Source organism: Enterococcus hermanniensis (assembly GCF_001885945.1).
Lineage (GTDB): Bacteria > Bacillota > Bacilli > Lactobacillales > Enterococcaceae > Enterococcus_A > Enterococcus_A hermanniensis.
On the sequence record NZ_JXKQ01000005.1, the window covers coordinates 115,344 to 173,014 of the forward strand.

A 57,671-nucleotide genomic window follows, 5' to 3' on the forward strand; every position below is an offset into this window, starting at 1 on the left:
ACATCCTGCAATCATCGTGGCGATCGATCAATTCATTACCGTAACGATTGAACCGGCTAAAAAAAGTGGTAGTATCCAGTCAACACAATACAGTGATTTACCCGTACGTTGGACTCGACGCAATAATGAACTCGTTTTGGATATTCGTGACAATCCTTTTCATTATATTTTAGCTGCTATCCATTTCACTGAAAAATTTGCTCAAGAAAAAGGTAAAAAGTTAGCTTTCTTTGATTTAAAAGTTACTAGTGAATTGGATAACTCAAATGGACGTAAATATGGTTTAGGTTCTAGCGGTGCCGTGACCGTTGCAACGGTCAAAGCATTAAATGCCTTTTATGAACTTAATCTATCGCAATTAGAGTTATTTAAATTAGCGACGCTAGCGCATTTAAATGTTCAGGGAAATGGCTCATGTGGAGACATTGCAGCCAGTTGTTACGGCGGTTGGTTAGCTTTTTCAACCTTTGATCATGAGTGGGTCTTAGAGAAGTTAGCAAACGAGCAATTAACTGACTTGATCGCTAGTGACTGGCCGAATTTAAAGATCGAACCTTTGGAGGTTCCCGAAGAGCTACGTTTACTGATTGGCTGGACCGGCAGTCCCGCCTCCACTTCTGATTTAGTGGATCAAGTTCATCAATCTCGAGAGGAAAAGAAAACTTCTTACGAATATTTTTTGACTGACAGCAAAGACTGTGTTGATCAAATGATTTTAGGATTTAAACAAAAAGATGTAGTATTGATCCAGAAAATGATTCGAAGAAATCGGGCCTTGCTTAATCAATTAACTAGCTTGAGTAATGTCTCGATCGAAACTGCGGAATTAAAAAAACTAACGGACTTAGCAGAAACATACGGCGGAGCAGCAAAATCTTCTGGTGCTGGCGGCGGTGATTGTGGGATCGTAATCGTAGATAAACGGGCCGGTATCTTACCATTGATGAGTGCTTGGGAAAAAGCTGGTATTACCCCGTTACCTTTACACGTCTATCACTTAACGGAGGAGCATTATGAATCGTAAAGATGAACATATCTCATTAGCTCGAGCTTTTCACCACAAACAAAAAGAAAATGATTTTGACGCTGTGCGTCTGATTCATTCTTCTTTAGTTAAAACAACAGCTGAATCGATTGATTTAAGCACTGAAATACTCGGTTTAAAATTATCTGTCCCGTTTTATATCAATGCGATGACTGGCGGAAGTGAAAAAACAAAAAAAATCAACCATGATTTAGCGATCATCGCTCGGGAAACTGATTTAATGATGGCAACTGGCTCCGTTAGTGCTGCATTAAAAGATCCAAGTGTCACAGATTCTTACACTATTATCCGTGAAGTCAATCCCAATGGGCTTCTACTAGCAAATATGGGCGCTGGGCGCACGAGTGAAGATGCTCAAAAAATCGTTGAACTTTTACAAGCTGATGGGCTGCAAATTCATTTAAATGTACCGCAAGAATTAGTGATGCCTGAAGGCGACAACGATTTTTATGATTGGCCAAAAAACATTCAAGAATCGATTGAGCGATTGAACGTCCCTGTGATTGTGAAAGAGGTCGGCTTTGGAATGACGAAAGAAACGATCCAACAATTACAAAATTATGGTGCAAAAGCCATCGATGTTTCAGGTCGTGGTGGAACTAGTTTTTCACAAATCGAAAATGCCCGTCGAAAAAAACGTGAGTTGAGCTACCTGGATGATTGGGGCCAATCGACCGTCATTTCTTTACTTGAAGCGCAAACAATCGCACCTCTTACTATCCTTGCTTCCGGCGGTATCCGTGATGCGTATGATATTTTCAAAGCTCTCTGTTTAGGAGCAAAAGCAGTCGGTATTTCAGCTACGATCTTAGATTCATTAATGAGTGATGGAATCGATGCAACGATCGAGCTGATTGAAAATTGGAAACTTCAACTAAAACGACTATATCTGATGACAGACAAAGCTACCACAGACGAACTAATCAAAAATCCTCTCATCTTGAGTGGTTCTCCCAAAGAATGGTGTCAAGCACGTGGTATTGATTATCACCAGTTAGCCAATAGAAAGTAAAAAGGATGCGAAATTTCGCATCCTTTTTACTTTCTAAACAAACGTTGTAACCAGTTTTTCTTTTGACCGACTCGAATATTACTACCAATTTTAGTTGAATCCAACATTGCCTGGAAAACTAAATTATCTTGCAATAACAATTGATTGATTGTTTTTAATCGTTTGAGCTGTTTTTCATTGTATTGTTCCAGATCGATATTCTTCGCAGCGATATTTCGTTCAATATCTCTTTGAATCAATTTTATCAACTCATACTGACGAGTTAATAAATAATTGATTTGTTTTACTTCATGAGGTTCAACAGTTATTTCCGTTGTTGAGGGCGCCAAGCGATTCAAGGCCGCAATATAATCCTGCATATCTAACATAAAGATATGATTTGCTTTACTTCCCATGATTTTTTTCTCATTTACTAAATAATCAACAATCGCATGTAAATGAGCGCCTGATTCACCTAATTCTTTGATCTCTCGCCTCAATTTTTCCATCGTCCTGAACCCTTTCCGCATGTATTAAGTTCAGTTTATCGTTTTTTTAAAACCATAACAATCAAATAGAATTAATTTTTCTAAATAAAATAATTTTTTAAATAAGCGATACACTAACAATTAAAAAAAGGACCTCCATGGTGGAGGCCCTTTTTATTAACTAAGCTTTATAATCGTAAGCTGTTACGATTATACCTTTTAATTCACTAATCAATGGTTCTTTAGGGTTAGCTGTTGTACATTGATCTTCGTAGGCTAATTCAGCCATACGATCAACTGTTGAATCTAACGTTTCTTGCGTTACGCCTTGCGCTTTTAAGTTCATGTCGATTCCACATTTAACTCCTAAGTCGTAAACGGCCGTAATCAACGCTTCCACCAATTCTTCAGTCGTATTCCCTTTTAGTCCTAAGAAGCGAGCAATGTCTGCATAATCAGTGTCTGCGCGGAAATAATCATACTTAGGGAACATCGCATGTTTTTGCGGATCCTTGGCATTGTAACGGATAATGTGTGGCAATAAGATTGCATTGGTCCGTCCATGAGGAATACCATATTCTCCACCAATTTTATGCGCGATTGAATGGCAAATACCTAAGAAAGCATTGGCAAAAGCCATCCCCGCCATCGCTGAAGCATTATGCATTTTTTCTCTTGCTTCTGTATCACCGGTTTTAACAGATTTTTCAAGGTAATCAAAGACGATTTTGATTGCTTGTAAACTCAATCCACGCGTATAATCAGAGGCCATAACAGAAACATAAGATTCAATCGCATGTGTTAAAACATCCATGCCGGTATCCGCTGTAACGGATGCGGGAACAGTCATAACGAACTGAGGATCCACGATTGCTACATCTGGTGTCAGTGCATAATCAGCTAGTGGGTATTTTACATGTGTTTCGCTATCTGTGATTACAGCAAACGGTGTTACTTCCGAACCTGTACCAGAAGTAGTTGGGATACAAACAAATTGTGTTTTTTCAGGTTTGCCGATATTGTATGTCCGTTTACGGATATCCAAGAATTTTTGTTTTGCACCAAAAAATGAAGTATCTGGGTGTTCAAAGAACATCCACATGCCTTTAGCGGCGTCCATTGCAGAACCACCACCAAGAGCGATAACTGTATCTGGTTGGAAGTCATTAAACATTTCTAAGCCTTTGTAGACAGTATTTGTTGACGGATTTGGTTCGACATCGGAGAAGACTTCGATCTTCACGTCGTTCGTACGACGACCTAGAACTTCGCGAACGATATCGGCATATCCAAATTGAACCATTCCTGGGTCACAAACTAACATCACGCGTTCAACATTTTCCATTTGTGTTAGGTACAATAAAGAATTTTTTTCAAAATAGATTTTTGGTGGTAATTTAAACCATTGCATATTCGTTCTCCGTTTCGCTACAGTTTTGATATTGATCAAGTCAATCGCAGATACGTTATGAGAAACTGAGTTGTGTCCATATGATCCACAACCTAATGTTAATGAAGGAATCAATTCATTATAGATATCACCAATACCGCCTTCAGCTGATGGTGAGTTTACTAAGATTCGACATGCTTTCATTCGTAAACCAAATTGAATCTGTAAGTTTTCATCTTCTGTATGGATAACAGCCGTATGCCCTAGTCCACCTAAGTCCAACATACCTTCACATAGTTCAAAACCATGGGCTGTGTTTTCTGCTTTAACCATCGCTAAGACTGGAGAAAGTTTTTCACGAGACAACGGATAATCTGCCCCCACACCATCAAGTTCCGCAATCAATAATTTTGTTCCTGCTGGAACTTTGATACCAGCTCGTTCAGCGATATCCATTGCTGAATGGCCAACAATTGCTGGATTAACCGCATATTTGCCTTCATTCATGACTGCATCTTCTAATTTACTTAATTCTGATTTTTTAACAAAATATACTTGATGACTTTCGAATTCGGCTTTTACTTCTGCATAGACTTCTTTATCCACGATCACTGCTTGTTCCGAAGCACAAATCATCCCATTATCAAATGTTTTAGAAACGATCAAGTCATTGACAGCACGTTTGATTTTTGCTGTTTTTTCAATATAAGAAGGCGTATTACCAGGACCTACACCTAAAGCAGGTTTACCTGTAGAGTAGGCTGATTTAACCATGCCTGCCCCACCAGTAGCTAAAACAATGGCGATACCTGGGTGATTCATTAAACCAGTTGTTCCTTCTAATGATGGTTTTTCGATCCATTGGATACAATTTTCAGGAGCTCCGGCTGCGATCGCTGCATCACGAATAATACGAGCTGCTTCAGACGAACATTTTTGTGCACTTGGATGGAAAGCAAAAACAATCGGATTACGTGTTTTTAAAGCAACCATTGCTTTAAAAATTGTAGTAGATGTTGGGTTCGTTGTTGGTGTAACACCACAAACAACGCCAACAGGTTCAGCAATTTGAATTAAGCCTTTTTGCTTATCTTCATGAATGACACCAACTGTTTTATCATTCTTGATGCTATTCCAAATATATTCAGAGGCATACATATTTTTGATTGCTTTATCTTCGTAGATTCCGCGTCCTGTTTCTTCTACGGCCATTTTTGCCAGCATCATATGTTTGTCTAAGGCTGCCATTGCCATCTCATGTACAATATGATCAACTTTTTCTTGATCAAAATCTGCCATTTCTTTTAATGCAACGTTTGCTTTAGTTGCCAATTCATCTATTGTTTGTTCAACACTGATTGTCTGAGTTTTTTCTTTTTCTACCGCTTTAGCCATGTGGATCCTCCTAGAAAAATTATTGTGTTTCTTTTCACATAGATATCATACAACAGCGTTTTCAATTTGTAAAGAACTTTTTTGTGATTTTTTTCACACCGATATTCAACAGGATAAACACCGTTTTAATAGAGGATGATTATTACTTGCTACTCTTCCCACTTAACTAAATACAATATCAACAAATGATATTTTTTTCACAATAATTGAAACCTCTAAAAAAAAAGCGACTGGGAGAAAAGTTTGTCTACTTTTCTCCCAGTCGCTTATAAAATCAGAAAAATTCTTCTTTATTTTTCTTCAGGTTTGTCTTCAATAATTGTTTCGGTTGGTTCTTCTACTTTTGGTTCCACACTTGGCGTTTCCACTGGAGCTGCAGTTTTTGTCGTACCTGTCTCTACATTTTTGATTGATGCACGATCAAATACTAAATAGATTCCTTCGCAGTCCAAAGTAACTGTTTTGTCTTCTGGATTCATTTCATGAACGACACCGTGCAATCCACCGATCGTTACGACATTATCTCCAGCCTTCATTGAATCTAAAACATTTTGACGATTTTGTTGTTGTTTCTTTTGAGAACGATTCATCATAAAGAACATTCCCAACATCAAAACAAGTAAGATGACCATCGAATAGTTACCCATTTTAAATTTCCCCTCGCATTCATAGTAATTCCATTATTAACTGTAACAAAATTTTTAATGTTTCACTAGCTTTTTTAATTATCCTTTAAAAACTTTTTGCGTTTTGTTTATTGAAACCATATTCTTCAAAAAAGGCTTGGCGGAATTCTAATAAATTATCATCCATAATTGCTTGGCGGACTTGTTTCATCAAATTGATCAAGAAATGCAAATTATGATAAGAAGTTAAACGAATACCAAACGTTTCATCACAATGGATCAAGTGACGGATATACGCACGTGTATAGTTTTTGCACGTATAACAATCGCATTTTTCATCTAATGGTCGGAAATCATGTGCATACTTAGCATTTTTAACAACTAAACGCCCAGCTGAAGTCATACATGTTCCATTTCGAGCAATACGCGTCGGCAAGACACAGTCAAACATATCCACTCCGCGAATCACACCATCGATCAATGAGTCTGCTGCCCCAACCCCCATCAAATAGCGTGGTTTATTTTCCGGAATCAATGGTGTCGTAAATTCTAGGACACGATTCATTTCTTCTTTTGGTTCCCCAACGGATAGACCACCGATCGAGTAACCAGGGAAATCCATGCTAACTAGTTCTTTGGCGCTTTGACGACGTAAATCCTCAAAACCAGCTCCTTGGATAATACCAAATAAGCCTTGCGTCGATGGATTCGCATGAGCTTTTAAGCCTCGCTCTGCCCAACGCGATGTACGTTCAACTGATTTCTTTACATAGTCATAGCTTTCATCAAATGGCGGACATTCGTCAAAACTCATCATAATATCTGAACCCAATTTATTTTGGATATCAATGGCCTTTTCAGGTGATAAGAACATCTTTGAACCATTTAAATGATTTTTGAAATGGACACCCTCTTCAACGATATTACGCATATCTGCTAATGAGAAGACTTGGAAACCACCAGAATCTGTTAAGATTGGTTGATCCCAATTCATGAATTTATGTAATCCACCCGCTTCTGCAACCAGATCTTCCCCAGGTCGTAACCATAAATGATACGTGTTACTCAAAATAATTCCTGCACCCATAGCTTTCAATTCTTCGGGCGACATCGTTTTAACCGTCGCTAATGTTCCCACTGGCATAAACATCGGTGTTGGAAAGGTTCCATGCGGTGTGATGATTTCACCCAAACGGGCACCAGTATGTTTTTCTTTCTTTATTAAGCGATAAGAAATGGCAGGTTCAGTCATTTAATTTCCTACTTTCTTTTATATGTTATGTATTAGTTTGCAACGAGTACCATGATACTGGTTTTAAGTAGCTTTTGCAAATTTGCTTTGATACCTTAACGCTTATTAAAAGAAGTCCGTAATCTTTTGATCATAAACATACAATCTTATTCATCTTTTATTTTTTTAGCAAAATAGTTAAATAATTATCTCAATCCGTGTGAATGCCTATTTATTTTATAAAACCAAACAGTGATACTAGCAACATATTTTGAAAAAAATTTTTAAAATAGATGTATTTTTCAATTATTCTCATTTTACACTAGTAATAAACAACCATTGTGAAATAAATCTTTATTAATAGAAAGCGTTTACATTTGCAAATGTACCACTTATGATTAAGGCGTTAAAAAAATACTAGGAGGAACAACATGGTTAAAACAGCTGAAAAGAACCAAAAGGAAGCTATTAGTGTTGACAGCAGCATTAATGAGTTGGCTGCAAAAGGAACTAATGCGTTAAAAATTTTATCCACTTTTACACAAGAAAAAGTAGACCACATCGTCCATGAGGGTGCTATGGCTGCCTTAGACAAACATATGATGTTGGCAAAAATGGCCGTAGAAGAAACCGGACGTGGAGTTGTGGAAGACAAAGCGATCAAAAATATGTATGCCTCTGAATATATTTGGAATAGTATCAAAAATGACAAAACAGCTGGTGTGATTTTTGAAGATAAACAAAAACACGTACTTCAAATTGCTGAACCCGTGGGTGTCATTTGTGGCGTCACACCGACAACTAATCCGACCTCAACGACTGTCTTTAAGTCACTGATTGCTTTGAAAACACGGAACCCGATTATTTTTGCCTTTCACCCTAGTGCACAAAAGTGTTCGGCAGAAGCTGCTCGAATCGTACGCGATGCGGCGATCGCAGCCGGAGCTCCCGAAAATTGTATCCAATGGATCGAAACGCCCTCACTTGAAGCCACTCAAGGGTTGATGAACCACCCTGGGATCGCAGTTGTTTTAGCTACTGGTGGTGGCGCTATGGTACAAGCTGCTTACTCTACAGGCAAACCCGCTCTAGGTGTAGGTCCGGGGAATGTTCCTTCTTATATTGAAAAAACGGCAAATATCAAACGTGCTGTCAATGATTTACTTGTCTCAAAAACATTTGATAGTGGAATGATTTGTGCTTCGGAACAAGCAGTGATCGTGGATAAAGAAATTTATGCAGAAGTAAAAAAAGAATTTCAAGCCCATCAAGTATATTTCGTTAAGAAAAATGAACTTCGTCAATTAGAAGATGTCGTAATGAATGAAGGTAAGTATGCGGTTAATCCAAAAATTGTAGGGTATTCAGCAAAAGCGATTGCTGATTTGGCGGGAATCACTGTTCCTGAAGGGACGAAGATGCTCGTTGCTGAATTAGCTGGTGTGGGTACAGAGTATCCTCTTTCACGTGAAAAACTATCACCAGTCTTAGCAATGGTACAGTCATCAAATACTGAACATGGTTTTAAATTATGTGAAGAGATGTTAGCGTTAGGTGGACTAGGTCATACGGCAGTCGTCCATACAGAAGATGAATCGGTTGAATTAAATTTCGGTTTACGAATGAAAGCTTGTCGAATTTTAGTAAACTCCCCTTCTTCTGAAGGCGGCATTGGTGACATCTATAATGAATTGATTCCTTCGTTAACTTTAGGGTGTGGTTCATACGGAAAAAATTCAGTCTCTCATAACGTGTCTGCGCTAGACTTGATCAATATCAAAACGGTAGCGAAACGGAGAAAAAACATGCAATGGTTTAAACTTCCAGCAAAAATCTATTTTGAAAAGAATTCTTTATTATATCTAACGCAGATGGAAAATGTCGAACGTGTAATGATCGTTTGCGACCCAGGAATGGTTCAATTTGGTTATGCGGATATTGTTAGAGAGGCTTTAGGCAGACGACAAAATGATGTAAAAGTAGAAATTTTTTCTGATGTCGAACCCAATCCATCAACGAATACCGTTTATAAAGGACTCGAAATGATGCTTAACTTCCAACCAGATACGATCATCGCTCTTGGTGGCGGTTCTGCAATGGACGCCGCTAAAGGCATGTGGATGTTCTTTGAACATCCTGATACTTCATTCTTTGGCGCAAAACAAAAATTCCTAGATATCCGTAAACGAACTTATGGAATTAAGGCACCTGAGAAAACACAATTAGTCTGCATTCCAACTACTTCTGGCACAGGTGCAGAAGTAACACCATTCGCTGTAATCACAGATAGTGAGACACACGTGAAATACCCATTAGCTGATTATGCATTAACACCGAACGTAGCAATCATTGATCCACAATTTGTTCTGACCTTGCCTGCATCGATTGCCGCAGATACAGGAATGGACGTATTGACTCATGCGATTGAATCTTATGTTTCCGTCATGGCCTCTGATTATACCCGTGGTTTGAGTTTACAAGCGATCAAGATCGTTTTTGATTACCTTGAAAAATCAGTGAAGATCGGGGATGAAATATCCCGCGAAAAAATGCATAATGCTTCAGCCATGGCAGGGATGGCTTTTGCCAATGCTTTCTTAGGTATTTGTCATTCAATCGCGCATAAAATTGGCGGTGAATACGGTATTCCTCATGGTCGCACAAATGCCATTTTATTGCCGCACATCATTCGTTACAACGCTAAAGATCCGCAAAAACATGCGATGTTCCCTAAATATGATTATTTCCGTGCAGACGCTGATTATGCTGACATTGCTCGCTTCTTAGGATTAGAAGGGAATACAACCGCAGAATTAGTTGAAGCACTTGCTACAGCTGTCTATGACTTAGGGGTGAGCGTGGGGATTGAAATGAATCTAAAAGCCCAGGGTGTGACCAAAGAAACAGTGGCGGCGACAGTAGATCACTTAGCAGAATTGGCCTATGAAGATCAGTGTACAACAGCTAATCCTAAAGAACCTTTGATCAGCGAACTAAAAGAAATTATCGTTACTTGTTACGACTACAAAGCATAATCCATTTCGTATCATAGCGACTAAAAAACCTTCGATGAAAATTATTCATCGAAGGTTTTTTGGTTTGATTAAATCGTTTCTGTATCTACTTCTGGTGCTTTGTGGAATTTGATCAGTTCATTCACAATAATCGGTACAATTGAAAGGAAGATCGCAATCACCCAATGATTCATACTGATTGGCACAAGATAAAACAATTCTTGGGTTTTTGGAATCAACGCAATGAGTGTCGTAATTCCAATTGCCAACCAAGCCATTTCTGCCAATGACTTGTTCGTCGCTAAGTCTATTTTGAAAATCGATTTACTACTACGAACATTGAAAACATGTAAAATCGATGAATAGGCTAAAACTAGAAAAGCCACTGTTTGACCTACTTCAAAACTTGCTGGCGTAAAGTAGCTGACATTATTTACAAAAGCGCCAATATAAAAACCAATCAATGTAACGATTGTAAAGACTCCCGCATTTAAGCCAATTTTTTGCCATAATCCACGGGCGAAGATCCCTTCATCTCTTGGAATTGGTTTTTCGTCCATGATCCCAGCTTCTGCTGGTTCACGACCCAAAGCAAACCCTGGCAAGCCGTCGGCCACTACGTTCACAAAGAGCAACTGCACTGCTGTAAATGGGGCGCCCCAACCTAATAACATAGCAATAACTACAATAAAAATTTCTGAGATATTACAACTTAACAAGAAATTGATCGCTTTTCGAATGCCTTGATACACAGAACGCCCCCGTGCAACTGCATCTACAATCGTTGCAAAATTATCGTCTGTTAAAACCATATCCGCGGCACCTTTAGCGACATCCGTTCCAGTAATCCCCATTGCACAACCAACATCACTTGCTTTCAAGGCCGGTGCATCATTGACCCCGTCACCTGTCATCGCAACTACGGCACCTGTTCGCTGCCATGATTTAACGATTCGGATCTTATCTTCTGGTGTCACTCGAGCATAAACGGATAGTTCTTTGACTTTTCCATCTAATTCATCATCCGTCATTTTTTGTAATTGGGCACCTGAAATTGCTTCTTTTCGACTCTTCATAATCCCTAATTCTTTGGCAATCGCACCCGCAGTGACGACATGATCTCCCGTGATCATAACTGTCTTGATTCCGGCTTTTTTAGCCCGAGCGATTGCTTCTTTTGATTCTGGTCTTGGTGGATCGATCATTCCAATCAAACCCATTAAACGTAAATTCTTTTCTAAGGCTGCTGAAGTGATTTCTTTGGGCTCTTCATCATGAATCGCATAACCTACCGCAATAACTCGTAGCGCCTTTTTACCAAAGCGATCATTTACAATAGCCGCTTGATCGACATCCCCATAATGAAATTTAGGAAGCAACACATCGAAGGCACCTTTTGTGATCGAAATATATTTTTTCCCACGTTTATGTACAGTCGTCATCATCTTACGCTCTGAATCAAAAGGAATTTCTCCGATTCGTGGATATTTCTCTTCTAACTCACGCTTGGTATGATAATTTTCTTCTACGGCACGAACGATAGCAACTTCGGTAGGATTTCCTTTGATTTCCAATTCATTGTCATCATTTTCAACGATTACGTCCGTACATAAAGCCGCAGTAGTTAGTACTTCCATCGCTTCATCCGTCATTCCTTCTTCAGTATCTACTACGGAATCACCATGGGTCCATACACGACGAACCCGCATTTTATTTTGGGTCAACGTCCCGGTTTTGTCTGAACAAATTACATTTGCTGATCCCAATGTTTCTACTGCAGGCAACTTACGAATAATCGCATTTTTCTTGGCCATTTTTTGGACACCAAAAGCCAAGGTCAAGGTTACGATGACCGTTAGTGTTTCAGGTACTGCTGCCACCGCTAAGGAAATCGATGTAATAAACATATCCAGCATCGGTTCACCTTGCATCGCTCCAATGAAAAAGACAAAAGCCGCAGCTGCTAAAGCGATCAAACTAATTCGTTTGCCTAATTGATTTAATCGTTTTTGCAGAGGTGTTTTTTGATTTTCATCATCATTTAGCAGGCCAGCGATTTTACCCATCTCAGTCTGCATACCGGTTGCAGTGACGATTGCTTTTCCGCGACCATTTACAACTGTTGAACCTTTATAAAGCATGTTTATTCGGTCACCTAATGCTGCATCTTCTTCCCCAACATATTCAGGATCTTTCATTACAGGTTCACTTTCGCCAGTCAATGCAGATTCCTCGACACGCAATTGCGACGCTTCAATAATACGCGCGTCTGCCGTGATCATCGAACCAGATTCCAGCAATAAAGTATCTCCTGGAACTAAATCTTCTGCATCAACTTCTTGTTGTTTCCCATTTCGCAATACGCTAGCCGTCTGCTTATTCATATCTTGTAAAGCCGATAATGCTTTTTCAGCATTGCCTTCTTGTACGATGGCTAAGACAGAATTGATCACGACAATTGCAATAATCAAGAAACTCTCAAAATAGTCCCCATGATCGGTTGCAATCGCAGTGTATAATGAAATCACTGCTGCTACTAACAAAATAATTGTTGTAAAATCAGTGAGGCTATGAAAAAACTTTTTAACTAATGATTCTTTCGGTGCTTCTTCAAATTTATTTTTACCGTTATTTTTTATTTTTTCATCAACTTGTGATTGTGATAATCCACTCTCTAAATTAGCGTCAAATTCACTTATTACAGTATCTCCTGTTTCTTTGTAGGGTTTCATCCCATTCCTCCTTTAAGTTATAAAAAATTTCTTATGTTATTACTATAACACACAAAAGAGAGACAGTTCAAAGTATCCAGCAATATTTAACTTTAAATAAACAAATATTTTTTATTAAATAACCAATGCTAAACGCTTTCATTAAATAGCTAAATATGCTATATTATAGATACAAGGAAGGAGGAACTTAAATCATTCGAAGGATTTCTCGATAAAGGTAGTAGAAAGAAAGTAAACAATAAAGTTGTTAGTAATACCAGATTCACCTGTAAGTTGTTCATTGTGTATGTGTAAGGTATTTCCTTATAAATAGTGAATGCGTATCAAAGGTTGAGTAGTACAATCAAACACACAAGTAAAAAGATACGTAATTAAGAAAGTTTCTTAAAACTGAATATCGTGAAAATGTAGTAAGAACAAGATTTATGTTTATAGTCAAGAAATTCATGTAATACTTTGCATGTACCATTAAATAAAGTAGTATATAAATTCGAATGATTTAATCCTTCCGAGATACTAAGAGTCAGGCTTATCGAGAGCCTGGCTTTTTTATTTTACTCTTAATTAAAAAAGTGAGTTACTCCGCGGAGCAACTCACTCTTCCCTTATTTTTGTTCTTTGATTACTTCCGCAAAGCCTTCAGGTTTTTGAGCATAGCCCAAATGACCCCCGGGAATCATAGTAATGGGTACATCGATCGCTACTGACAATTGATTCATTACGCTACAAGGGAAAGAATTGCCTGAATCAGTTCCATTTAAAAGAACCACTTTATCATGATTGTTCTTAAATGTTGCTAAATCAATTTCACGGCTTGTATATTGTCGAATTTCGTAATTGATCCAGAACATTCGTTGACGTAGTGATTCTTTGGCTTGCTCTTAAGATAAATTAGCTGGTGGATTCATCATCATTTGGCGGTCCAATTCACCGATATTCATATCTTTGGCAAAATGCATCATTGCTTCTGGTAATTTCCCTTGATTTGCTAATTCAACTACCGCAGCATTATCTGCTTGAGCACCTTCCTTGTCTTCAAGAAAAACATTAATTGGTGATTCATGGAATAGCGCCTTTTTGAAAATTTCTGGATACTCTTGTAATGTCTCCATCACAACAATTGAACCTGAGCTTGATCCTAAAATATAAGTGGGCTCTTTCGCAACCTGTTCAACTAAAGCAGCAATATCAGCAGCATCTGTTTGGATACGATAAGTGCTGTCGCTATTTTTAGCTTCTTCTGGAATTGGTTTGGTTAATTCACTCGACCCGTAATTACGACGATCATATGTGATGACTGTAAAATCATTTTTTAAAAATTCAGCAGCTCCAGCAAATATGTCCCCTGTTCCATTCGCTCCAGGAACAAAGATCAATGCTGGACCATGGCCTACTACGTTGTATGAAATATTCGCGCCATCAACAGATAAAATTGACATTTAAAACACTCCTTCTATGTTCATTATAATTTGAATAATTTTTCAGCTGTTTCATGAGCTATTTTTTCTTTGCTTTCAGGACTGATCGGTGCATTTTCAATAAAACGTCCTGCTTGATCCGTTTTCACGAATGGATAATCTTCTCCCCACATCATATGGTCCGCTCCAACCCGATTAAGATTGAAAAGTAGTTGATCGTATTCGAAAATACCACTTGGATTGATATAGATATGTTCTCGATAATATTCTGAAAAACGTTTTTTCAAACCCGTTTCAACAGGATCAGTTATATCATCGATGCGGTTTAAAAAGGTCGGTACGAATTCACCCCAATGACCTGAAATAATTTTTAAGTTCGGCAAACGATCAAAGATGCCAGAAAAAATCAATCGAACGACTTGAATACCAGCTTCCATATGCCAGCCAAATGCTGGTGTTGATAAGATTGATTTTACAGCTGCTGAATAAGAATCACTCTTGTAGAGCACGTCTGTTTCGGTTTTTGTTGGATACCCAGGATGAATATATATCGGTACGTCCAATTCTGCGGCTTTTTCGAATACTGGGAAAAACTCTGGTTCATCTACAAAACGACCATCGATTGTCCCGCTAATCAAAGCGCCTCTTAAATCTAATTCTTTTACCGCATATTCCAGTTCTTCAACAGAAGCTGCGGGATCTTTTAAAGGTAATGTTGCTAATCCGATAAAACGATCTGGTTTTTGTTCGATATTTTTAGCTAGGGCTTCATTCAATTCTCGCGCAGCGGGAATAGCTAATTCTGCAGGTAATAATTGTGGTGTGATTCCCGCAGCTGATAGTACTTGCATGGTGATTCCTTGCTCATCCATATAGCGAATGCGTTCGTCTAAAACATCGGTCATCGAACCTGGAGCTGGTGTGGCTCCTAGCATCCCCGCGTTCATATCTTGTTGATATTGTTTAAACTCTGCTTGATTGGGTAAGCTCGCATTGTATTTTTGAATGACCGCCATTGCCTCTGGTGTTGTAAAATGTTCTTCAACAGTAATAACTTTCATCTTGTGCATCTCCTTGAAATTTTTATCTAAAGGCTTTACTTGACTACGAGGTAATCATACTGCTGAAAACGACCCATTTGAAGCACAAAAAAGCGATAAGTGTCCCGTATCTTTCATTTATTTTGGTAAACTGATCAGTCGCTCGATTCCAAAGCCTTTTAAGAGATTATCTCTTGTTAAAGTAGTTAAAACTGTGGCCATTTTTTCTGGCGAACGTGGGTCAGCAGTCATGAGCCAGGCCCGTGAAACTTGGACATGTGCTCCGACGATATAATTAGCTAAATCCGTCGCTGAAATAATAGTTTGTTTTCCCCTCAATTCTTTTTCATATAAATTAGTAGCTGTTAAAAACATTTTTTCAGTTAGAAATGGCCAATTTAGATAGCTGACAAAGGCTTTAATAAATTCTCGTTGTTGATATAAGTACCGAAAATAATTTTTAAAAGGCTCCTCAACGATTTCACCATGCTCCATCTGAACTGCTTCAAGAATGCCAGTTTCGATCTCTGAAATGACCCAATCCAAAAAATCATCTTTGCTATCAAAATTACGGTAAAAAGTTGAGCGAGCAACTTGGGCTTGATTTACAATTGCTTTGATTGAAACCTGATCTAACTTTTTTCCACTGGTTAATAAATCTGCCAAGGCTCTCATTAAACGTTGCTGGCTTTTTACTTGTCGTTTGTCCAAAGACATCTTCTCCCGTCGCTTGATTGATACTTTCACAATAATAAAATTTGGTGCAAAAAACGAATAAAATGCATCATTGCTGGCTTTGTGTTTTAAGAATGCAAAAAGCCGCAATTAAATTGCGGCTCATCCAACTTTATAATTAAAAAGTTTTTCCTAATTCCTGTGCTTTTTTAACTGCTTCAGCAACGATTTCTTCGGCAAGTTCAGGGTTATGGTCCATTCCTTCAACGAATAGATCTTGTACATCAGTGATACCCATAAAACTCATTGCTAGATGAACATATTTTGCTCCAAAATCTTCACCTTTATAGGTCCCTCCGTTTGCTTGGATATGCAGAATTGGCTTGTTAGCTAATAATCCCACCGAACCGGTTGCAGTATATTTAAAGGTTTTTCCAACGACCATGATTGTATCAAACCATGCTTTTAACATTGGTGGGATACTTAAATTCCACATAGGATTAACGATCACGACTTTGTCTGCTGTCATAAATTGTGCTGTCAATTCATCAAAACGTGCTAATTTTGCTTGTTGCGCAGTACTTAGCTCAGTAAATAAGGTTCCTTGAGCTAACGCACTGAAGGCTGTTAAAATATCTTTATCTACTAATGGGATCGAATCAGAATATAGTGAAAGTTCTTCAATTTCATCTTGCGGATTGGCTTGACGATAGCTTGTCAAAAATTCTCCGGCTACAAAAACTGATCGTGATTCTTTTGCTGTTAATGGATGTGCTTTTACTACTAATAATTTCGTCATTACTGTTCCTCTTTTTCTACATAATTATTTTAAAATCATTTTTCCATTCAAAAATTTAATGTTCCGCATGCTGTTGCCTGCAATTTTATCTGCTGGGACAGCCGCTTCAATTCTATTTATATCTGTATCCGTAAGCATCAAGTTTCGAGCTTTGAAAGAATCTTCAAAACTTGTTCTTCGACTTGCACCAATCAATGAAAGCATTGCTGGATTCTTTGTTTCTGCCCATGCAAAAGCTAATTGTGGAATGCTTACATTTTTTTCTTGGGCAATTATGCGTAAATCTTCAATCAATTCAATATTTCGTCTCAAATTCTGCTTTTCAAAAATCCCCGTTGGTGCAAAATCAGTTTGAGTCATTTGAGACACTCGTTCTCTCGTCCAGCTGTCCTTTAAGAGCCCATGAGCTAAAAGGCCAAAAGCCACAACTTTTATTCCTAATTCATGGGCTGTTGGCAATAGTTCTTGCTCAATTGAGCGATTAAACAATGAATAATCCATCTCTACGTACTCGATTGGATGAACACTATTGGCTCTTCTCAAGGTTTCAGCATCGACTTCACTGATACCAATATTGCGGACATAACCTTCTTTGACCAAATCTGAGATAGCGCCAATGGTTTCTTCGATTGGAATTGCTCCATCGATCCGGCATGGTTGGTACAGATCAATATAATCTAATTGCAATCGTTTTAAAGAATGGGTCAAATAATTTTTGATGTGATCCGGATGAACATCTAGCCCATACATCCCACCTTGTGGCTTCATTAAACCACCAAATTTAACTGAAAGCGTGTAGCTAGCTCGATTTTTGCCTTTCAACGCTTCTCCTAACACCATTTCACTTTCTCCAGATGAATAAAAATCACCTGTATTTAAAAAAGTTACGCCATTATCCAGGGCTGTATCGATGACAGCAATGTTTTCAGTCTTATCTTTTAACTGCATCCCCATACATCCTAGGCCAAAATTGGTTGCATCCATTAAAATCACTCCTCTTTTCACTTAATCAAAACAGCCATGAAGCCTACCGCCCTCTTCAAGGATCTCAGTTGCTTCATCCAACAATCGAATGAAGGTGGGAAATTCTTCATGCATTTCTTTACGCAGCCAGCCGACAATTTTAAAATATTCTTCGTACCGTTGCTCAACAAGTTCCTGCCCTTTCGTTGTAGCAATCAACCCATGACTACGTTTATCTTTAGTAGATGCTACTTTTTCGACATAACCTGCTTGTTGCAATTTGTTAGACATCGTGGTAACCATTTGCTTGGTTACTTTTAATTTGTCTGCTGCGGTCTTCGGCATTACAGGTTCGTTCTTTTCGATTAATAATAATAATAAACTCATCTCACTTGGACGAATCGGTAAATCTTTCTTAGTGTTTAACCAAAGTCGGTTGAATAAATGAATCTTATCAATGGCCTCAATCAAAGAAGTATCAGCGTTCATTGAAGGGCTCCTTTCTAAAATAGTAAATCGGATTTACCATATTATAGTCAACCCGATTTACTATGTCAATAATTTAATGGCTTATTTCTCCACTTTTATTATTTACAACTATCTAAAATAAAAAATGCCAGTGAGTATACTCACTGGCATTAATCTCTATTTTACAAACATTGCATCACCAAAACTAAAGAAACGGTAGCGTGCTTCTATCGCATGATGATAAGCAGCTAATGTTTTTTCGCGGCCTGCAAAGGCACTAACTAACATTACCAAGGTTGATTTTGGTAAATGAAAATTTGTTGAAAAAGCTTGGACGACTTTAAATTCATAACCTGGGGTAATAAAAATATCTGTCCATCCACTATCTGCTTTGATTTCTCCATTAAATTTTGTACCGATTGTTTCTAATGTTCGAATCGAAGTCGTTCCAACCGCTACGATTTTTCCGCCAGTTGAACGAACATCATTTAGTTGAGCAGCAGCTTCTTCCGTTAAACGATAAAATTCACTGTGCATTTGGTGCTCAGCAATATTATCCACACTCACTGGTCGAAATGTCCCTAACCCTACGTGCAAAGTCAAATAAACCAATTTAACACCTTTGGCAGCAATTTTTTCTAACAATTCAGGTGTAAAATGTAACCCGGCTGTTGGGGCTGCAGCAGACCCGTTTTCTTTTGCATAAACTGTTTGATAGCGTTCAGGGTCATCCAATCGTTCTTTGATATAAGGTGGCAAGGGCATCTCACCCAATGATTCTAAATTCTCTAAAAAGATTCCTTCATAAGAAAATTCAACGATACGACCACCGTGTTCTAATTCTTCTTTTACGACTGCTTTTAATCGACCATCGCCAAAAACAATTTGTGTCCCTGTTTTTGCTCGACGTGCAGGTTTAATTAACGTTTCCCACTCATCACCTTGAGTATTGTTTAAAAGTAACACTTCTAAATGGCCACCGGTTTCTGGTTTTTCTCCATATAATCGTGCGGGCAATACACGAGTATCATTCATGACTAATGCATCACCGGCATTTAATTCTTCAATGATCGCATCAAAATGTTTATCCTCTATTTTTCCTGATTGATGATCCAACACCAATAGACGAGAACTGTCTCTTTTTTCTAGAGGGGTTTGAGCGATTAGTTCTTCGGGTAATTCAAAATCAAAATCTTCTGTCGTTAACATAGCTTCTCCTCTTTTCCTTCGCTATTCTATCATGGAGTATTGTCCTTGAAAAGCATCGCGCTGTTTTACTTGCTAAGACTTCTACTGTGGCTTTCAGGAATTTTCATCAAAAAATTTCTCTAATTGAACAATTTTGTTTTTTATTCTCATTTTTTTCATGTATAAAAAACTGTTTTCTACAAATACAATCTTATGAAAGTGTTATTTTACATTCAAAAACTACTTTTTTACCCTCGTCATTGTGACTAAAAAATGCCATTTATTTGTTTTTAATCTCCCCTTGTTGCATACTAAAATCATAAGTCTGTTCACTTTGTTACATTTAGCTGTTCGATTATTTTATTCTAGCTTAAAAAAATGGGTGCTTCGAACAATGAAATTATTAAAAAAACAAAGGAATAGAAATAACTATGCAACAATCTGGAACCTATTTTTCTTGGTGAAAGTAGGTTTTCCGAAGATAAAAAAGGAGTGAAAAAATGATTGAATTTGACCACGTTTCTAAAATTTATAATGGGAACAAAGTAGCTGTCGAAGACGTCAATCTCTCTTTTGATAAGGGAGAATTTATTTGTTTAATTGGTACAAGTGGTAGTGGTAAAACGACTACGATGCGGATGATCAACCGCATGATTGATCCGACAAAAGGCACGATCAAAATTGATGGTGAAGATATTCAAAAGAAAAACCCGGTCGAACTACGACGTCAAATCGGCTATGTTATTCAGAATATCGGTTTAATGCCACATATGACAATCAGAGAAAATATCACGCTCGTTCAGCGGCTTTTAAAAGTAGACAAAGAAGAACAAAATAAAACAGCGGAAAAAATGATTGATTTGGTGGAGCTTCCTCGTGATATGCTTGATCGATATCCGCATGAATTATCCGGCGGACAACAACAGCGAATCGGAGTTGTCCGTGCGCTAGCAGCAGATCAAGATATTATTTTGATGGATGAACCTTTCGGGGCTTTAGATCCGATCACTCGTGATTCTTTACAGGATTTGGTCAAAGATTTGCAAGATCGCTTAGGAAAGACGATTGTCTTTGTTACCCACGATATGGATGAAGCATTGAAATTAGCGAATCGGATCGCCATCATGGATGATGGTAAAGTGATTCAATTTGATACACCTGAAAATATCTTGCAACATCCGGCCAATGAATTTGTTGAAGAATTATTGGGCGAAGATCGTTTATTACAAGCAAAACCAGACACCACAACCGTTGGCGAGATCATGATGCATTCTGCAGTTTCAATCACGCCAGAAAAGAGTCTGCAAAATGCGATTCGCTTAATGCGTGAAAAACGGGTAGATACTTTACTGATTGTTGACGAAGATAATATTTTAAAAGGCTTTGTGGATATCGAAACGATCGATAAAGAACGTCGACGCGGCAAGGCCACCAGCGTTGGTGACATCATCAATCCTAACGTCTTTTATGTAAAAGAATCCGCACTCGTAAGAGACAGTTTACAGCGGATCTTAAAACGTGGCGTAAAATATGTGCCTGTCGTTGATGATGGCAATCATCTAGTAGGTATCTTGACGAGAGTCTCGCTCGTAGACATCATTTATGACGTACTTTGGGGTGAAGAAGAAACGTTTGTTGATGCCGTTGAAAATATCACAAGTGAGGAGGCGTAAGCATGCAAGCATTCTTCAATCAATATGGAGGTCAAATGCTGACGAAAAGCGCTGAACATTTGTATATTTCTGCAATTGCACTAGGGCTAGGTATTTTAGTAGCAGTTCCTTTGGGTATTCTTTTAACACGCTTGCCCAAAATTTCAAATGTCGTTATTGGAATCGCCAGTGTTTTACAAACAGTTCCTTCATTAGCACTACTAGCATTGATGATTCCAATATTTGGTGTAGGAAAACTCCCGGCGATCATTGCGCTCTTTATTTATTCACTATTACCGATTTTGCGCAACACATTTATCGGTATGAAAAATGTCGATCGAAATTATCGTGACGTCGCAAAAGGGATGGGCATGACCAATCTCCAATCAATCATTTCAGTTGAATTACCCATTGCGATTCCAACGATCATGGCTGGGATTCGTTTGGCAGCTGTGTATGTCATTGCTTGGGCAACCCTCGCTTCTTATATCGGTGCAGGTGGTTTAGGTGATTTGATTTTTAGTGGACTAAACAATTTCCAACCACCATTGATCCTTGCCGGAACGATTCCGGTCATCTTGATGGCACTGATTGTCGATTTTATCTTAGGATTACTTGAAGATAAAATGACGCCGATTGCTTTAAGGAAGGAGGAGTAATGGATGAAAAAACTTAAAATGGTTGCTTTGTTAGGTCTCTCTTTACTTCTTTTAAGTAGCTGTTCGTTCCCTGGATTAGCTACAAATGACAATGATGACACGATCGCCATTACTGGCGGAATCACTTCAGAAATGCAAATTTTAGGCAGTCTTGTTGCTGGAATGATTGAACACTACACAGATAAAGACACGACAGTAATCAATAACTTGGCGACCAATATGATTAATCACCAAGCAATGATCAAAGGCGACGCTTCAATTTCAGCTGCTCGTTACACAGGCACCGATTTGTCATCGATCTTGCAATTGCCGGCAGAAAAAGATCCTAAAAAGGCCTTTAACATTGTCCACGATCAATTTGAAAAACAGTTTGATCAAACTTGGTTCCCTTCTTATGGTTTCGATAATACGTATGTCTTTTTGGTTCGAAAAGATACTGCTGAAAAATACAATTTGAAAAAAGTTAGTGATTTAAAACGTGTAGCCGGAGAATTAAAAGCTGGTGTTGATACCTCTTGGATTTCTCGTGAAGGTGATGGGTACGAAGGCTTTAAGCAAGCTTATGGATTTGAATTTTCTTCAATTCTACCAATGCAAGTCAGTTTGGTTTACGATGCATTGTCCGCTGGAAAAATGGATATCGTTTTAGGTTATTCCACCGATGGACGGATCGCTAGCTATGATCTTGTGATGTTAGAAGATGATCTGAATTTCTTCCCACCTTACGATGCAGCGCCAATCGTGTCTAATAAATTACTTAAATCTGATCCTGAAGTAAAAGATGCTTTGGATCGTTTAGCAGGAACGATTTCCACCAAAGAAATGCAAAAACTTAATTATCGAGCCGACAATGATTTAGTGGAGCCACAAATCGTTGCGGAAGATTTTCTAAAAGAACATAACTATTTCGAAGGGAAGTGAGCGTAGTGGAAAATCTTAATACTTTTCAACAATTCATTCAATATTATCAAACGAATGGCAGTATCATTTTCGCACAATTTATACGCCACTTCTTGATATCAATTTACGGTGTCATTTTTGCAGCGATTGTAGGTATTCCGATTGGGATCTTTATCGCCCGGCATCGAAAATTAGCTAACTGGGTTATTCGCTTAGCAAACGTGATCCAAACGATTCCTTCATTAGCGATGATTTCTGTATTGATGATTGGGATGGGCTTAGGCGTAAACGTCGTGATCTTGACAGTCTTCTTATACTCGTTGTTACCAATTATCAAAAACACATACACCGGCATGCGACAAGTGGATAAGAACGCTTTAGATGTTGGGACCGGTATGGGGATGACCAATTGGCAACGATTATATATGATCGAATTGCCGTTATCGATTTCTGTTATTATGGCCGGCATCCGTAATGCACTAGTCGTAGCTATTGGAATCACCGCCATCGGCGTATTCGTGGGAGCCGGTGGTCTAGGAGATATCATCTTACGTGGAACAAACGTAACGGATGGTACAGCGATCATCTTAGCTGGTGCGTTGCCAACTGCCTTAATGGCTATCATCACTGACTGGATTTTAAGTATCGCTGAACGACGCTTAGATCCAGCAAGTAAAACAAGTAGATAAAAAAAAGCCCCAGCATGAAATCATGCTGGGGCTTTTTTATTAGTCATCTAGTTCTTCAAATTGTGAATTGTATAAAGCTGCATACAATCCGTTTTGTGCTAGTAATTCTTCATGGCTTCCTTGTTCTTTGATATCGCCCTCTTGCATATAAAGGATCTTATCTGCATCTTTGATTGTTGAAAGACGGTGAGCGATAACAAATGACGTACGGCCTTTCATCAAGTTATTCATTGCTTCTTGAATCAAACCTTCTGTCCGAGTATCAACAGATGAAGTTGCTTCATCCAAAATCAAAATTGGTTTGTCCGCTAAGATTGCACGCGCAATCGTCAACAATTGTTTTTGACCTTGAGAAATATTAGAAGATTCTTCATTCAGTTCCATATTATAGCCACCAGGCAATGTCTTGATAAAGTGATCAACATGAGCGGCTTTCGCTGCAGCATAGACTTCTTCATCCGTAGCATCTAAACGGCCATAACGTAAGTTGTCCATGATCGTACCTTTGAACAACCAAGTATCTTGAAGTACCATGCCGATATTTTTACGTAAGTCTGCTCGATTGAAATCGCGGATATCATGTCCATCGATTTTAATTGCTCCAGAATTGACATCATAGAAACGCATCAATAATTTTACCATCGTTGTTTTACCAGCCCCAGTAGGTCCAACGATCGCTACTGTTTGACCGGGATCAACATGTGAAGTGAAGTCTTGGATGACAATTTTATCCGGTGTATAACCGAATTGAACGTGATCAAAATCAACCATACCTTCTGCTTTATCGATCATTACAGGATTTTCTACTGTTTGGTCTTCTTCGTCTTCAGCTAAGAATTCAAAAACACGTTCAGCGGCTGCTGCCATTGATTGCAACATGTTTGAAACTTGTGCCAATTGCGAAATTGGTTGCGTCAAGTTCCGAACGTATTGGATGAAGGCTTGGATATCACCAACAGTGATTGTTCCATTGTAAGCCATGATCCCACCGACAATCGCTACACCTACGTAGCCTAAGTTACCGACGAAGTTCATGATTGGTTGCATCAATCCAGAAAGGAATTGTGATTTCCAAGCAGACTTGAATAAGATATTATTTTGTTCTTCAAATTCTTTCAACGAGTTTTCTTCTTCATTGAACAAACGAACGATCGTATAACCACCGATTGTTTCTTCAACTTTCCCGTTGATCACACCAAGATATTCTTGTTGTGTTTTGAAATATTTTTGTGAATTTTTAACAACGATCAAGACCAAGACCAATGAGATCGGTAAGATCAAGATTGCCACACCAGTCATTTTTACAGAAATCGAAAGCATCATGACGATAACTCCGACAATCGTAAAGGTCGAGGTGATCAATTGTGTCAAACTTTGATTCAATGATTGACCCAAAGTATCAACATCATTTGTGATACGTGATAATACTTCACCGGTCGTCCGGCTTTCAAAATAATTCATTGGCATGCGATTGATTTTTTCAGAAATTTCTTTACGCATCCGGTACGTGATCTTTTGCGAAATCGTCGACATGATCCAGCCTTGAACGATCCCAAATAAAGAAGCGACCACATAAAGTCCTAACATGAATAATAGGATACCGCCGATTTTTTCAAAGTTGATACCGCCAGTTCCTTGATACTTTTTGATTAACCCGTTGAACAATTCAGTGATTGCTTTAGATAAGATTTTGGGACCCCAGATATTGAATATGGTTGAAGCCATCGCAAAGATCATTACAAAGAATACACCGATTTTATAAGCGCCTAGATAAGAAACTAATTTTTTGATTGTTCCTTTAAAGTCTTTAGCTTTTTCTACTGGTGCGCCCATTCGTCCCGGTCCGCCACCACGAGGGCGATTTTGTTTTTGTTCTGCCATTCTTTTCGCTCCTCCTAATCCGCTTCTTCAATGCCTAATTCAGCATTACTTAATTGTGACTGTGCAATTTCTTGATAAACAGTAGATGACGCCATCAATTCTTCATGATTTCCTTGCGCAACGACACGACCTTCGTCTAACACGATGATGTTGTCCGCATGTAAGATCGTGGAAATTTTTTGCGCAACGATGATTTGCGTAACACCCGTAACATTTTCAGCAAGTGCTTTACGTAAAGTGACATCGGTCTTGTTATCAAGTGCTGAGAAAGAGTCATCAAAGATCAAGATCTTAGGATTTTTAGCTAAGGCACGTGCAATTGATAGACGTTGTTTTTGCCCACCAGAAACGTTTGTCCCACCTTGTGAGATTTCACGGTCAAAGCCTTTTTCATTTGAATTGATAAATTCATTTGCTTGTGCAATTTCTGCAGCTTTTTTCATTTGTTCATCAGAGATATCTGCATCCCCAAATTTGATATTTGAAGCAATATCACCGGAGAACAATACCCCTTTTTGCGGTACAAATCCCATAATTTCATGTAATTTGTGCAGGCTCATTTCACGGATATCGATTCCATCAATCGTAATACGGCCACCTGTTACATCGAATAATCGTGGGATCAAATTCACGATCGTTGATTTACCTGAACCGGTCGAACCTATCAAAGCCGTGGTTTGTCCGGGCTTAGCAGTAAAATTGATATGGTGAAGAACATCGGCATCCGCATCGCCATAACGGAATTGAACACCTTCGAATTTCACTTCACCTTTAAAGTCATGATCATCTTTTGGATTTTCAGGATCTTTGATTGTTGGTTCTGTATTCAAGACTTCATCGACACGACCAGCAGCTACGTTTGAACGTGGCAAGATGATTGAAACCATTGATAACATCATAAATGCCATAACGATTTGCATGGTGTACGTGATGAAGGCCATCATATCCCCAACTTGTAATTGACCATTATTCATATTGTGGCCACCGACCCAAACGATCAAGACCGAAATACCATTCATTAATAACATCATAAGTGGCATCATCAATGACATTGCACGGTTAACAAACATTTGTGTTTTCATCAAGTCTGTATTTGCGCCGTCAAAACGTTTTTCTTCAAAACGTTCACGAGAGAATGCCCGAATAACTGGTAAACCAGTAATGATTTCCCGTGAAACCAAGTTCACACGGTCGACCAAGTTTTGTAAAGCTTTGAATTTAGGCATGGTTGTCGCTAATAGAGCAATTACTAAAACCAATACCGCTCCGACTGCTACTCCAACGATCCAGCCCATACCTGTTCCTGTTTTATACACACGATAGATCCCACCAATACCTAAGATTGGTGCATATAAAACCATACGCATGATCATAACGATCCCCATTTGGATTTGTTGGATATCATTAGTATTCCGTGTAATCAATGAAGCAGGAGAGAATTTTTCCATTTCATTATTTGAGAACGATAATGTTCGTTTGTACTGACCGACACGTAGGTTTTTACCTACCGTTGCCGCAACTAATGAAGCAATCAATCCGACGATAATTGCTGCCACTGCTGATACTAAAGTCAATCCAACCATTTTCATCCCAGTTTGGATCATATAATCATTTTGGATTTGTTTTGTATTTACATCTAAGGCTTTGTATTCAGCCAACGTTAATTGGATACCGACTGTTTTCAGTGAATCTTCACCCACGTCGCCTAGGCTTTCTTTCGTTGCTTTACGAGCTGCGTTGACTTTTTCAGGCATTGCATCATTCTTAGCTTTGACTGAAGCTCCTAATGTTTGCGCTTCTGTGCCTTTTGCTTGGGCTTGTGCAGCTAATTTTTGCGCTTCTGCACCTTTTGCTTGGGCCTGTGCAGCATCCGTAGCTGCAGCTGCTTCTTTTCCAGCCGCTTGAGCTTGTTCACCTAAAGTTTTTGCTTCTGTACCTAATGCTTGAGCTTTCGCAGCATCCGTGGAAATAGTTTTGTATTCATTGATGACTTCTTTGGCTTCTTTCGCATTACTAGAATCTTTCGATTGAGCGGAAGCAATCATCATCATTGGTAGATTAAAGATATCAGCTAACTTTTCTTTGGTCATACCCTTTTGAAGATCTAATTTGTAAATATCAACTTTTTTACCATCAACGGTTTGCGTTGTGGCTTTATAGTTGTCTGCAATTGTTTGCTTCTCTTTATCGGTCATAAAGATCTCGATTCCTTGAAGCGTTGACTTTCTGATTTTATCTGGAGTCGACTGTTCTAGTCCTCCTTGTTGGATACCGACGTCAACGATGTCTGACGTCAAACTTGGCAAGCTCAAATCACTGTATGCCTGAACAATTAATAACATTAATACAGCCAGAATCGCATACCAGTATTTGCTAAGGTATTTAAAAATCTTCACTATTGATCACTTTCCCCTTCCGCGGATAATTTTTGAGAGTAGCCGACAAACTTAGCAGTCAGTTCAAGATACTTTTTAGTGTCATCTTCTCCCATTAGCTCAAATACCCGAATGATTTTTGTGCGCATTTCTTGCTTTTCAGATTTAGCTAATTTTTTTCCTGTTTCCGTTAAACTAACATTGATCCGTCGACGATCATCCGGATCCATCGTACGAATGATTAAGCCACGCTTTTCTAAATTACCTAAAACAGCAGCAATCCTAGCAGTAGATAGATTAGATATGTCAGCTAAATATTTAGGATTCGTGGGTTCACCTAATCGATCTAGAACTTTAAGAACGACATTTGCGCCTTTGCTGCTTTTTTCAATCTTACTAAAAGCACCATGCCGATTCTTTAGCATCATCTGCATGAGTTCGCGTTCTGCTTCTTCTGCGTATGTCATAAGACTCCTCCTTTTTTTGATTTTCCATTAATACCTAATAGTATTAGTAATTAATGCTATTCGATATTAATGCTATTCGATATCAAAAGCAAGCCTTTTACTCAAAAAACAAAAATGAATACGTTTTTATTTTTTCTCTTAATATTTTATTTAAACAAAAAAAGAGTTTGCCCAAAATCGGGCAAACTCTCAGCTTTATTTTTTCAAATGATAGTTGTAAGTACTGATGATGATATCATCTCGGTAAGACAAGCGGAAGCGTAAACGTAGAGCTGTTTGATTATGCAACGAACGTTTCCATGTTTTGTTAGGAACGAACTCTGGGATCAAGATCGTCGTTGTATAGTTATGCTCTTTTGCATTTTTGCTAACACGATCAACATAACGACTTACTGGATTAATAATTGAACGATAAGGCGAACGAACAACTGAGAAACGGACATCTGGAAATTTCTCACGGAATTCATGACGAATCTCGCGCTCTTTTTCTTCATTTTCTTCCAAAGACACGTGCATCGCAATCACATAATCACCGATCGAACGGGCATAATTGATTGCACCGATATTCACTTGAGTGACATTTCCGACTAAGACGATTACTGTGTTGCCATCATATTCGTGTAGTTTGACATCATCCGACAGTCTTAATTGCTCTGCCACATTTTTATAGTGGGTGTGTACTTTATAAAAAGCAAAAATCAAGATTGGCATGATGATGAAGAAAGGCCAAATATCGACTAAGCGATAGACAAACAAAATAATGACGATTGAAAATGAAATCAAAGCACCAATAATATTTGCGATTGATTTTCTCAACCAATGTTTGCCTTCTTTACGCCATTTCAAGACCATCCCGGTTTGTGACAACGTAAATGGAATGAATACTCCGACTGAGTATAACGGAATCAAACGTTCTGTTGAACCTTGGAAGATCAACAATAAAATAATTGAACCTAACGCTAAAGTGATGATTCCGTTAGAATAACCCAAACGATCACCACGGTCTTGATAACGGTGCGGCAAGAATTTATCTTTAGCTAAATTATACGCTAAAACTGGGAAAGCAGAAAAACCTGTGTTGGCAGCAACAGCCAAGATCAAGGCCGTCACAAATTGCAAGATATAAAACATGATGCCTTTTCCAAAGACCGCTTCGCCAACTTGCGATAGAACAGTTACTTCAGCAGTTGGAACGATTCCAAACCAATAGTTTAAGAACGTAATACCAGTAAAGAAGAACCCTAGGATCAAGCCCATCATAGCTAAAGTACCAGCGGCATTTTTTGCCCGTGGTTTTTTAAAGAACGGTACGGCATTACTAATCGCTTCGACCCCAGTCAGTGAAGAAGAACCCGAAGAAAAAGCTCTTAATAATAAAGCCATCGAAATACCTGGAACAACTGCTCCAACTTGGGCTGTCGCATGCATTGGTTCTGCGCCTGTGACAATTTTGAATAGGCCCACGACGATCAAAATTGTAATGACCGCAATGAAACTGTAGACCGGAGTCATCAACAAACCAGCACTCTCACGTAATCCCCGTAAGTTCATCAACATCAATAATAAAACAATAATAATAGAAATTAACACACGATGATGATACAAAGACGGAATCGCAGAGGCAATCGCTTCTGCACCAGCGGAAACAGATACCGCTACGGTCAACATATAATCGACTAAGAGTGAACCTCCAGCAATCAATCCGGCATTCTTTCCTAAATTTTCACTACTAACAACATAGGCACCTCCTCCATGAGGATATGCATGAATAATTTGGCGATACGATAGAATCAATGAAGCTAATAAAATCAAAACAACTAATGCAATTGGCAATGAATACCAAATGGCGGCGGCTGATAACGTCACTAATACAACAACAATCTGTTCTGTACCATACGCAACAGAAGATAATGCATCTGATGAAAGCAATGCTAACGCCGCAAAACGAGACAAATTCTGGTCATCGTTTTCAGAAGATTTCAATGGTCGGCCAACCAGCAATCGCTTAAGATAATCCACTAAACTCACTCCTTTTAAAAAATGTAAACAAGCGAAATATTACTCGCACTCAACCCAATTGTCAATGTTTTTTTCAATCGATTTACATACTCTAAGTAAAACATGAAAACAGGCAAAACAACAGTAATAAGCTATTGTTTTGCCTGTTTCATTTTAATGGAAGATTTTACTTTCGTGAGCGACTTTCGTCAACTTCACTAAATGCGGTTGTACTAGCGGATATGCCCACGTTCCCAAGATACCAAAGACGATAAAAATACCGATCATGATGATGATATCTTGCGTAGCATTTGGCCAATAAATACCACCGGCACTTTCGCGCAATAGATTAACTGCATGTGTAAACGGCAACCATGGATTGACCGCTTGGAAGAACTTGCCAGATACTTGGATCGGATAGTTCCCGCCACCACCAGATATCGATAGTACAAGAATGATAATTGCGATCCCTTTTCCGACTGTTCCAAACAACGCTACCAGTGCGTATACCAGCATCATAAATGCCAGTGCTACAAGAACAGCAAACAACACACTGTAGACCGGATTCTTGACATCAACACCTAATAAGAAGATGTTCCCTAAAGTTACGATCAATGCTTGGCCTACGCTGACAACTAGATAAGTCAACATCCGCGCACCATAGCGTTCCCGTTTAGTGTATTTGCCACGATCTTTTTTGTCTAAAACAAACTCAGTCGTCGTTACACTAGAAAAGAGGACGGCTCCTACCCATAGACACAGCGCTGTATAGAACGGTGTGCTAGCAGAGCCATTGTTTTCAATCGGGTACATCGTATTCGTCTTCAATTCAACCGGAGAAGTAAAGAAGTCACTTTCTTTTTGAGCATCCAATTTCAATAATTTCACTATTTCTCCAAAGTCGATCGTTTGATCGCCCTTATCGATCGCTGTCGCTGCTTTTTGAATCCCGCTACGTAGTGATGGCCAATCATTTTTGATTAAATCAGAAGCCATATCTAATGCTTTTTCAACTTCTGGCATTTTATCATTCGCCATTTTCAATCCATCGGTTAAATCTGTTTTCACTCCAGGCCAATCATTTTGCATGAAGTTGGCCGCTAGTGATAATTTTTGTTCTACTGTCGGCAATTCATTGTTATAAAGATCTGCTCCAGTATTGATAGCATTAACGATATCATTCATATGCCCATTCAATAAAGTATTGGCATCATGGACTTCTTGACGAATTGCTGGCATTTGTTTTTGATATTTTTCTAAGAAAGTAATGGCTGTATTTACTGTACCTTCTGTCGAATTCAATAATGAAGCAAAATCAATTTGTTGTGCTTGGTTCAACACGCCTTGAGCTGTCGTAATCGTTGAGATTAATTTATCAAGGACTGTTTCGATTGTTTTCCCTACTTGTGTTGCGTCAATACTATTAACCAATGTCGCAATCTTACCTGCAGCATCATTGATTTCACTTAAATATGCCTTAGCATCGGCTGTACTCCCATTTTGAACTAGGTCATTTAAATGACCAAAACGATTGTTTAGATCACTCAATGAATTTTTAACATTACTCAATTGATTAATCATATTCGTCAATGTTTGACTAGCCTCTGCATTGCCATTATCATTTGCAGTTTGTTTTAAATCATTTAAGAATTGGGTCAATTTATCGATTGCATCTTGTTGCGTTGACAAATTACTTTGAAAATCACTAATAAGTGACGCAATATGCGCTTTTTCATCTGACGTCAGCTCTTCTTTATCCAACAATGTAGAAATATCACTCGTGATTGATTGCGTCGATGTTGCTACTTGTCCAATCGATTGTAACGTGACTTGTACGCTGCTTGAAATGTTTGGTACCGCTTCTTTTAATTTCTTAGCACCTTCATTGGTCGTTGTCGCTAAGTCATCTGCTTGATTGCCTAACTTCTGGATATCTGGCAAGATCGTTTGGACTTGGTGGATGATCGTCAATCCTTGTTTTGCTTCATTGATACCATCATTCATTGTTTTTTCGATTTCTGCAAAATCACTATCGACCTGGGCTATTTGTGTCCCTGCTTGTTGGATCTCAGGAATCTTTTGCTGCAAGGTCAAAATGACACTGGCTTGCTGTTTGATTTCAGGCATTTTTTGATTCAATGTGATTAATTTTTGTCCCATTTCATCAATTTGTGGCAAGTATGTTTGCAGTTCATTGGCTTTTGCCAGTTTTTCTTTCAATTCTGGTAATTTGCCTTGGACTTCCAACACTTCTTGGGTATACTTATCGATTTCATCCAAATTGCTATTGGTTGTTAAAATCAAATCTTTTACTTTATTGATGCTGACTAGATTAGAATCAATATCGTAACCAATTTCATTAAAGACTTTCAGTAAGGTCGAACTAGCGGTCTTAATAAATTCTTGACTGATTTCTTGCTGAATCGAACCTGCTCCTTTATCCGTGATTTTAGGAGCAATTGCATTGATCTTTTGGTTTAAATAATATTCGATTTTGGGTTTTTTGATATCTCCGGATGTAAAACTCAATAAATCTTCTGAAAATTCTTTTGGCAAATAAATCCCTGCATAATACTTCCCAGATTTTACGCCCTCGACTACTTGTTTTTTCGAGTCAACAAACTTCCAACCTAATTGTTTATTCTTATGCAGATTTTTAACCACTTCTTTTCCTATTTCAACATCTTTGTCTTGGAACTTAGCACCCGCATCAGCACTGTAAACCGCGATCGGTAATTCTCCCGTATTTCCATATGGGTCCCATAATGCCTTGATATTAAACCACGCATAAAGCGAGGGAATAACTATCAATGCCGCCATTAAGAAAATAGCGATTGGATTTTTTATAATACGACGCCAGTCTAATATGAAAAGATGCCACGTATTTTTGAGCGATTGAATAACTTTCATGATTTCACCTACTATTTTTTTTGCTGTTTTACTGTAGCATGGAATTTCGGTTAATTTCAATTGGAATACGTGGCTGAAATCACCTTTTTTGACATTCCTTTTAGTTTGTCATAATTGTATCCCTTTTCATCTATGACTCCTAAATAAATGCTTAAATCCTAAGTTTTTTTATAGCTAAAAATTTATCTAATAGCTGGTCTGTCAACTGCGCTAATTTCTCATGATCCCCATTTTCTTCCGATAGGCGACAGATAGGGGTGCTTTCAAAATCGAGCAAGCTGATTGGTTGGAGCTGATTGGCTTGCCAGTGCAATGTAATTTCAGGATGAATCACTTTATCCCCACAGGGGCCCGCGACTAAATAGGCAAGTTGATACCCATTATCAATTTCACGAATGCGATAATAGCCATCAGATAATTCTTCTAGTCCACTAAAGTTCCTTTCGACTTCTCGCCATTTTTGCTGATTCATTCATTGTCACCTTTCTTGATAATGATTTTTCCAGCAGCATGATGTTTAGCCAAATCTTCGTGCCCTTTGATCACACTACTTAATTGAAAAGGTAAAACTTCAGCGATTTCCAATTGAATGTGAGCTGCTTTTTTTGTTAAAGCAATTAAGGCTTCTTGGTCTGAATACTCTTTGGATGGACTATAAGCTACATAATCTCCTGCTTTTTCTGGTTCTTTTGGTAATTCATTTAAGGCGATAAAAATGCCTCCGATCTTCATGGCTTGTATACCACTTTGATTTTCCTGCCCACCTCTTGTTGCATCGATCACGATATCTGCTCGATCAGCAAATACTTTTCCAACATCTTCTTGATCATAGGCTGCAAATTCGTCTGCCCCCAAGTGCAATACAAAGTCTTTGTTTCGACTTGAAGCGCTAGCCAGTACCGTTTTCCCTTTTTGTTTCAATAACTGAACGAGTAAAGAACCAACTGCTCCTGAGGCGCCTTCAATCAGCACGGTATTTCCGATTTGATCAGCTAAAACATGTGTAACTATATTATAAGCAGTCAGCCATGGCGTAACTACTCCTGCTGCGAATTCCCAAGACATGGATTCCGGTTTCTTCACTACTTTTTTCGTTGGAACAACGATTTCTTCACCATAGGTTCCACCAACAGCATGCAACAATACTTGCTCTCCTATTGCAAAGGGTGAATCATGGCCTTCGATTTCAGTCACAATTCCTACTGCATCATTGCCTAACACATAAGGAAAATTCAATTTTCGAAAGGCTTGCATCTTCCCTTGACGCAAAGCGATATCATACGGATTGATTGCAAAGGCTTTGATTTCCACTCTAATATGTGATTCGTCAATAGCTCTTGGCTGCGCCTCAAGGGCAACCAAAACATCTTCAGCATCTCCATAGTCCTTCATTGCAAAGCGTTTCATTTTCTTCCCTTCCTCTCTCTTGTCACGACTTCTTAAGCCTGTTTCTTTATCCTCATTGTAGTAGTATTAGTGAGCGAATTCCAACAATACGAAAAAAAGATGTACGAAAGTTTTCGTACATCTTTTTCTACTATTATATATAAAGTAGATTAAGCCAGTTCTACTTTCCCGGTATACAATTGATAATACATACCGCGTTCAGCCAGTAAACTCTCATGATTGCCTCGCTCAATGATCCGTCCATGATCCATCACCATGATCACATCTGAATTTTGAATTGTAGACAATCGATGGGCGATTACAAAAACCGTTCGTCCTTCCATCAAACGGTCCATTCCTGATTGGACGATACTTTCTGTTCGCGTATCGATACTCGACGTTGCCTCATCTAATATCATTACTGGGGGATCGGCGATTGCTGCTCGTGCGATCGCTAACAACTGACGTTGGCCTTGAGACAGACCATCACCATCACCAGTAATCACCGTATCGTATTTTTCAGGTAAATGATTGATAAATGTTTCAGCATTTGATAACTTCGCTGCTTGATAGACTTCTTCATCGGAAGCATCTAATTTCCCATAGCGAATATTTTCTTTGATCGTACCAGTAAATAGATGCGTGTCTTGTAATACAATCCCTAGTGAAGAACGTAGAGAACTTTTTTTGATTTTCTTGACATTGACACCATCATAGCGGATTTTTCCTTCTTGAATATCATAGAACCGATTGATCAAATTAGTGATCGTTGTTTTACCCGCACCTGTTGCGCCAACAAAAGCAACTTTTTGCCCTGGTTCGGCATAAAGATTGATGTCATGAAGGACTAAATGATTATCATTGTAACCAAAGTTTACATCTTCAAACCGAACATCTCCGGTTAAACGAACGTAAGAAATACTCCCGTCATCATGAGGATGCTTCCATGCCCAGATACCTGTGCGTTTTGTTGTTTCTGTTAATTCACCATTTTCTTCTGTTACATTGACTAAAGTGACATACCCATCGTCTACTTCTGACTCTTCATCCAATAATTGGAAGATTCGTTCTGCTCCCGCTAAAGCCATGATCACAAAATTGATTTGTTGTGAAATCTGACTGATTGGACCATTCAAAGAACGACTCAACTGTAAAAAGGAAGCAATCATGCCCACGGTCAAAGCTGAAACCCCATATACCGCAAACAAACCACCGACAATCGCTACTAAAACATATTGGATATTCAACAAATTCATCATGATCGGCATCAACATATTTGCTGTTGCATTAGCTTTTGTGGCACTCTCTTGTAGTTGTTCATTGATTACATCAAATTCTTTCATTGCAGTTGCTTCATGATTAAATATTTTCACGACTTTTTGCCCATGCATCATTTCTTCGACGTAACCATTTACTTTTCCCAGTGAACGCTGCTGTGCTCCAAAATACTTTCCGCTTCGATTGGTGATCACTCGTAAAATGACAAACATCAATGAAATCGAGCCAATCACAAAGCAAGCTAAAGGAATACTCAATGAAAACATCGCGATAAAGACCGAGATAAAGGTTACAAAAGCCATCATCAAGTTAGGAATACTTTGCGAAATCATTTGTCTCAAGGTGTCTGTATCATTCGTGAAATGACTCATGATATCGCCGGCAGAACGTGAATCAAAGTAACGTAACGGCAACGTCTCTAAGTGATCAAACATTTGGTCACGAATCTTTTTCTGAGTACCTTCAGACACTTTGACCATAATTAAATTATACGAAAGAGTTCCTATGATACCTACAAGATAGATCAATGCCATGGTTAAAATAGCTTTCAATAAGCCCGAAAAATCCGGATTATTTTGTCCAATTAAAGGAGTAATATAATCATCGATCACGACTTGTAAAAATAATGACCCCCGAACATTAGCAAATGCGCTTAGTAAAATCATCACACATACAATAAGTAATTGTAATTTATTTTCTTTTGCCATGATTACCAACAGACGTTTCATTGTCAGAATAGGATTGGCCTTGATCGTTTCATTTTTATTCGTCATGATGGTCACCAAATCCTTTCTGCTGGGACTCAAAAACTTCTTGATAAATCACATTGCTCTCCAGTAACTCATCGTGGGTCCCAATGCCATTGATTTTTCCATCATCCAATACGATGATTCGATCAGAATCTTTAATTGAACTAATCCGTTGTGAAATAACGAAAGTCGTCGTCCCAGGAATCGCTTTTGCTAGTCCTGAACGTATTGCCTGATCGGTTTTCGTATCGACAGCACTTGTAGAATCGTCTAAGATCAAAATTTTAGGCTTTTTCAACAAAGCTCGTGCAATCGTCAAGCGTTGCTTCTGACCACCCGAAACATTATTCCCACCTTCAGAGATCAGCGTTTCGTATTTTGCGGGAAACTCTTGAATAAATGGATCTGCTTGAGCAATTTTTGCCGCATGGATCACTTCTTCATTCGTCGCATTCGCATCGCCCCAACGTAAATTTTCCGCGATTGTACCACTAAATAAGACATTATTTTGTAAAACCATCCCAACTTGATCACGTAGCGCTTCTAAAGAGTACCGTCGAACATCATGTCCACCGACTTTGATTTCACCATGTGTTACATCATATAATCGCGGTATCAATTGAACTAGACTCGATTTCGAACTTCCAGTTCCACCCACGATACCGATTACTTCACCTGATTTAATCGATAAATTGACGTTTTCTAAAACCAACTTGTCCATATCATCTTTATAACTGAAGCAGACATTTTTAAATTCAACAGAACCATTTGGAACTTCAGTCAATGGATCTTCACCATCTTTTAAGTCACTTTCTTCATTTAATACTTCAGAGATTCGCCGAGCCGAAGTACGAGCGATCATCAATTGAACAAACGTCATTGACAACATCATCAAACTCATTAAAATCTGCATCGTATAATTGAACATACTGACTAACTCACCTGTTGATAGCTCACTTTTCGTCACAATCAATTTTGCACCTATCCATGATAGCAAGAGCATACACACATAAACGGCGATTTGTAATAAGGGCATATTGAAGGCGACAATTCTTTGCGCTTTTGTAAAGTTATCAAAGACTTTTTGCGAAACTTGTCTGAATTTTTCTTCTTCATGCTCTTCGCGTACATATGATTTTACAACCCTTATCCCTTGTAAATTTTCTTGAACAACATTATTCAAGCGGTCATACGTACGAAAGACTTTTTCAAACAGTGGGAAAGCAAAGCGGATAATCGCTCCCAGCCCAATGATCATGATCGGAACAATCACTAAATAAATCATAGACAGCTCACGACTAATATTAAACGTCATAATCAAAGAAAAAATCAAAATCAATGGCGATCGAACTAAAATACGAATCACCATTTGATACGCATTTTGAACATTGGTCACATCGGTCGTCAAACGAGTGATCAAACTGGCACTTGAAAAACGATCAATATTTGAAAATGAAAAACCTTGAATCTGTGTAAATAATTTATGCCGCAAATTTTTGGCAAATCCGGCTGAAGCGACTGCGGCTGTCCGTCCACCTAATGTGCCCATCACTAAAGCAAAAATGGCACATAAAAAGAGCAAGCCACCATAGCGTAAAATCGCATTACTATCACTTTTTTCGATTCCATGGTCAATCAGACCCGCCATGATTAACGGCATGATCACATCCATCAATACTTCACCCATCGTATATAACGGGGTTTGCAAGCTTTGTTTTTTATATTCGCCAACATTCGCTAACAATTTTTTTAACATGCATTCACGTCCTTCCCATACCTAAAAATAACTCAAAATAATAGCTACCCATTTAGTATAGAGATTTTTAGTCTGAAATTCTAATATATTTCTGTTTTTTTGTAAAAAAACAGTTGATTTTATTATGCTAGCTTTTTATACCTTGATTCTTATTAATTCCTACAAAAAAGAAGGCTCAAATAGCCTTCTAATGGATTTCTTTGATAACCGCGCCGATTGCGGAAAGATCTGCTTCTGTTAAAAAATCGTCAATGATTTTTAAATTACTGTACGGATAATGTTGAATTGGAAAATTTGTTACAACTAGGTCATAATTTTTAAACCGCCCATCAGAACTCAATTCCAAAACCGACCCTTCGTATGTTTTTATCATTACACGATAGTAAAAGCGGCTTTGGATCAATTCAGCAATCATTTTTGCATGACTTCTACCTGAATCACTCACGACTAAAATTTTAACTTTAGACGAACGAATGTCTAATGACAAGGCCAAGCCTTCCCACTCTTTGAATAAAACCGCTAATACAGAAAAATGAAATTGGCTAAACCAAGGATCCCCAGTCGTTCGTTCTAACTGTAATAGCAATTGATGAACATATTTGGTAAAATGCGGAAATTGCGACTGCGCGTTCCTAGTAAAATAGGCATCAGAATCAAAGAGGATCGTCCGAGAATAAGGATAAAACTGATAATTTGTTTTTATTCGTAATAGTCGCTCGATTAGGTGTTGCTTTTTTTTAGCAGTCAATGAGACCTCATAAATATGTTCTAGTTCATCGATAAATTTTCCTAACGCTTCTAACGTCTCCGAATAGTCTTTACTAAAAGATGGATCCACATAGTTGCCTAACAAACTATTAGCCACTTCGACTTGCCAATGATTGGTCATAGAATAATTGGTAGATTGGACGACTCGCTCAGCAAATGGACGTAATGCTAAAATTTTCTCTGTCGATTTATGATGAATCGATACGTTTGCCATAGGCTTTGAATAAAAATCTTGAGCAGTCCGGACGATCGTTACTGCTAGTAGATAGCTAGTTTCCAATAACTCCCGATCGTTGCCATCGAGCTTAAATGATTGATTCATTTTTCTGATGAATGCTATAACTGCTTCTCGTTCTACATCAAATGGCCATTCATTGATTCCATATTTTTCTAAAAATAATTGGACATAAAATTCTCTGACCCAGCACTCATTTTCAGCAGTGATATAAAATGGTCGTCGCTTTAAAATTAATCCTTTTTCTTCTAACACATTATCTATTTGCTTAACCATCCGATAAAAAGTAGCTTCACTGATATATAACTCATTCAGCCAATAATCAATGTCTTCGTTTGGCTGAAAGAAGAGCCGCTCTAAAAATAAGAAAGCTTCGGATTCTTCCATTAAATTTCTAGCTAACTGTCTGGTTTTATTATGAAGCGACTCATTCAAACGCAGTCCATTCGTTCGAGAGTATTCCACACCAACATGTTCTCCCCAGTAATCATTGATTGCTTCTACATCTGATAAGACTGTCTTGGTTGAACAATCTAATAATTCTGCAATCATTTCGGGAGGCTGCCACCCTAGTAAATCCCGTAGGACGCCAATAATCGCTAAACGTCGTTGGGTCGTATTTTTTAGCAATCGTCGCACAAAGCACCCTCCTAAAGCAACAATTAATCCTTTAAAATCATTAATTAATTTTTTTGATTATGATAATATTTTATCATTATATCCCAAAATAACCATACTTAAATGTAAAAATATCACATTTTATTTAATGTTTTTTGTAATTACGCCTACATTAATATTTTTATTTATTTTAATTGGTTATTTATTCATTCGTCTGTTTTTTACCAATTGGTCAAAAAAATCCTAAGACAACTAACTGCCCTAGAATCTAATGAAAATAATCTATTATAATGTCTCAAACATCATTTCTATAAAAATAAATCAAACTTTTTTGATATGATTGTTTAAAATCAATCAATTGATTTTATGTAAGGCTGGGTGTTACTTCCGATACTGTTTCAATCCCAACACTGATTCGTAATGCCGCATCGACTTCCGCCATTAAACACGACTCTAAGTGACAAACTTTTTCCTTCAAACGGGATTTATCGATCGTGCGAATTTGCTCTAACAAAATGACTGAATCTCGCTCAATTCCTGTTCCGTTCGATGGGATCCCAATATGGGTTGGCAATTTAGGTTTAGCCATTTTTGCCGTGATCGCAGCTACAATGATCGTAGGACTAAAATGATTTCCTAAATTATTTTGAATAACCAACACTGGGCGGATGCCTCCTTGTTCGGAGCCAATTACTGGCGATAAATCTGCAAAATAGATATCACCACGTTTTACCATAATTTTCCTCCAAAATTTTAAGCTAGTTTCGGCCTATTCTTGATAAATTCTCGGTACACGTTCTGAAAGAATACAACAAATCTCATAATGAATCGTTCCTAAATGCTCTGCAACTTCTTGCATCGTGATTTCTTGGCCCTTATTTTTTCCGATCAATGTTACTTTGGTCCCAACTTTGACTTCTTTGGGCAAACGGATCATTAATTGATCCATGCATACTCGCCCGATGATTTCGCAAAATTCCCCATCTACCAATAATGAAAAACCTTGCATTTTACGGACCCATCCATCGGCATATCCAATAGGAACCGTACCGATCCATTCTTCCTTAGGGGTATCATAAGTCTTCCCATAACCAACACCTTCATCAGCTGCTAGTTTTTTCACTTGGATCAATTCGGAAACAAGTTCCATTGCAGGCTGTAAGTTATACGGTTCAGGTAACTCATGACCTGACGGATTTAAGCCATACATCCCAACACCGTATCGAATCATGTTTCCTGGCATCTCTTTATCGTGCCATAACGCAGTGGCACTATTACTTGAATGGACATAACGTGGCAAATGGTCCAGCGTAGAAAGAACCGCTTGGAATCTTGAAGCTTGTGTCTGCCAATAAGTAAAATCCGCTTCATCCGCTGTTGCAAAATGGGTGAATAATCCTTCCCAAACCATATTAGGTGAAGCTTCGACGATTGCGGCCGCCTCTTGTACTTCTTTGGGGGTTAAAAATCCGATTCGACCCATCCCAGTGTCGGCCTTGATGTGAATTTTAATAGGCTCTGTCATTTCTGTTAAATCTTTTAAAACCTCTTGAGCCTCCAACAACCAGTCTTTTGTCGCTACAGTGATTGATAGATCGTAATCAACAACTAAAGAAAGGTAGCTTGGAAAAACAACGCTTAATACTAAGATTGGCTCTGTAATACCTGCTTCTCTCAATTCAATCGCTTCATCTAATGTCGCCACACAAAATCCCGTAGCTCCTGCAGTTAATGCTGTTTGTGCTGTAGCAACTGCTCCATGTCCATATCCGTCTGCTTTTACGACGGCAAACAATTCGACACCTTTAGGTAAACGTTCGACTTCATTTCTGATATTTTCTCTTAATGCTTTTCTATGTATAATGGCTCTTGTTGGTCGATGATAAGTTACAACCATAAACTAAGTATCCTTCTTTCTATTCTTCCAACACGACTTGGGCAATTGCCAGTTCATCCGTATGTGTCAAACTTACAAATACATTCCCGTGGTGTGGTGACTTTGTAAAGATCGGCGCACCGCTCTCATCACGTAAAATTTCTAAATCTTGAAAACTAACTTTTCCAATCCCTGTACCCCAAGCTTTAGAGAACGCTTCTTTGCATGCATACCGCCCTGCTAAAAATTCTACCTGACGATGGGAAGAATGGCTAGCAAAAAGGGTCTGTTCTGCGGGAGTTAAGATTCTTTCAATAAAATGCGGACGACGTTCAATGATTTTTGCGACTCTTTCAAGTTCTGTTGCATCGATCCCAATCCCTTTGATCACTGCCTCCACCCTTTCATCTACCTTCTTTATTTTACCAAAGACTTTTTTAAATACCATGGTTTTCACTAAAGAAACATTACTATTTTTTCAAAATAGCTATTTCAAATTAATTTTTTTAGCATTTCTGCTATAGCAAATAAAAAAACCATCGATCAATTGATCGATGGTTTTTTGTTTTAGTCGTTTGAATTTGAACGAATGACAAATCCACGTTTTTTATCGTTAGTACGATTTGTATTTTTGTTGTTGCTATTGCTACGTGATTTGTTTCCACTGTAGTTTTTGTTTTTGCTGTTGTCGCTGTTGCGGTCGCGATCTTTGCGGTAATTGTCTTTTCCACGTCCGCCACGGTTGTTTCCACCACCGTTACGTTTGTTTCCATTTCCACCGCGGTTTCCACCACGATTGAAGCCGCCTTTTTTATTTGAAGGCAATGGACGTTCTGGTGTGATTTTAACTGGAACTGAATCAGCTGGGTCTTTAGCAACTGTCTTCAACAACAAGGCTGCTAATTCTTCAGCAGAATAAGTAGCTGTTAATTCTTGTGCAGATTCGCTATATTTTTCTAAGCTTGAAGAATTTTCTTCCATTTGGCTTTGGATTTGCTCCATCGCTGCGCCTAGTTGACCTTTGAATGCTTCTTTTTCGGTTGGTGGATGTAATGGATTCATACGTTTCTTAGTTAAGTTCTCAATCACATGTAAGTAACCCATTTCGTTTGGTGTCACGAAAGTTACAGACATACCACCTTTACCAGCACGACCTGTACGACCGATACGGTGAACATAGCTTTCTGGATCTTGCGGAATATCATAGTTGTAGACATGGGTCACACCTGAGATATCTAAACCACGGGCAGCAACGTCAGTCGCAACTAAAATATCAAGATGTCCAGATTTAAATGAACGTAATACACTCATCCGTTTTTGTTGTGATAAATCACCATGAATTCCTTCAGCTTTATAGCCGCGAGCTTCTAAGCCACGAGCTAATTCATCTACCCGACGTTTTGTACGTCCGAATACGATGGCTAAATCTGGTGTTTGTACGTCAAACAAGCGAGTCATAATATCGAATTTTTCAAAATCTTTTGCCCGAACATAATATTGATCGATCAAATCAGCGGTCATTTCTTTCGCTTTGATTTTTACGTGTTCTGGGTTATTCATAAATTTAACACCAATTTTTTTGATTGCATCTGGCATCGTTGCTGAGAACAACAATGTTTGGCGTTCTGCAGGGACTTTACTAATGATTTTTTCGATATCTTCTAAGAAGCCCATGTTCAACATTTCATCTGCTTCATCTAAAACAAGTGTTTCAACTGTTTCTAATTTCAATGTGTGGCGGTTGATATGATCTAACATACGTCCTGGTGTACCGACAACGATATGTGGACGATCTTTCAAGCCACGGATTTGACGTCCGATATCAGCACCACCATAAACGGCTTGAACACGGACTTTTTTATCTCGACCTAAACGGTATAATTCTTCTTGAGTTTGGATTGCAAGTTCACGTGTTGGTGAAATAACCAAACCTTGTAAAGTATTTTTAGTCGTATCAATTTTGTCTAGCATTGGTAGACCAAAGGCTGCTGTTTTACCAGTACCTGTTTGTGCTTGTCCAATTACATCTCTTCCAGCTAATGCTAAAGGAATAGTTTGTCCTTGGATGGGTGTTGCTTCTTCAAAACCTGCGCGTTCAACCGCGATCAATAGTTCTGGTGATAATTTTAATTCGTTGAATTTCAAATGATATCCTCCTAATGTCTGTTAACCTTATCATTTAGAGCGTATGGTTAGTTATCTGCGTGCAGGCTGCAACTGTCCCTTTAGTTGCCACCTTTGGCGATAGGTACCGAAAAACCGCTCCGCGAAGTCAGGCGGAAGGATCATCTCTCACAAAAAGTGGCTGCGACATCGTTCATTTGAAAAATGCCCCAACCGCTCCTTAGAAATAATTGGTAAGCCAGTAGACTTATCCACTAGCGAATCTTTAATTTATTGGATGACTCGTTCAATCATTACTTCATTTCTCGGCAATAGCTCATTCTAGCATATCATTTTGTTTTCTGCAAGTTTTCACTACTTTTGTAAAGCTTCAACTAAGGTAAATAAGCCCATTCCATTGCTACCTTTCAACACAATACTATCTTCAGCTTGCAGACTTTCCTGGACCGCTTCAATCAATTGTGCTTTTTCAGTTTTAGCAAAATAATGAATCTTAAGATTTTGATAACGATCTGCTAACGCAATTTTTAAGGCCTTCATTTCTTCACCATATAAGAAAATTTCTTGAAAGTCTTGTTCATTGATATGGTTGACCATATTTGCATGCAAGGCAGCTGAGTCTTCCCCTAGTTCCAACATATCTGCTAAAACAGCAATCCGACGACCTTCAGTAGGAAGTTTGGCAAACGTATCTAATACTAATGCCATCGCTGTCGGATTTGCATTATAAACATCGCTTAAGATATCCGCGCCATTTTTAGCTTTCAGCCATTGCGTACGATTTTGAGTCACTTGAACATAGGCTAGTCCTTGGAAAATCTCTTCATTAGTCAAACCATACCAGCGACCGATCGCTAAAGCAATCAAGGCATTTTGAACATTGTAGCTGCCTGGTAACGGGATTTGATATCCACTATCATCGACTGAAAAAACAGTTGCGCCTTTGTTTTCATTTAAGATCGTAGCAGAAATATCACCTTGTTGGATGCCGAAGGTTTCAATCGTTTGTGATAGCGAATGAATACGATCTTCTAAAAGGGGTTCATCTGCAGGAACGATCAACAAGCCATCAGGTGCTAAGCCGGTAGTGATTTCCATTTTAGCATCTGCAATTTTTTCTCTTGAGCCTAAGTTTTCAATATGTGCTTCACCAATGATGGTAATGGCAGCCACAGCTGGTTCTGCTAACTCAGACAATACACTGATCTCATTTTCATGATCCATACCCATTTCAAGAATCAACTTTTCAGTTCCTTCTGGCATATGTAAAATCGTGTAAGGCAAGCCGATATCATTATTATAGTTTCCTTGAGTTTTATACGTCCGATATTTTCGACTGAGAACAGATTCAGTCATATCTTTTGTCGTCGTCTTCCCATTAGATCCAGTAATAGCGATCACATCTGGATTTTCTTCTAATAAATAATAACTTGCTAATGCTTGAAAAGCGGCAAGTGTATCATTTACCAAAATAACTGCAATCCCTTCTGGTGCAGTTGCGGGATCATTACTCCATAATGTTGCAGTCGCCCCGTTTTCAATTGCTTTTGACACGAAATCATGACCATCATTTTTCCCTTTTAACGGAATAAATAGATCGCCGTTTGAAATTTTGCGCGTATCGAATTCGACACCAGTAACGGTCACCTCATTTTCCGTCAATACTTCACCTTGAACGGCTTTGCTGATGATTGTCGTTGTAAAATTCATGGTGTTCCTCCCATATTAATTGTCTCTAGCTACAAGAATAGAATGTTTTTACTAAAAATATTCTATTAGGAAAAAAGGAGTGCGACATACTTTTGTCACACTCACATTTTAAGTTCTTACTGTGATATAACGTGGCTTAATTATTCAAATGCAAAGCAGCTTTCATTTCGTGACGTTTCAATCCTAATTGAATCAATTCCTCAATCAAATCACTGTACTTCAATCCCATATTTTCCCATAATAGCGGGTACATACTGAACTCAGTAAAACCGGGCATGGTATTTAGTTCATTCAAGAATAATTCATTTTTATTCGTCAAGAAGAAATCACAGCGACTAAGACCGGATCCGCCTAACATCGTATAAGCCAATTTAGCATAGTCACGAGCTTTTTCCATAACATCTTCTGGTATATCCGCTGGAATCGCCATTTGAATTTTATTATCGATATATTTTGCATTGTAATCATAAAAAGCTACTTCTTTTACCACTTCACCTGGTAATGTTGTACGCACATCATCGTTTCCTAAAACAGCTACCTCAATTTCACGAGCATCAATTCCTTGTTCGACCAAGGCACGAGAATCATAGAGATACGCTTCTTGTAAAGCATTTTGTAATTCTTCGCGATTTTCAGCTCGAGAGATCCCAACACTTGAACCCATATTGGCTGGTTTGATGAACATTGGATACAACAACATGCCTTCGCATTTATCAAAGACTTGTTTTGGATTTTCTTTCCATTGATTCTTTAAGACAGGCACGTAAGGTACTTGTGGAATGCCACCTGCTTGTAAAATATACTTTGTCATGATTTTATCCATTGCACATGCACTAGTCATTACACCAGTACCTACATACGGCATATCCAATGTTTCTAAGAACCCTTGGATCGTTCCATCTTCACCGTTTGGTCCGTGCAAAACAGGAAAGACAATCGCATTGTCTTCTTTGATTTCACCAGCTCCGATTACTCGACCGCTAAATCCTTCTACGACATTACCTGTTGGATCCCATGTTAAGCGCAACACTTCATCTGTTTCTGGTGCTTCCGTTAGCAACGGGCCTTTGACCCATTGACCGGTTTTATCAATATAAACAAGTTGGACTTGATAATAATCAAAATAAACCGCAGAAATTACTGAAAAAGCCGATAGAATCGCTACATCATGCTCTGGACTCTTCCCACCATAAAGTAAAATAATTTTCAACTGAATGTCCTCCATTACTTTCTGATCTTTCATATTTTAGCATAAAAACTGGAATCTCCAAAAAAAAGTTTTACAAGTATTACGAAGCGTATCATTTATGTTACAACAAATCGCTTGAAATCAAGTCTTCTAGGGATTTCTTAAAATGAACACGATCTTCATTTGTAAAAGGTTTTGGTCCTTTTGTTCGTTGCTTCGCTTGCCGCATTTTACTACCGATAAATCGTTGGGTCAATAAAGAATCAATGTTCATCGTGGTATATTCCATACCTGATTGATGCACGACATGTGCTGCTTTCACTAATGTCAAAGAAGCTAAACCATAATCTTGTGTGATCAATATGTCTGTTGGTTGGATCACAGAAACAATTTTAAAATCAGCAGAATCCGCGCCTCGATCAACATAGATAAAATCTACGAACTCCGGATACTCTTTTCTCGAATAATGATCGATACTGGTTACAATCAGTACTGGCAATGAAAATTTCTTTGCTACTTCGATCGTTGTATCTTTCACTGGTGAACCATCACCATCAATAATCAAACGCATCTTTACCTAGCCTTTCTACAATATAGACTCCTACTAACAATAAGACGATCGTTGCAAATTTAACGAGATCCATCGTTCCAAAAATTGCTTGCGTATGTAAATTTTTTGGTAAAAACAGATCTCGAATCGGCAAATCTTTTTCCCATAATGTTGCGCCTAATAAAAACATTAAAATAAACTGATGGGTGATACTGCCTTTATTTGAGGTTGAATATTTGGCAGTGATTCGTTGCTGTTCAGGAATACTATCGGTTTGATAGTACAAACGGTTCAACCAAGAACTAGTACTTTTCTGAAAAAAGGTTAAAACAAAAATAGCTATCGGAAAAATAACTCGAATACTTAACAACAATAGACCAACCGTCAAACCAAACAACTGAAAAACTAGTGGATTTTTAGCTTTTTTTCTTAATTTGCTTGCAAATAATAAGGAGCTAATCGTTGCTAAAACATACGGTAAAAACAAGTATAATTCTTGGGCAGAACTTCCTTTATAAACTGCAATATAAAACGCACCGAAAAGAAAAATGAAGTTTCCGATCATTCCATTTAAAAATGTCAGCGCATTTTGCCAAAGCGGTAATTTCCAACGATCTTTAACCTGATGAATCACCACGATCGCTAAAATAAAAATACTAGCAAACAAAATGATTGAACCATCCAATAATTTTTCATTGAACAGTAAACGGCCACTACGCAATAAAAATAAAGCACTGAAAAACAAAATGAACCAAACCAATTCCGGAATTGAAAAAACATGTTTAGGCAATTCTTTAAAATCCATTTCATAATGTGGGTAATGCTTCACAGTATGATAAGCACATATATAATACAACGTAATTATACTCGGCACGATGACCATTTGAACAGGTAAGCTTGCAGTCAGCCCTAAACCTAACGGTGCTAAAACTACCAAGGCATAAAGATAGCCTTTACCAGTCATCGAGTGAAATCCCTGAGTCTGCTCGTAAAAATTGACACTGGTATTGGCGGCTGGCAGCCAGGCAGCACTCAATCCTAATAATATGCTACCAAACAAATAACTCGAAAAATAAATCGTTCCGAGTAATGTCAAAAATGCGCCAAAACCTCCGATTAAAAGCGCCACCATTAACAGCGTATACTGATCGATGGAACGATGCAACCCACGAATCAAAAAAATACCGGTTACACGAAAGGTATAAAATAAAACAAACGGCATTGCCGTCATAGCAATACTCGAATGAATCAAATGAATAAATAGCAAATACGGGACAATCACTAGGGTATTCGCTAAAACAAATGGCGTAGTTTGAGTAAAGCGCCGAAAAAAATTCTTGATGGCTTCCATTAAAACGATCCTTTCGTCAATAAGAGATTAAAGTTATCGCTTGGCGAAACTCTTCTATTAAATGTTCTTTTTTATAGTCAGCAAAAGCGGCTTGGTTTTTATTCAGGATGCCTCGCATTTTAGTTGGAATGAATACCTCTGCCAATTGATTTTCTAAAATGAAGTCGCGAGTGATCCCCCATTCGTAATAATAACCTACTGGGCGGCAACTATAAATCGTCTGGTTAATGACTTGATCAGCAAAGCGTCGATGCGTATGCCCAAAAACCACTTGCTGGATATTATTATAACGATCCAATAATTCACCTAACGCTTTGGAACCTAAAAAAGCATTTAATTTATTCCAAATTTGATATTTCCCGCTTAAATGAACAATAAATTCTGCTTTAGGAACAAAATGAGTCGCTAAAATCACTTGATAATTTTTTTGCGCTAAATCATCTAGTATCAATTTTAATTGCTTTAGAATCGCTTGATCAACTGTTTGATCGTCAGAAAAACGTTCGATGATCCGATCAAACCAATAAATGTTCTTAGTCGAGCGAATTTTTTTAGAATCAGTCAATTCAGAAAAGCCATAATCATACCAACCATTAAATCCTAGTAGAACAGTCTTCTCTGTCAATGGTAAATAACGTAAGTTAAGAAAATGACTATCGGGATAATGTTCGATCATCTGCTCACCTCGAATATTACCCATCTCATGATTACCTAGATTAAAGGTTGTTGGCATGCCTTTGTGCCGAAAAAAATGATTCACAGCCAAAGTATGCGCCATTTTATTTGCTGTATCACCCGCAAAGTGCAATCGCGTCACCTTTTTCTCTTGTAACAAATCAAACAATAATGTGAATTCTTCATCGTCAAAGTGATTGATATCTGCATGTAGATCCGTAATGATCGCTAGTGTCCCCATTTCGACACCCCTTTCTCCTTTGTTCACTTTACACAAAACGAGCTAATATTGCGAATCAAATGCAAGGAAAATACTTGTGGTTTTTTAGCTTGTGCTATACTTAACTAAAAGGAATATTTTGAGGAGGATGCTTATGGTTACGTATCAAAATTTACAAACCGATCTATTGCAAGCGCTTGATCAGCATGTTGATATTTTGAAAGAAGTCGAAGATATCGAAACAGCAGAATTACCCGGTTTTTTATTTATGATGCGCAGTTTAGGATTTATGTTGGACCGAGCAGCATTGGTCTTAGCTAGTAAAGATGATGACGAAATGTACTACATGATGTTTGAATACTACCTATTGTTGAATGAGTTAAAACTAAATCTAGCCATGAATTTTTCTTATGCTACACTGCAAGGTGCACCCTTGATCGATACTGTTGATCGCTTTCCTAATACGTATGAAAAAGAGATGAAACATTGGTGGGAAGCACGGACTGGCTTAATTGTTGAAGAAACGAAACAAACGATTCAACTCGAAGAAATCTAATTCTCTAGAAAAAGAGGTTGTGCCAAAATTTTTTCAAACTTTTGGCACAACCTCTTTTAGTGTGTTAATTCTGGATATAAGAAACGAAGAACATCCATCGTTAAACGGCGGCTCTTTCCAGCATATGGATAGATATGCATATGCATTGCTGGATTGAAGTTAGCTTCAATGATGCCATAATCTTCATGATTTTCATGCGGTTTGTCCTTATCAGGAATAATCAAATCAATTCCGCTAATGTTAGCTCCCAGTGCCGCAACTGCATCGATAGCAATTTTTTTATAACTTTCATCTACTTCATCGGTAATATCGATTGAATCGCCACCTGTAGAAACATTCGAATTTTCACGTAAGAAAACTTGGCGACCTTGTTCAGGAACACTATTGATTTGAAGACCTTGCTCTTTCAGCATCAATTGTTCTAGCGCTCCTAGTTGGATCACTTCCAATGGTGAACGATGATGGGTTCCTCGCAATGGATCTGCATTTTTTTCAGCTACCAATTGACTGATTGTTCGCTCGCCATCTCCAACAACATTGGCTGGGATACGCAGCAATACAGCTTTGACCTGACCATCGATCACAAAAAATCGATATTCAGTCCCAGGCATAAATTCTTCGATGATCACTGCATCATCTTCTGCAAATGCAATTGCTAATCCAGCATTGAAATCTTCGATCGATGTTTCATTTTTAAAGATCGTGATTCCTAGACCATAATTGGTTGATTTTGGTTTTATCACAAAAGCTTTCTTAGCAAACCGTAAATAAGCTTTTTTCGCTTCTTCAATCGATCCAAAGGTCTCTCCAGCCGGTACTCGGAAACCAGCGCGAGCTAAAATGGTTTTGGTTACTGTTTTGTTAGCCATGAGTAACGGTGCGATATAGGTATCTTTACTGGTCATGTTGGCATTTTTTACTAATTCTTGATGATTTTCATGTTGTAATTTTACAAATTGATCGTGACGGTCCAATACTTCCGCTTCGATGCCGGTTTGGATCGCATCGAATAAAAGGTTCTGCGTTGATAATTCCATCTCTTGGAAGCCTGCCAATTGGTAGGGATGCGCCCAAGCCTGTTCGTAGAATTTGCGACCCCATTCAGTAGCCACTGCGGCTTGGCCTTCGTTTTCATCTAAAACAAAAATCCGAGCCGCTAAAGTTTCTTCTGGATGATCCAACCAGTTTTGATACGTACGTACTAAGTCGGATCCTTCCAAATCTAATTCTTTGATCATCTGCAACATTTCAGTAAAAATTTGTTGTCCTTCGTCATAAAACGCCGTTGTTTTCGTTGGATGTTCTAAGGAAACTGCATCGCTGATATGATTTCCTTTTGCTACCCAATCATCTGCTGGTAACTTTTCATCTGTCCATAAGAGATAAAGCATGAATAAATGGATGAATTTGATTTCATCCGCATCAATTCCAACTCGATCAAAAGGATTTAAATCGATATTTCTTAATTCAACATACCGGATGCCTGTATGGAAAAGATCGGCAACTTTTTTCCCACCACGCATACGAATCGGTGCATAAAATTCTTTTTCTTCTGACAAACGTCCAAGAGCTACATTTTCAGCCAAATCTTGGCTGTAACGAGTCAACGATTCGTAAGAAACTTGAACATCTGGTTTATTGACATACCCATATTGACTTGTTCGAATACTACGAACAGGTTCATTCGGACGATCTTCGCTATCAAAATAGCGTGCTTCGCTTAATGGGCTCGCACCAAATAAATACGTGATCAACCAACGATAACGTAAAAAGTTGCGTGCGATTTTCATATATAAATGCGTCTTAAAATCTTCTAAAGACGTTTCTTGTGTTTGAGCTAAGAATAGTTGTTCGACGAGGTCCAAACCATATTCAAAGTTAAAATGGATCCCACTGACCATTTGTTTTCTTTTGCCATATTCGCGTGCCAAATAACGACGATATAAGACATCGGCGTGGTGTTCTAATTTTGCGATTTGGATGTCTTCTTCTTTTTCTGGCAGCGCCGGCGGCATCGAAAAGGGCCACATCATTTCATCTTTTGGTAAGCTACGCTGAGCTACATCATGGATTGCTTCTAAATAAGCCAGTACTTCCTCCACTGATTCAGTCACCGGTGTGATCAACTCTAATTGGGTTTCCGAAAAATCCGTTTGGATATACGGGTGAAAGTTACGATTGCCAACCGTTGAAGGGTGGTTCGATTTCGCCAATTCACCATCTAAAGTGACACGTTGGCTTTCTTTTTCAATCCCGTATCGCGCTTGCAGCAAGAACGGTCTGACGCTCTCTTGCTCCATCATATTTTTTATGTTCATTTGTTTGTATCCTCCTTCCCAGCTACATTATATAGAAGATTATGGATAAACAGAACGGAAATGCTTAAAAAAAGCTTGTTCACAGTACAAAAATAAATAAGGATAACAACTATGATTTTATTTGAACAAAAAAATAGTACTTTCTATAAAATACTCAACCATAGAAAGTACCGACTTGTTTTAACTATAAAAATTTGTGTTTAGCGCTGAGAGCTACTGAAGCAAATCATTGGTGAACTCTTCGCTATCTTCAATGCTCGTAGATAAACGTAATAGATTAGGTTACGCCCTACGATTCTTACAATTATTGTGAGATATCCACCTGGGTTTGCATGGTTGGATAAGTAATCAACGTTTCAACCTTGCCTAAATTTTCAGCAAAAGCAATCAATTTTAGTTGGGCTAAAAATTCTTTGATCTTAGTAGCAATTAGACTGAGAAAAGAAATGCTCGTTCGAAAGAAAAACTTGAGATCTAAAAAAATCCCTAGCCTTATTCTCTCGAAAAATCTAAATTCACTTGTTCAATTTATTGAAAACTGATTATTATCTAATTTTTCTAAAGCTGATTTTATATTCTCTATTTCACGTTCATCAAAAGGATATTCAATATTAAGGTCATAATCATCTCCAAATTTAGGATAATTAGATAATAATAAATCATATTTTTGATAACTACTATCATCAATAAAGATAATATTATATTTATACGAAAAATAATTCATAATATATTTTTGAATATAATTTACATATATATCAGAAAAATTTGTATCTATTTTTATTTTAACAGATTTTTTAAAATTTGAATTTAGACCTAATGAAAAAATCAACATGATGTATCGATCAATTAAATATCTTTCTTTGCTGAAAAAATTAAACTGTAATTCTATTTTCATTTTATCAATGATATTTTTTACAACCACAACATATGTAAAATATTCTGAATATACATCCTCAAAATTATAAAAATTATGATCTTTGTAGTATTGAGGGTAAATAGCTGCCGACAAATGACTTCGAAATATAAATTCGTAACTATCTTCTAAACTAATCTGAGGAATTTCTGAAACATCATTTTGAAATATTTTGAAAAAAGTATCTGTTGCTTTAAGTATATCTGTTTCTATTTTCCGATGGTATTCAAACAGATATTTTTTTATACTTTCTGATCGATAAAGTATGTCATTTGTCAATAAAATCAAAATAAAAAAATAAGTTTCATTACTATCAAAAATTTTATGTCGATACAAAACTTGTTCTATGATGTCATAAAGATTTGGCACATTTGAAAGATACTTATGTCTTGGTACATACTTCTTAAACTGACTAGCTATTTTTATAGGATATTTCTTCCTATACCTAATAATCAAAATAGATAATCTCGTACTTAAATCATTTATTTTAGCGAGATTTGTCATATTCAAACGTAAATTATCAATGATGTATTCTATATCCAATCTTATAGAATCTTCATTGAGTAAAAAAAAGCATTCGGGCCAGATATCACCATAAAAAATTATTTTACAAGCTTCATAAATACATTCTCTAATGCTTATCTCTTCACCAATTATATTAAACTTTTTTTTATCAATATTTAAATTTAAACCACTAAGCAATGATTGGATGTCATCAAAAGCATGATTAATAAAATATTGGCTGACATTCTTTTTGATCATATATTCATGATTGCTTTCATAGCGGTTAAACAGTAAATCGATAAATAGTATAATTGTCTCATTTCTTTTAAAAATATGACTTATCAAAAAATTTATATTTGCTTGTTTAGAAATAATTATTTTTACTCCTCTGTGTTTTTTAAACAACAATGAAAAATCTTCGGAGTTACTTTTGTTGTAATCAAGAATGATTAGTGAAAGATTATTTATATATCTTTGAATACTTCGATCAGAGAGTCCTACCTCTTGACTAATTTCTAGTAAGGAATACCATCTATTTTCTTTGGAAATTATTCTTAAAATACGGATCAATACTTGATCTCGTGAATCTAATAAATTAAATATTTTCTTTTCCAAACAAACCACTCCTTCAATAAACAACATTAAGTATATAATCACCAATCATTATATACTTAATATCAAAAAAATGATTTAAATTAAAGTCTCTATAACTTAAATATGATATTTTTGTTATAAAAATCAATTTTACTATAAATTATGGACTATTAAATTTGTCGAATTATTTTTTTAAATCATAATAAATCAGCATTCTCTAGTAATTCTTCAATAAAGGTACCTTTGATTTTTTTCAACCCTTTACGTTCAATCAAGCCTTCCAATAATGGGACTTTCACCTCTTTGATCCCTTTTTGATCATTTAAATAATAGGAAGCATTCAACAGCATTCGAATATCGTAAGAAGAAGCAAAAACTTCTGGCACTCCACGATCGATTTCCAATAATGTGTAGACAGCTTCCATGGCTGTACGGACAGAATATTCCGTAGTAAACACAGTATCTCGTTCTGTTTCTGCAAAGTTACCCATAAAGGCTAGATTACTATATCCTTCTGGAATCACTGCTGGACGATCCCCTTTCGCACGTGGCATAAAGTAAGAAGTAATATAAGGCATGTAACATGGAATCGTATTACATGATTCTTTAGCTAAATCATCAATCAAATGTTCTGGCACACCCATTTGATACAACCATTCAGCCGCGATCTCATTTCCGGTACATTCAGTAATCGGTTTTTTTGATATAATTGCCTTTCGTATCTGAAAGCAGGGCATAGACCCAAACAACTAATTGATCCTTTGGTTGTTTTTTGAAATGTGGCTGACGATTAAGAGTATAGCTCATTTTCCAATTAGAGTCTGTCGCGTGAACGATCCCACCAGTGACCACTTTTCCAGCATAGGGATCTCTATGACTAATTTTTTCGATATAAGGGGCAATTTTTTCATCTAAGGTTGTTACCGTTGCTGAAACAAACCAGCTTGAATCTGGAAGATTCTCGCAGAATTTTTCTGGCTTACCAAAGCTGGCATCTTGTTCTGCCATACTCTTCCATAAATTCCAACTACCGCCCAATTCTTTCGAGACTGGAGCCGGTGTTTCACTATTCCCATATGTCGAGCTTTCAGTGATTGAGCCATTTGTAACAAAAACTAAATCATTCTCAGCTAACTGAACGATCGTTTCCTGTTTTTCGACCGTTAAGATTAACTTATCTGCTAATTTTTTCCCCTGTTTAGTAGCTACAATCACATTTTCAACTTTTGTATCATATTGGAAATGAACTCCATTGTCTTTTAAATAAGCTAATAGTGGCAATACCAATGATTCATACTGATTATACTTAGTAAATTTAAGCGAAGAAAAATCAGCTAATGCATCAATATGGTGAATAAAACGCATCAAGTAACGTCTCATCTCCATCGCTGAATGCCATTTTTCAAAAGCAAACATCGTGCACCAATACGTCCAAAAATTTGAGTCAAAGAATTCATCTGTAAAAACATCTGTAATTTTCTTATCATCCAATTGGTCTTCTTTCGTCAAACATAAGGCTAAAATTTCTTTGATGGCCTTCTCACTCAACGTTAATTGACCATCTGTTGGCACTTGGTTACCTTGGTTATGGATCAAACGACATTTTGAAGAATTGGGATCTTTTTTATTCAACCAATAAAATTCATCTAAAACAGAAGCATCCTCAACTTCTAGTGAGGGAATCGAGCGGAAAAGGTCCCACAGACATTCAAAATGACTTTCCATTTCACGTCCACCACGAATTACAAAGCCATATTCTTCTTTGTATCGACCATCTAAGGAACCACCCGCAAGTGGCAATTCTTCTAAAATATGAATCTTACTGCCGTCCATACGACCATCTCTAATTAAAAATGCTGCGGCTGAAAGTGAGGCCAATCCCGAGCCGATTAAATAAACGGCTGAAATATCTTCTGTTTTTGTCGGTTTTGCCGCCCGTGCAAAGGCTTCATAATTTCCGTTACTTCTATACATTGCATTCACTCCATTTCTTCGTTTTAGTCTTGGGTATGTTTCAAATGTTTTTTCGCTGTTTCTACATCTTCTTTTACTGTTTCATAGTCAAAACGTTCGATTCTACCATCTAATTTTTCTGCAATCATCGTATTCAATAATGTTTCATCTGATTCATCAGCATATAGTAATAAGCCTAATTCATCATTGTCTAATTGATTGGCGATCGAATCAAAAATAGTATGTGTCCGTTTGTTCTTAATGTAATTGGCACTCAATCCGACGGCATCCCCAATCACCCAGCCACATAAAACTCCTAGCGGCCCACCTAGAATCCCTACGATGATTCCTATAAATCCACCTTTTGCCACCCGTGAATTGCTTTCATAATCGACACTGTCTTTCACGACAAATTTTGATTTGTCTGCATGTTTTTGTAAAATCATGGCTTGTTTCAAATCAAATGTATTACTCTTTGAAATTTTTTGGAGTTGTGAAAATCCTTCGTAGGTCTTTGCTGCTTCATCGAAAGTTACTAAAATAATTTTTTTCATTGTCGTTTCCTCTTCTCTTCTTTATGCTTTAACTTTAGCAAAATTGCTACGATAAAAATTTCAAAGTTTGTCTGATAATCCGCCGATTTTGATTTGTGTTTTTTTAGGGTCACTAAAAAACTATCCTTGAAAATACCTCTTACTAGGAATTTCCAAGGATAGTCGTGTCTAATTTTACTTACCCAATTTATCTTTTAATTGGCCTAGCTCTGCTAGTAATTGATCAGCCGTTTGTTGCGTATCCTCATCTAAGGTTCCTTGTTTTGCTGAGTTCAATCCACCTAACACTTCTTGTCCAACCATATCTAATAATGTAGAACTTACTTCCGTTTTGTCTGACAAGTCAGCTGCTACTTCTTTTGGAGATACTTTTTTGGCACTCAAGATCGCCATATCTTCGACCTTTTTGACAACAAAAATCTTAGGGGTTGTTCTTGCTAACAATTCTTTTGTTAATTCGACTTTAGAGATTCGGGTATTATTATAATCCGTATAGTAATATGTCTGGCTTTCATTACACATCATTCCAGTATATTGAGAGTAATCTTCTTGGTCACCGCTAGTAACTACGATTCCTTTCGGGATTTGCACGGTTGACAGGATCTTCGTTGCATTCGTTACAGCTTCTATTTCATTTTTGGCTGGATCGATATGCTCTTTGAAAAAGGTTGCTCGAACAAAACGTTCTGGCGGTGTATAACCACCTGGTAACCCCATCGTTCCAGTTCCTTGTGAAAAAGCATTTGCTGTATAATTACCAAATTGTTGCGGTTCGTATTGTTTTGGTCGAACATTCAAAT

Annotated in this window: 44 protein-coding genes and 1 pseudogene (2 of these 45 cut by a window edge); 8 read left to right on the forward strand and 37 right to left on the reverse strand. The window is 37.8% G+C overall.

Going from position 1 to position 57,671, the window contains the following annotated elements; translation table 11 throughout:
- Positions 1-1,024: the 3' portion of a phosphomevalonate kinase gene (locus RV04_RS07275; RefSeq protein ID WP_071857814.1), read on the forward strand. It extends 65 nt beyond the left edge of the window; 1,024 of the gene's 1,089 nt are visible here — the last part of the coding sequence; the start codon falls outside the window, past its left edge; it ends in the stop codon at positions 1,022-1,024.
- Positions 1,014-2,057: a type 2 isopentenyl-diphosphate Delta-isomerase gene (gene fni, locus RV04_RS07280; protein WP_071857815.1), complete on the forward strand. Its 1,044-nt coding sequence runs from the start codon at positions 1,014-1,016 to the stop codon at positions 2,055-2,057. Before RV04_RS07275 ends, fni begins: the two co-directional genes overlap by 11 nt.
- A 26-nt stretch (positions 2,058-2,083) precedes the next feature.
- Here fni and RV04_RS07285 read toward each other — a convergent pair whose 3' ends face one another.
- The 4 genes from RV04_RS07285 to tgt form a co-directional block, all read right to left on the reverse strand.
- Positions 2,084-2,545, reverse strand: a complete 462-nt coding sequence (locus RV04_RS07285; protein WP_071857816.1) for a hypothetical protein — start codon at positions 2,543-2,545, stop codon at positions 2,084-2,086.
- Positions 2,546-2,705: 160 nt separating this feature from the next.
- Positions 2,706-5,309 (reverse strand): bifunctional acetaldehyde-CoA/alcohol dehydrogenase, encoded by a 2,604-nt coding sequence (gene adhE, locus RV04_RS07290; protein ID WP_071857817.1) that lies wholly within the window; start codon positions 5,307-5,309, stop codon positions 2,706-2,708.
- Positions 5,310-5,599: 290 nt separating this feature from the next.
- Positions 5,600-5,956 carry a preprotein translocase subunit YajC gene (yajC, locus tag RV04_RS07295; protein ID WP_071857818.1) on the reverse strand — a complete coding sequence of 119 codons (357 nt, stop codon included), beginning with the start codon at positions 5,954-5,956 and terminating at the stop codon, positions 5,600-5,602.
- Positions 5,957-6,041: 85 nt separating this feature from the next.
- A complete protein-coding gene (gene tgt / locus RV04_RS07300) occupies positions 6,042-7,187 on the reverse strand; it encodes a tRNA guanosine(34) transglycosylase Tgt (RefSeq protein WP_071857819.1) in 1,146 nt (381 codons plus the stop codon).
- A gap of 410 nt (positions 7,188-7,597) precedes the next feature.
- Between tgt and adhE (RV04_RS07305) the strand changes: the two genes are divergently transcribed.
- On the forward strand, positions 7,598-10,201 hold the full coding sequence (gene adhE, locus RV04_RS07305; protein WP_071857820.1) for a bifunctional acetaldehyde-CoA/alcohol dehydrogenase: 2,604 nt from the start codon (positions 7,598-7,600) through the stop codon (positions 10,199-10,201).
- A 68-nt stretch (positions 10,202-10,269) separates the two neighbouring features.
- On the opposite strand, the gene RV04_RS07310 is transcribed toward adhE (RV04_RS07305), so the two are convergent.
- From RV04_RS07310 to queA, 9 genes are all read right to left on the reverse strand, one after another.
- A complete protein-coding gene (locus tag RV04_RS07310; protein ID WP_071857821.1) occupies positions 10,270-12,912 on the reverse strand; it encodes a cation-translocating P-type ATPase in 2,643 nt (880 codons plus the stop codon).
- Positions 12,913-13,517: 605 nt separating this feature from the next.
- Positions 13,518-13,763: a hypothetical protein gene (locus tag RV04_RS13540; RefSeq protein ID WP_245791067.1), complete on the reverse strand. Its 246-nt coding sequence runs from the start codon at positions 13,761-13,763 to the stop codon at positions 13,518-13,520.
- Positions 13,764-13,793: 30 nt separating this feature from the next.
- Entirely contained in the window at positions 13,794-14,351 is a 558-nt protein-coding gene (locus RV04_RS07315) for an alpha/beta fold hydrolase (protein WP_245791068.1), read from the reverse strand.
- A 23-nt stretch (positions 14,352-14,374) separates the two neighbouring features.
- Positions 14,375-15,391: an amidohydrolase family protein gene (locus tag RV04_RS07320; RefSeq protein WP_071857822.1), complete on the reverse strand. Its 1,017-nt coding sequence runs from the start codon at positions 15,389-15,391 to the stop codon at positions 14,375-14,377.
- A 117-nt stretch (positions 15,392-15,508) separates the two neighbouring features.
- On the reverse strand, positions 15,509-16,081 hold the full coding sequence (locus tag RV04_RS07325) for a TetR/AcrR family transcriptional regulator (RefSeq protein WP_169818196.1): 573 nt from the start codon (positions 16,079-16,081) through the stop codon (positions 15,509-15,511).
- Positions 16,082-16,223: 142 nt separating this feature from the next.
- Positions 16,224-16,844: an FMN-dependent NADH-azoreductase gene (locus RV04_RS13090; RefSeq protein WP_071857824.1), complete on the reverse strand. Its 621-nt coding sequence runs from the start codon at positions 16,842-16,844 to the stop codon at positions 16,224-16,226.
- A 24-nt stretch (positions 16,845-16,868) separates the two neighbouring features.
- On the reverse strand, positions 16,869-17,828 hold the full coding sequence (locus RV04_RS13095; protein ID WP_071857825.1) for an aldo/keto reductase: 960 nt from the start codon (positions 17,826-17,828) through the stop codon (positions 16,869-16,871).
- Between the two features lie 21 nt (positions 17,829-17,849).
- On the reverse strand, positions 17,850-18,296 hold the full coding sequence (locus tag RV04_RS07340) for a MarR family transcriptional regulator (RefSeq protein ID WP_071857826.1): 447 nt from the start codon (positions 18,294-18,296) through the stop codon (positions 17,850-17,852).
- A gap of 156 nt (positions 18,297-18,452) precedes the next feature.
- A complete protein-coding gene (queA, locus tag RV04_RS07345) occupies positions 18,453-19,484 on the reverse strand; it encodes a tRNA preQ1(34) S-adenosylmethionine ribosyltransferase-isomerase QueA (protein ID WP_071857827.1) in 1,032 nt (343 codons plus the stop codon).
- Positions 19,485-19,963: 479 nt separating this feature from the next.
- Here queA and RV04_RS07350 point away from each other — a divergent pair, with 479 nt between their 5' ends.
- The 4 genes from RV04_RS07350 to RV04_RS07365 are packed head-to-tail and all read left to right on the forward strand — an operon-like array spanning position 19,964 to position 23,363.
- Positions 19,964-21,136, forward strand: coding sequence for a betaine/proline/choline family ABC transporter ATP-binding protein (locus tag RV04_RS07350; protein ID WP_071857828.1), 1,173 nt, complete (start codon positions 19,964-19,966; stop codon positions 21,134-21,136).
- A gap of 2 nt (positions 21,137-21,138) precedes the next feature.
- Entirely contained in the window at positions 21,139-21,774 is a 636-nt protein-coding gene (locus tag RV04_RS07355; protein WP_071857829.1) for an ABC transporter permease, read from the forward strand.
- A 3-nt stretch (positions 21,775-21,777) separates the two neighbouring features.
- Positions 21,778-22,695, forward strand: coding sequence for an osmoprotectant ABC transporter substrate-binding protein (locus RV04_RS07360; RefSeq protein WP_071857830.1), 918 nt, complete (start codon positions 21,778-21,780; stop codon positions 22,693-22,695).
- A gap of 5 nt (positions 22,696-22,700) precedes the next feature.
- Positions 22,701-23,363, forward strand: coding sequence for an ABC transporter permease (locus RV04_RS07365; protein WP_071857831.1), 663 nt, complete (start codon positions 22,701-22,703; stop codon positions 23,361-23,363).
- 39 nt (positions 23,364-23,402) lie between these two features.
- Here the strand turns inward: RV04_RS07365 and RV04_RS07370 are convergent, their stop codons facing one another.
- The 19 genes from RV04_RS07370 to RV04_RS07460 form a co-directional block, all read right to left on the reverse strand.
- Positions 23,403-25,244, reverse strand: a complete 1,842-nt coding sequence (locus RV04_RS07370) for an ABC transporter ATP-binding protein (RefSeq protein ID WP_071857832.1) — start codon at positions 25,242-25,244, stop codon at positions 23,403-23,405.
- Positions 25,245-25,258: 14 nt separating this feature from the next.
- Complete coding sequence (locus RV04_RS07375; RefSeq protein WP_071857833.1) at positions 25,259-27,640, reverse strand: ABC transporter ATP-binding protein; 2,382 nt, start codon at positions 27,638-27,640, stop codon at positions 25,259-25,261.
- Positions 27,640-28,086, reverse strand: coding sequence for a MarR family winged helix-turn-helix transcriptional regulator (locus RV04_RS07380; RefSeq protein WP_071857834.1), 447 nt, complete (start codon positions 28,084-28,086; stop codon positions 27,640-27,642). Before RV04_RS07380 ends, RV04_RS07375 begins: the two co-directional genes overlap by 1 nt.
- 195 nt (positions 28,087-28,281) lie before the next feature.
- A complete protein-coding gene (locus RV04_RS07385; protein WP_071857835.1) occupies positions 28,282-30,105 on the reverse strand; it encodes an APC family permease in 1,824 nt (607 codons plus the stop codon).
- A 153-nt stretch (positions 30,106-30,258) separates the two neighbouring features.
- The gene (locus RV04_RS07390; RefSeq protein ID WP_071857920.1) at positions 30,259-32,985 is read right to left on the reverse strand and encodes a YhgE/Pip domain-containing protein; all 2,727 of its coding nucleotides are present in this window, start codon (positions 32,983-32,985) and stop codon (positions 30,259-30,261) included.
- A gap of 160 nt (positions 32,986-33,145) precedes the next feature.
- Positions 33,146-33,466, reverse strand: coding sequence for a hypothetical protein (locus RV04_RS07395; RefSeq protein ID WP_071857836.1), 321 nt, complete (start codon positions 33,464-33,466; stop codon positions 33,146-33,148).
- Positions 33,463-34,401, reverse strand: coding sequence for an NADP-dependent oxidoreductase (locus tag RV04_RS07400; protein WP_071857837.1), 939 nt, complete (start codon positions 34,399-34,401; stop codon positions 33,463-33,465). The genes RV04_RS07395 and RV04_RS07400 overlap by 4 nt, the downstream gene beginning before the upstream one ends.
- A 149-nt stretch (positions 34,402-34,550) precedes the next feature.
- On the reverse strand, positions 34,551-36,431 hold the full coding sequence (locus RV04_RS07405) for an ABC transporter ATP-binding protein (RefSeq protein ID WP_071857838.1): 1,881 nt from the start codon (positions 36,429-36,431) through the stop codon (positions 34,551-34,553).
- Complete coding sequence (locus tag RV04_RS07410; protein ID WP_071857839.1) at positions 36,421-38,163, reverse strand: ABC transporter ATP-binding protein; 1,743 nt, start codon at positions 38,161-38,163, stop codon at positions 36,421-36,423. The genes RV04_RS07405 and RV04_RS07410 overlap by 11 nt, the downstream gene beginning before the upstream one ends.
- A 187-nt stretch (positions 38,164-38,350) precedes the next feature.
- On the reverse strand, positions 38,351-39,805 hold the full coding sequence (locus tag RV04_RS07415) for an AcpB/EbpR/MafR family transcriptional regulator (RefSeq protein ID WP_071857840.1): 1,455 nt from the start codon (positions 39,803-39,805) through the stop codon (positions 38,351-38,353).
- Between the two features lie 343 nt (positions 39,806-40,148).
- On the reverse strand, positions 40,149-40,520 hold the full coding sequence (locus RV04_RS07420; protein ID WP_071857841.1) for a type II toxin-antitoxin system PemK/MazF family toxin: 372 nt from the start codon (positions 40,518-40,520) through the stop codon (positions 40,149-40,151).
- Between the two features lie 33 nt (positions 40,521-40,553).
- Complete coding sequence (gene alr / locus RV04_RS07425) at positions 40,554-41,681, reverse strand: alanine racemase (RefSeq protein WP_071857842.1); 1,128 nt, start codon at positions 41,679-41,681, stop codon at positions 40,554-40,556.
- Between the two features lie 19 nt (positions 41,682-41,700).
- A complete protein-coding gene (gene acpS / locus RV04_RS07430) occupies positions 41,701-42,051 on the reverse strand; it encodes a holo-ACP synthase (RefSeq protein ID WP_071857921.1) in 351 nt (116 codons plus the stop codon).
- Positions 42,052-42,227: 176 nt separating this feature from the next.
- Positions 42,228-43,805 (reverse strand): degradosome RNA helicase CshA, encoded by a 1,578-nt coding sequence (cshA, locus tag RV04_RS07435; RefSeq protein WP_071857843.1) that lies wholly within the window; start codon positions 43,803-43,805, stop codon positions 42,228-42,230.
- A gap of 333 nt (positions 43,806-44,138) precedes the next feature.
- Entirely contained in the window at positions 44,139-45,494 is a 1,356-nt protein-coding gene (locus RV04_RS07440) for a UDP-N-acetylmuramoyl-tripeptide--D-alanyl-D-alanine ligase (protein WP_071857844.1), read from the reverse strand.
- A 136-nt stretch (positions 45,495-45,630) separates the two neighbouring features.
- Positions 45,631-46,704: a D-alanine--D-alanine ligase gene (locus tag RV04_RS07445; protein ID WP_071857845.1), complete on the reverse strand. Its 1,074-nt coding sequence runs from the start codon at positions 46,702-46,704 to the stop codon at positions 45,631-45,633.
- A gap of 100 nt (positions 46,705-46,804) precedes the next feature.
- Positions 46,805-47,254: a YaiI/YqxD family protein gene (locus tag RV04_RS07450; RefSeq protein ID WP_071857846.1), complete on the reverse strand. Its 450-nt coding sequence runs from the start codon at positions 47,252-47,254 to the stop codon at positions 46,805-46,807.
- Positions 47,238-48,584 (reverse strand): hypothetical protein, encoded by a 1,347-nt coding sequence (locus RV04_RS07455; RefSeq protein WP_071857847.1) that lies wholly within the window; start codon positions 48,582-48,584, stop codon positions 47,238-47,240. The genes RV04_RS07450 and RV04_RS07455 overlap by 17 nt, the downstream gene beginning before the upstream one ends.
- 16 nt (positions 48,585-48,600) lie before the next feature.
- The gene (locus RV04_RS07460; RefSeq protein ID WP_071857848.1) at positions 48,601-49,500 is read right to left on the reverse strand and encodes a metallophosphoesterase; all 900 of its coding nucleotides are present in this window, start codon (positions 49,498-49,500) and stop codon (positions 48,601-48,603) included.
- Between the two features lie 133 nt (positions 49,501-49,633).
- Between RV04_RS07460 and RV04_RS07465 the strand changes: the two genes are divergently transcribed.
- Positions 49,634-50,035: a hypothetical protein gene (locus RV04_RS07465; protein WP_084405568.1), complete on the forward strand. Its 402-nt coding sequence runs from the start codon at positions 49,634-49,636 to the stop codon at positions 50,033-50,035.
- Positions 50,036-50,091: 56 nt separating this feature from the next.
- Here RV04_RS07465 and gshAB read toward each other — a convergent pair whose 3' ends face one another.
- The 5 genes and pseudogenes from gshAB to RV04_RS07490 all read right to left on the reverse strand — a co-directional run.
- Complete coding sequence (gene gshAB, locus RV04_RS07470; protein ID WP_071857850.1) at positions 50,092-52,353, reverse strand: bifunctional glutamate--cysteine ligase GshA/glutathione synthetase GshB; 2,262 nt, start codon at positions 52,351-52,353, stop codon at positions 50,092-50,094.
- A 523-nt stretch (positions 52,354-52,876) separates the two neighbouring features.
- Positions 52,877-54,385: a helix-turn-helix domain-containing protein gene (locus RV04_RS07475; RefSeq protein ID WP_071857851.1), complete on the reverse strand. Its 1,509-nt coding sequence runs from the start codon at positions 54,383-54,385 to the stop codon at positions 52,877-52,879.
- A gap of 176 nt (positions 54,386-54,561) precedes the next feature.
- Positions 54,562-56,338, reverse strand: a pseudogene (locus RV04_RS07480) (oleate hydratase).
- Positions 56,339-56,361: 23 nt separating this feature from the next.
- A complete protein-coding gene (locus RV04_RS07485; RefSeq protein WP_071857852.1) occupies positions 56,362-56,871 on the reverse strand; it encodes a hypothetical protein in 510 nt (169 codons plus the stop codon).
- 174 nt (positions 56,872-57,045) lie between these two features.
- Positions 57,046-57,671: the 3' portion of a choloylglycine hydrolase family protein gene (locus RV04_RS07490; RefSeq protein ID WP_071857853.1), read on the reverse strand. It continues 565 nt past the right edge of the window; only the last 626 of its 1,191 coding nucleotides appear in the window; its start codon lies off the right edge, out of view; its stop codon occupies positions 57,046-57,048.

Bases quoted from the DNA above. Each gene is read 5' to 3' on its own strand.
- RV04_RS13540 (WP_245791067.1), bottom strand. From the start codon at position 13,763: ATGTTCTGGATCAATTACGAAATTCGACAATATACAAGCCGTGAAATT.
- yajC (WP_071857818.1), bottom strand. From the start codon at position 5,956: ATGGGTAACTATTCGATGGTCATCTTACTTGTTTTGATGTTGGGAATG.
- RV04_RS07410 (WP_071857839.1), bottom strand. From the start codon at position 38,163: ATGTTAAAAAAATTGTTAGCGAATGTTGGCGAATATAAAAAACAAAGC.
- RV04_RS07320 (WP_071857822.1), bottom strand. From the start codon at position 15,391: ATGAAAGTTATTACTGTTGAAGAACATTTTACAACACCAGAGGCAATG.
- RV04_RS07405 (WP_071857838.1), bottom strand. From the start codon at position 36,431: ATGACGAATAAAAATGAAACGATCAAGGCCAATCCTATTCTGACAATG.
- gshAB (WP_071857850.1), bottom strand. From the start codon at position 52,353: ATGAACATAAAAAATATGATGGAGCAAGAGAGCGTCAGACCGTTCTTG.
- RV04_RS07465 (WP_084405568.1), top strand. From the start codon at position 49,634: ATGGTTACGTATCAAAATTTACAAACCGATCTATTGCAAGCGCTTGAT.
- RV04_RS07285 (WP_071857816.1), bottom strand. From the start codon at position 2,545: ATGGAAAAATTGAGGCGAGAGATCAAAGAATTAGGTGAATCAGGCGCT.
- RV04_RS07395 (WP_071857836.1), bottom strand. From the start codon at position 33,466: ATGAATCAGCAAAAATGGCGAGAAGTCGAAAGGAACTTTAGTGGACTA.
- RV04_RS07420 (WP_071857841.1), bottom strand. From the start codon at position 40,520: ATGGTAAAACGTGGTGATATCTATTTTGCAGATTTATCGCCAGTAATT.
- fni (WP_071857815.1), top strand. From the start codon at position 1,014: ATGAATCGTAAAGATGAACATATCTCATTAGCTCGAGCTTTTCACCAC.
- RV04_RS07400 (WP_071857837.1), bottom strand. From the start codon at position 34,401: ATGAAACGCTTTGCAATGAAGGACTATGGAGATGCTGAAGATGTTTTG.
- RV04_RS07450 (WP_071857846.1), bottom strand. From the start codon at position 47,254: ATGCGTTTGATTATTGATGGTGATGGTTCACCAGTGAAAGATACAACG.
- adhE (WP_071857820.1), top strand. From the start codon at position 7,598: ATGGTTAAAACAGCTGAAAAGAACCAAAAGGAAGCTATTAGTGTTGAC.
- RV04_RS07485 (WP_071857852.1), bottom strand. From the start codon at position 56,871: ATGAAAAAAATTATTTTAGTAACTTTCGATGAAGCAGCAAAGACCTAC.
- RV04_RS07460 (WP_071857848.1), bottom strand. From the start codon at position 49,500: ATGGGGACACTAGCGATCATTACGGATCTACATGCAGATATCAATCAC.
- RV04_RS07360 (WP_071857830.1), top strand. From the start codon at position 21,778: ATGAAAAAACTTAAAATGGTTGCTTTGTTAGGTCTCTCTTTACTTCTT.
- RV04_RS07380 (WP_071857834.1), bottom strand. From the start codon at position 28,086: ATGACATACGCAGAAGAAGCAGAACGCGAACTCATGCAGATGATGCTA.
- queA (WP_071857827.1), bottom strand. From the start codon at position 19,484: ATGTTAACGACAGAAGATTTTGATTTTGAATTACCCGAAGAACTAATC.
- RV04_RS07455 (WP_071857847.1), bottom strand. From the start codon at position 48,584: ATGGAAGCCATCAAGAATTTTTTTCGGCGCTTTACTCAAACTACGCCA.
- RV04_RS07315 (WP_245791068.1), bottom strand. From the start codon at position 14,351: ATGTCAATTTTATCTGTTGATGGCGCGAATATTTCATACAACGTAGTA.
- RV04_RS07370 (WP_071857832.1), bottom strand. From the start codon at position 25,244: ATGGCAGAACAAAAACAAAATCGCCCTCGTGGTGGCGGACCGGGACGA.
- RV04_RS13090 (WP_071857824.1), bottom strand. From the start codon at position 16,844: ATGACGAAATTATTAGTAGTAAAAGCACATCCATTAACAGCAAAAGAA.
- RV04_RS13095 (WP_071857825.1), bottom strand. From the start codon at position 17,828: ATGGATGCAACCAATTTTGGCCTAGGATGTATGGGGATGCAGTTAAAA.
- RV04_RS07350 (WP_071857828.1), top strand. From the start codon at position 19,964: ATGATTGAATTTGACCACGTTTCTAAAATTTATAATGGGAACAAAGTA.
- RV04_RS07340 (WP_071857826.1), bottom strand. From the start codon at position 18,296: ATGAACGCTGATACTTCTTTGATTGAGGCCATTGATAAGATTCATTTA.
- RV04_RS07440 (WP_071857844.1), bottom strand. From the start codon at position 45,494: ATGAATTTTACAACGACAATCATCAGCAAAGCCGTTCAAGGTGAAGTA.
- RV04_RS07355 (WP_071857829.1), top strand. From the start codon at position 21,139: ATGCAAGCATTCTTCAATCAATATGGAGGTCAAATGCTGACGAAAAGC.
- alr (WP_071857842.1), bottom strand. From the start codon at position 41,681: ATGGTTGTAACTTATCATCGACCAACAAGAGCCATTATACATAGAAAA.
- tgt (WP_071857819.1), bottom strand. From the start codon at position 7,187: ATGACTGAACCTGCCATTTCTTATCGCTTAATAAAGAAAGAAAAACAT.
- adhE (WP_071857817.1), bottom strand. From the start codon at position 5,309: ATGGCTAAAGCGGTAGAAAAAGAAAAAACTCAGACAATCAGTGTTGAA.
- RV04_RS07310 (WP_071857821.1), bottom strand. From the start codon at position 12,912: ATGAAACCCTACAAAGAAACAGGAGATACTGTAATAAGTGAATTTGAC.